The 53,899-nt window shown below is 66.9% G+C and carries 60 protein-coding genes, 1 tRNA gene, 1 pseudogene and 1 riboswitch (2 of these 63 running past the window's edge); of the genes and pseudogenes, 29 read left to right on the forward strand and 33 right to left on the reverse strand.

The features are described from left to right. Positions 1-607: the 5' portion of a 4-hydroxy-3-methylbut-2-enyl diphosphate reductase gene (gene ispH / locus ACFQPG_RS05915; protein ID WP_380810967.1), read on the reverse strand. It extends 350 nt beyond the left edge of the window; only the first 607 of its 957 coding nucleotides appear in the window; its start codon is at positions 605-607; its stop codon lies beyond the left edge, outside the window. A gap of 80 nt (positions 608-687) precedes the next feature. Between ispH and ACFQPG_RS05920 the strand changes: the two genes are divergently transcribed. After that, positions 688-1,320, forward strand: a complete 633-nt coding sequence (locus tag ACFQPG_RS05920) for a hypothetical protein (protein WP_380810969.1) — start codon at positions 688-690, stop codon at positions 1,318-1,320. Positions 1,321-1,656: 336 nt separating this feature from the next. Here the strand turns inward: ACFQPG_RS05920 and ACFQPG_RS05925 are convergent, their stop codons facing one another. Further along, positions 1,657-2,049: a hypothetical protein gene (locus ACFQPG_RS05925; RefSeq protein ID WP_380810971.1), complete on the reverse strand. Its 393-nt coding sequence runs from the start codon at positions 2,047-2,049 to the stop codon at positions 1,657-1,659. A 139-nt stretch (positions 2,050-2,188) separates the two neighbouring features. Beyond that, a riboswitch (glycine riboswitch) is annotated at positions 2,189-2,282 on the forward strand. A gap of 179 nt (positions 2,283-2,461) precedes the next feature. Between ACFQPG_RS05925 and gcvT the strand changes: the two genes are divergently transcribed. From gcvT to ACFQPG_RS05960, 7 genes are read left to right on the forward strand one after another with little or no spacing between them, the layout of a single operon-like run. Continuing rightward, entirely contained in the window at positions 2,462-3,577 is a 1,116-nt protein-coding gene (gcvT, locus tag ACFQPG_RS05930; RefSeq protein WP_380810973.1) for a glycine cleavage system aminomethyltransferase GcvT, read from the forward strand. A 3-nt stretch (positions 3,578-3,580) separates the two neighbouring features. Beyond that, positions 3,581-3,952 carry a glycine cleavage system protein GcvH gene (gene gcvH, locus ACFQPG_RS05935; RefSeq protein WP_380810975.1) on the forward strand — a complete coding sequence of 124 codons (372 nt, stop codon included), beginning with the start codon at positions 3,581-3,583 and terminating at the stop codon, positions 3,950-3,952. After that, the gene (locus tag ACFQPG_RS05940; RefSeq protein WP_380810977.1) at positions 3,934-4,698 is read left to right on the forward strand and encodes a class I SAM-dependent methyltransferase; all 765 of its coding nucleotides are present in this window, start codon (positions 3,934-3,936) and stop codon (positions 4,696-4,698) included. The genes gcvH and ACFQPG_RS05940 overlap by 19 nt, the downstream gene beginning before the upstream one ends. Next, on the forward strand, positions 4,698-6,056 hold the full coding sequence (gene gcvPA, locus ACFQPG_RS05945; RefSeq protein WP_380810979.1) for an aminomethyl-transferring glycine dehydrogenase subunit GcvPA: 1,359 nt from the start codon (positions 4,698-4,700) through the stop codon (positions 6,054-6,056). The genes ACFQPG_RS05940 and gcvPA overlap by 1 nt, the downstream gene beginning before the upstream one ends. Next, on the forward strand, positions 6,053-7,651 hold the full coding sequence (gene gcvPB, locus ACFQPG_RS05950) for an aminomethyl-transferring glycine dehydrogenase subunit GcvPB (protein WP_380810981.1): 1,599 nt from the start codon (positions 6,053-6,055) through the stop codon (positions 7,649-7,651). Before gcvPA ends, gcvPB begins: the two co-directional genes overlap by 4 nt. 1 nt (position 7,652) lies before the next feature. Continuing rightward, positions 7,653-8,117 carry an ABA4-like family protein gene (locus tag ACFQPG_RS05955; protein WP_380810983.1) on the forward strand — a complete coding sequence of 155 codons (465 nt, stop codon included), beginning with the start codon at positions 7,653-7,655 and terminating at the stop codon, positions 8,115-8,117. Further along, a complete protein-coding gene (locus tag ACFQPG_RS05960) occupies positions 8,066-8,707 on the forward strand; it encodes a DUF938 domain-containing protein (protein WP_380810985.1) in 642 nt (213 codons plus the stop codon). The genes ACFQPG_RS05955 and ACFQPG_RS05960 overlap by 52 nt, the downstream gene beginning before the upstream one ends. Here ACFQPG_RS05960 and ACFQPG_RS05965 read toward each other — a convergent pair. Continuing rightward, positions 8,694-9,305, reverse strand: coding sequence for a phosphatase PAP2 family protein (locus ACFQPG_RS05965; RefSeq protein ID WP_380810987.1), 612 nt, complete (start codon positions 9,303-9,305; stop codon positions 8,694-8,696). The genes ACFQPG_RS05960 and ACFQPG_RS05965 overlap by 14 nt on opposite strands. Before the next feature lie 44 nt (positions 9,306-9,349). Here ACFQPG_RS05965 and ACFQPG_RS05970 point away from each other — a divergent pair, with 44 nt between their 5' ends. Next, on the forward strand, positions 9,350-9,763 hold the full coding sequence (locus ACFQPG_RS05970; RefSeq protein WP_380810989.1) for a PilZ domain-containing protein: 414 nt from the start codon (positions 9,350-9,352) through the stop codon (positions 9,761-9,763). Positions 9,764-9,770: 7 nt separating this feature from the next. Here the strand turns inward: ACFQPG_RS05970 and ACFQPG_RS05975 are convergent, their stop codons facing one another. Next, positions 9,771-10,403: a PilZ domain-containing protein gene (locus tag ACFQPG_RS05975; protein ID WP_380810991.1), complete on the reverse strand. Its 633-nt coding sequence runs from the start codon at positions 10,401-10,403 to the stop codon at positions 9,771-9,773. A 173-nt stretch (positions 10,404-10,576) separates the two neighbouring features. Here ACFQPG_RS05975 and ACFQPG_RS05980 point away from each other — a divergent pair, with 173 nt between their 5' ends. Next, positions 10,577-11,545 carry a retroviral-like aspartic protease family protein gene (locus ACFQPG_RS05980; protein ID WP_380810993.1) on the forward strand — a complete coding sequence of 323 codons (969 nt, stop codon included), beginning with the start codon at positions 10,577-10,579 and terminating at the stop codon, positions 11,543-11,545. A 31-nt stretch (positions 11,546-11,576) separates the two neighbouring features. Here ACFQPG_RS05980 and ACFQPG_RS05985 read toward each other — a convergent pair. Both ACFQPG_RS05985 and folK read right to left on the reverse strand, forming a co-directional pair. Then, positions 11,577-11,652: transfer RNA gene (locus tag ACFQPG_RS05985), tRNA-Lys, on the reverse strand. A 13-nt stretch (positions 11,653-11,665) separates the two neighbouring features. Continuing rightward, positions 11,666-12,157 (reverse strand): 2-amino-4-hydroxy-6-hydroxymethyldihydropteridine diphosphokinase, encoded by a 492-nt coding sequence (folK, locus tag ACFQPG_RS05990; protein ID WP_380810995.1) that lies wholly within the window; start codon positions 12,155-12,157, stop codon positions 11,666-11,668. Between the two features lie 106 nt (positions 12,158-12,263). Between folK and ACFQPG_RS05995 the strand changes: the two genes are divergently transcribed. Next, positions 12,264-12,941, forward strand: coding sequence for a uracil-DNA glycosylase (locus ACFQPG_RS05995; RefSeq protein WP_380810997.1), 678 nt, complete (start codon positions 12,264-12,266; stop codon positions 12,939-12,941). Further along, on the forward strand, positions 12,934-13,425 hold the full coding sequence (locus tag ACFQPG_RS06000; protein WP_380810999.1) for a GNAT family N-acetyltransferase: 492 nt from the start codon (positions 12,934-12,936) through the stop codon (positions 13,423-13,425). The genes ACFQPG_RS05995 and ACFQPG_RS06000 overlap by 8 nt, the downstream gene beginning before the upstream one ends. A 13-nt stretch (positions 13,426-13,438) precedes the next feature. Here the strand turns inward: ACFQPG_RS06000 and ACFQPG_RS06005 are convergent, their stop codons facing one another. The 4 genes from ACFQPG_RS06005 to rpsD form a co-directional block, all read right to left on the reverse strand. After that, positions 13,439-15,055 carry a tetratricopeptide repeat-containing sulfotransferase family protein gene (locus ACFQPG_RS06005; RefSeq protein ID WP_380811001.1) on the reverse strand — a complete coding sequence of 539 codons (1,617 nt, stop codon included), beginning with the start codon at positions 15,053-15,055 and terminating at the stop codon, positions 13,439-13,441. After that, positions 15,052-15,903, reverse strand: coding sequence for an N-carbamoylputrescine amidase (aguB, locus tag ACFQPG_RS06010; RefSeq protein WP_380811003.1), 852 nt, complete (start codon positions 15,901-15,903; stop codon positions 15,052-15,054). The genes ACFQPG_RS06005 and aguB overlap by 4 nt, the downstream gene beginning before the upstream one ends. An 8-nt stretch (positions 15,904-15,911) precedes the next feature. Continuing rightward, positions 15,912-16,892 (reverse strand): agmatine deiminase family protein, encoded by a 981-nt coding sequence (locus ACFQPG_RS06015; protein WP_380811005.1) that lies wholly within the window; start codon positions 16,890-16,892, stop codon positions 15,912-15,914. 70 nt (positions 16,893-16,962) lie between these two features. Beyond that, a complete protein-coding gene (rpsD, locus tag ACFQPG_RS06020; RefSeq protein ID WP_380811007.1) occupies positions 16,963-17,577 on the reverse strand; it encodes a 30S ribosomal protein S4 in 615 nt (204 codons plus the stop codon). A 161-nt stretch (positions 17,578-17,738) separates the two neighbouring features. Between rpsD and ACFQPG_RS06025 the strand changes: the two genes are divergently transcribed. Continuing rightward, complete coding sequence (locus ACFQPG_RS06025) at positions 17,739-18,047, forward strand: chorismate mutase (protein WP_380811009.1); 309 nt, start codon at positions 17,739-17,741, stop codon at positions 18,045-18,047. Here ACFQPG_RS06025 and ACFQPG_RS06030 read toward each other — a convergent pair. The 7 genes from ACFQPG_RS06030 to murI all read right to left on the reverse strand — a co-directional run bounded on the left by ACFQPG_RS06030 (position 18,011) and on the right by murI (position 23,579). Next, positions 18,011-18,796: an RNA methyltransferase gene (locus tag ACFQPG_RS06030; protein ID WP_380811011.1), complete on the reverse strand. Its 786-nt coding sequence runs from the start codon at positions 18,794-18,796 to the stop codon at positions 18,011-18,013. The genes ACFQPG_RS06025 and ACFQPG_RS06030 overlap by 37 nt on opposite strands. Continuing rightward, on the reverse strand, positions 18,793-19,278 hold the full coding sequence (nrdR, locus tag ACFQPG_RS06035) for a transcriptional regulator NrdR (protein WP_380811013.1): 486 nt from the start codon (positions 19,276-19,278) through the stop codon (positions 18,793-18,795). The genes ACFQPG_RS06030 and nrdR overlap by 4 nt, the downstream gene beginning before the upstream one ends. Positions 19,279-19,280: 2 nt before the next feature. Continuing rightward, positions 19,281-20,588, reverse strand: a complete 1,308-nt coding sequence (gene glyA, locus ACFQPG_RS06040) for a serine hydroxymethyltransferase (protein ID WP_380811015.1) — start codon at positions 20,586-20,588, stop codon at positions 19,281-19,283. Next, positions 20,588-21,034, reverse strand: coding sequence for a ribose 5-phosphate isomerase B (rpiB, locus tag ACFQPG_RS06045; RefSeq protein ID WP_380811017.1), 447 nt, complete (start codon positions 21,032-21,034; stop codon positions 20,588-20,590). Before rpiB ends, glyA begins: the two co-directional genes overlap by 1 nt. Before the next feature lie 183 nt (positions 21,035-21,217). After that, on the reverse strand, positions 21,218-21,505 hold the full coding sequence (locus tag ACFQPG_RS06050) for a YdeI/OmpD-associated family protein (RefSeq protein ID WP_380811019.1): 288 nt from the start codon (positions 21,503-21,505) through the stop codon (positions 21,218-21,220). Positions 21,506-21,509: 4 nt separating this feature from the next. After that, complete coding sequence (hemA, locus tag ACFQPG_RS06055; protein WP_380811021.1) at positions 21,510-22,724, reverse strand: 5-aminolevulinate synthase; 1,215 nt, start codon at positions 22,722-22,724, stop codon at positions 21,510-21,512. A 63-nt stretch (positions 22,725-22,787) separates the two neighbouring features. Further along, positions 22,788-23,579 (reverse strand): glutamate racemase, encoded by a 792-nt coding sequence (gene murI / locus ACFQPG_RS06060; RefSeq protein ID WP_380811023.1) that lies wholly within the window; start codon positions 23,577-23,579, stop codon positions 22,788-22,790. Positions 23,580-23,717: 138 nt separating this feature from the next. Here murI and plsY point away from each other — a divergent pair, with 138 nt between their 5' ends. The 3 genes and pseudogenes from plsY to topA all read left to right on the forward strand — a co-directional run bounded on the left by plsY (position 23,718) and on the right by topA (position 27,980). Next, positions 23,718-24,314, forward strand: a complete 597-nt coding sequence (gene plsY, locus ACFQPG_RS06065) for a glycerol-3-phosphate 1-O-acyltransferase PlsY (protein ID WP_380811025.1) — start codon at positions 23,718-23,720, stop codon at positions 24,312-24,314. Further along, a pseudogene (gene dprA, locus ACFQPG_RS06070) lies at positions 24,311-25,407 on the forward strand (DNA-processing protein DprA). The gene plsY and the pseudogene dprA overlap by 4 nt, the downstream one beginning before the upstream one ends. A gap of 50 nt (positions 25,408-25,457) precedes the next feature. After that, positions 25,458-27,980, forward strand: a complete 2,523-nt coding sequence (gene topA, locus ACFQPG_RS06075) for a type I DNA topoisomerase (RefSeq protein ID WP_380811027.1) — start codon at positions 25,458-25,460, stop codon at positions 27,978-27,980. Positions 27,981-28,022: 42 nt separating this feature from the next. On the opposite strand, the gene ACFQPG_RS06080 is transcribed toward topA, so the two are convergent. The 3 genes from ACFQPG_RS06080 to ACFQPG_RS06090 are packed head-to-tail and all read right to left on the reverse strand — an operon-like array spanning position 28,023 to position 30,502. Continuing rightward, positions 28,023-28,820 (reverse strand): HesA/MoeB/ThiF family protein, encoded by a 798-nt coding sequence (locus ACFQPG_RS06080; protein ID WP_380811029.1) that lies wholly within the window; start codon positions 28,818-28,820, stop codon positions 28,023-28,025. A 9-nt stretch (positions 28,821-28,829) separates the two neighbouring features. Next, positions 28,830-29,267 carry a dUTP diphosphatase gene (gene dut / locus ACFQPG_RS06085; RefSeq protein WP_380811031.1) on the reverse strand — a complete coding sequence of 146 codons (438 nt, stop codon included), beginning with the start codon at positions 29,265-29,267 and terminating at the stop codon, positions 28,830-28,832. Next, positions 29,264-30,502 carry a bifunctional phosphopantothenoylcysteine decarboxylase/phosphopantothenate synthase gene (locus ACFQPG_RS06090; protein WP_380811033.1) on the reverse strand — a complete coding sequence of 413 codons (1,239 nt, stop codon included), beginning with the start codon at positions 30,500-30,502 and terminating at the stop codon, positions 29,264-29,266. The genes dut and ACFQPG_RS06090 overlap by 4 nt, the downstream gene beginning before the upstream one ends. A gap of 190 nt (positions 30,503-30,692) precedes the next feature. Here ACFQPG_RS06090 and yghU point away from each other — a divergent pair, with 190 nt between their 5' ends. After that, positions 30,693-31,571, forward strand: coding sequence for a glutathione-dependent disulfide-bond oxidoreductase (yghU, locus tag ACFQPG_RS06095; RefSeq protein ID WP_380811035.1), 879 nt, complete (start codon positions 30,693-30,695; stop codon positions 31,569-31,571). Positions 31,572-31,671: 100 nt separating this feature from the next. Here the strand turns inward: yghU and ACFQPG_RS06100 are convergent, their stop codons facing one another. From ACFQPG_RS06100 to ACFQPG_RS06110, 3 genes are read right to left on the reverse strand one after another with little or no spacing between them, the layout of a single operon-like run. Beyond that, positions 31,672-31,923: a hypothetical protein gene (locus tag ACFQPG_RS06100; protein ID WP_380811037.1), complete on the reverse strand. Its 252-nt coding sequence runs from the start codon at positions 31,921-31,923 to the stop codon at positions 31,672-31,674. A 45-nt stretch (positions 31,924-31,968) separates the two neighbouring features. Then, a complete protein-coding gene (ubiB, locus tag ACFQPG_RS06105) occupies positions 31,969-33,507 on the reverse strand; it encodes a 2-polyprenylphenol 6-hydroxylase (protein ID WP_380811729.1) in 1,539 nt (512 codons plus the stop codon). After that, the gene (locus ACFQPG_RS06110; RefSeq protein WP_380811039.1) at positions 33,504-34,235 is read right to left on the reverse strand and encodes a class I SAM-dependent methyltransferase; all 732 of its coding nucleotides are present in this window, start codon (positions 34,233-34,235) and stop codon (positions 33,504-33,506) included. The genes ubiB and ACFQPG_RS06110 overlap by 4 nt, the downstream gene beginning before the upstream one ends. 46 nt (positions 34,236-34,281) lie before the next feature. On the opposite strand from ACFQPG_RS06110, the gene mutM reads away from it, so the two are divergent. The 7 genes from mutM (at position 34,282) to ACFQPG_RS06145 (ending at position 40,303) form a co-directional block, all read left to right on the forward strand. Next, the gene (mutM, locus tag ACFQPG_RS06115; RefSeq protein WP_380811041.1) at positions 34,282-35,088 is read left to right on the forward strand and encodes a bifunctional DNA-formamidopyrimidine glycosylase/DNA-(apurinic or apyrimidinic site) lyase; all 807 of its coding nucleotides are present in this window, start codon (positions 34,282-34,284) and stop codon (positions 35,086-35,088) included. Positions 35,089-35,208: 120 nt separating this feature from the next. Next, positions 35,209-35,472: a 30S ribosomal protein S20 gene (gene rpsT / locus ACFQPG_RS06120; protein ID WP_380811043.1), complete on the forward strand. Its 264-nt coding sequence runs from the start codon at positions 35,209-35,211 to the stop codon at positions 35,470-35,472. A 370-nt stretch (positions 35,473-35,842) separates the two neighbouring features. Next, positions 35,843-37,243, forward strand: a complete 1,401-nt coding sequence (gene dnaA, locus ACFQPG_RS06125) for a chromosomal replication initiator protein DnaA (RefSeq protein WP_380811045.1) — start codon at positions 35,843-35,845, stop codon at positions 37,241-37,243. Positions 37,244-37,315: 72 nt separating this feature from the next. Next, entirely contained in the window at positions 37,316-37,861 is a 546-nt protein-coding gene (locus ACFQPG_RS06130) for a YdcF family protein (protein ID WP_380811047.1), read from the forward strand. Positions 37,862-38,005: 144 nt separating this feature from the next. Further along, positions 38,006-38,260, forward strand: coding sequence for a hypothetical protein (locus ACFQPG_RS06135; protein WP_380811049.1), 255 nt, complete (start codon positions 38,006-38,008; stop codon positions 38,258-38,260). 103 nt (positions 38,261-38,363) lie between these two features. Continuing rightward, a complete protein-coding gene (locus ACFQPG_RS06140; RefSeq protein WP_380811051.1) occupies positions 38,364-39,287 on the forward strand; it encodes a hypothetical protein in 924 nt (307 codons plus the stop codon). Next, positions 39,284-40,303, forward strand: coding sequence for a nucleotidyltransferase family protein (locus tag ACFQPG_RS06145; RefSeq protein ID WP_380811053.1), 1,020 nt, complete (start codon positions 39,284-39,286; stop codon positions 40,301-40,303). The genes ACFQPG_RS06140 and ACFQPG_RS06145 overlap by 4 nt, the downstream gene beginning before the upstream one ends. A 64-nt stretch (positions 40,304-40,367) precedes the next feature. On the opposite strand, the gene ACFQPG_RS06150 is transcribed toward ACFQPG_RS06145, so the two are convergent. The 4 genes from ACFQPG_RS06150 to secB all read right to left on the reverse strand — a co-directional run bounded on the left by ACFQPG_RS06150 (position 40,368) and on the right by secB (position 44,307). Next, a complete protein-coding gene (locus ACFQPG_RS06150; protein ID WP_380811055.1) occupies positions 40,368-41,105 on the reverse strand; it encodes a DUF4136 domain-containing protein in 738 nt (245 codons plus the stop codon). Between the two features lie 86 nt (positions 41,106-41,191). Then, positions 41,192-42,187, reverse strand: a complete 996-nt coding sequence (trpS, locus tag ACFQPG_RS06155; RefSeq protein ID WP_380811731.1) for a tryptophan--tRNA ligase — start codon at positions 42,185-42,187, stop codon at positions 41,192-41,194. Beyond that, a complete protein-coding gene (gene murJ, locus ACFQPG_RS06160) occupies positions 42,187-43,740 on the reverse strand; it encodes a murein biosynthesis integral membrane protein MurJ (protein WP_380811057.1) in 1,554 nt (517 codons plus the stop codon). The genes trpS and murJ overlap by 1 nt, the downstream gene beginning before the upstream one ends. A 27-nt stretch (positions 43,741-43,767) precedes the next feature. Beyond that, entirely contained in the window at positions 43,768-44,307 is a 540-nt protein-coding gene (gene secB / locus ACFQPG_RS06165; protein WP_380811059.1) for a protein-export chaperone SecB, read from the reverse strand. Between the two features lie 187 nt (positions 44,308-44,494). Here secB and ACFQPG_RS06170 point away from each other — a divergent pair, with 187 nt between their 5' ends. The 4 genes from ACFQPG_RS06170 to ACFQPG_RS06185 all read left to right on the forward strand — a co-directional run bounded on the left by ACFQPG_RS06170 (position 44,495) and on the right by ACFQPG_RS06185 (position 48,635). Continuing rightward, on the forward strand, positions 44,495-45,148 hold the full coding sequence (locus tag ACFQPG_RS06170; protein ID WP_380811061.1) for a Tim44/TimA family putative adaptor protein: 654 nt from the start codon (positions 44,495-44,497) through the stop codon (positions 45,146-45,148). After that, positions 45,145-46,344, forward strand: coding sequence for a murein transglycosylase A (locus ACFQPG_RS06175; protein ID WP_380811063.1), 1,200 nt, complete (start codon positions 45,145-45,147; stop codon positions 46,342-46,344). Before ACFQPG_RS06170 ends, ACFQPG_RS06175 begins: the two co-directional genes overlap by 4 nt. Then, positions 46,325-46,849 carry a Smr/MutS family protein gene (locus tag ACFQPG_RS06180; RefSeq protein ID WP_380811065.1) on the forward strand — a complete coding sequence of 175 codons (525 nt, stop codon included), beginning with the start codon at positions 46,325-46,327 and terminating at the stop codon, positions 46,847-46,849. The genes ACFQPG_RS06175 and ACFQPG_RS06180 overlap by 20 nt, the downstream gene beginning before the upstream one ends. 106 nt (positions 46,850-46,955) lie before the next feature. After that, on the forward strand, positions 46,956-48,635 hold the full coding sequence (locus ACFQPG_RS06185) for a putative bifunctional diguanylate cyclase/phosphodiesterase (protein ID WP_380811067.1): 1,680 nt from the start codon (positions 46,956-46,958) through the stop codon (positions 48,633-48,635). Between the two features lie 12 nt (positions 48,636-48,647). Here the strand turns inward: ACFQPG_RS06185 and dapE are convergent, their stop codons facing one another. Beyond that, positions 48,648-49,775: a succinyl-diaminopimelate desuccinylase gene (gene dapE / locus ACFQPG_RS06190; RefSeq protein ID WP_380811069.1), complete on the reverse strand. Its 1,128-nt coding sequence runs from the start codon at positions 49,773-49,775 to the stop codon at positions 48,648-48,650. A gap of 29 nt (positions 49,776-49,804) precedes the next feature. Between dapE and ACFQPG_RS06195 the strand changes: the two genes are divergently transcribed. Next, positions 49,805-50,251, forward strand: coding sequence for a cupin domain-containing protein (locus ACFQPG_RS06195; protein WP_380811071.1), 447 nt, complete (start codon positions 49,805-49,807; stop codon positions 50,249-50,251). A 3-nt stretch (positions 50,252-50,254) separates the two neighbouring features. Here the strand turns inward: ACFQPG_RS06195 and ACFQPG_RS06200 are convergent, their stop codons facing one another. From ACFQPG_RS06200 to yidD, 5 genes are all read right to left on the reverse strand, one after another. Continuing rightward, complete coding sequence (locus ACFQPG_RS06200; protein WP_380811073.1) at positions 50,255-50,614, reverse strand: hypothetical protein; 360 nt, start codon at positions 50,612-50,614, stop codon at positions 50,255-50,257. Between the two features lie 35 nt (positions 50,615-50,649). Then, on the reverse strand, positions 50,650-51,324 hold the full coding sequence (locus ACFQPG_RS06205) for a glutathione S-transferase family protein (protein ID WP_380811075.1): 675 nt from the start codon (positions 51,322-51,324) through the stop codon (positions 50,650-50,652). Positions 51,325-51,402: 78 nt separating this feature from the next. Continuing rightward, positions 51,403-52,038, reverse strand: a complete 636-nt coding sequence (gene yihA / locus ACFQPG_RS06210) for a ribosome biogenesis GTP-binding protein YihA/YsxC (RefSeq protein WP_380811077.1) — start codon at positions 52,036-52,038, stop codon at positions 51,403-51,405. A gap of 51 nt (positions 52,039-52,089) precedes the next feature. Continuing rightward, positions 52,090-53,808 carry a membrane protein insertase YidC gene (yidC, locus tag ACFQPG_RS06215; RefSeq protein ID WP_380811079.1) on the reverse strand — a complete coding sequence of 573 codons (1,719 nt, stop codon included), beginning with the start codon at positions 53,806-53,808 and terminating at the stop codon, positions 52,090-52,092. A 21-nt stretch (positions 53,809-53,829) separates the two neighbouring features. Next, positions 53,830-53,899, reverse strand: the 3' end of a protein-coding gene (yidD, locus tag ACFQPG_RS06220; RefSeq protein WP_380811081.1) for a membrane protein insertion efficiency factor YidD. Its footprint extends 143 nt past the window's final position; only the last 70 of its 213 coding nucleotides appear in the window; the start codon falls outside the window, past its right edge; it ends in the stop codon at positions 53,830-53,832.

A 53,899-nucleotide genomic window follows, 5' to 3' on the forward strand; every position in this document is an offset into this window, starting at 1 on the left:
CTTCGCTGAGCGGCGCCCGGATGGCCGGGAACCGCTGCTGGAGCGCCGCCAGCACGGCCGCCGTATCGTCCACCGACAAGGTCGTCTGCGTCAGGAAGGCAAGGTTCTCCGGGTCGTCGAGCGTCAGGTTCGCCACGTCCTCGACTGTCTCCACCAGTGTCATGCTGCCTGGGGGGACTTGGCCGAAGGTCCCGATGACTTCGGGGTGACCGGCATGACCGACGAAGACGATGTGGCGCCCCGCTTCGATCAAGCGCTGCGCCTGCCGGTGGACCTTGGAGACCAGCGGGCAGGTCGCGTCGAGATAGTCGAGCCCGCGGTCCTGCGCCTCGGCCGGGACCGACTTGGGCACGCCATGCGCCGAGAAGATCACCGGAACGCCGTCGGGGACCTGGTCCAATTCCTCCACGAACACCGCGCCCATGGAGCGCAGCCGGTCGACCACGAACTTGTTGTGAACGATTTCGTGCCGAACGTAGACGGGCGGGCCATAGCGTTCGATGGCCAGCTCGACGATCTTGATGGCACGATCGACCCCGGCGCAGAATCCGCGCGGGGCCGCGATCACGACGTGGAGGTCTGGGCGGTCGGGAAGCATGGCGTGCATGTAAGCGATCGCTTGCTACCTTGAAAGGCGCTTCCTATGGATGCGCCAACTCCTAGCGCCCAAACGAAAGCCGTTCGCCCGTGAAAGCCATCGTCGCCTCGCTCTCGCTTGCCTTGTTGCTGACCGGCTGCGCCCGCACCGGTGAACTGGTTCCGGGCGGCGTTTACGTGGAGCGCAGCGGCTGCCCGCAAGTCGCCATTCCGGCGGCAACCGGCGACGTGACCGTCTTCAATCCGGTCAACTACACCACTGCGGGTGCAATCGATGTCGTCGCGGCGATGACCAACGTGCGCGCCACCTGCACGCAGGACGCGACCTATCTTGTATCGACGGCAAGTTTCGACGTGGTCGCCAGCCGCCGGGACGCCGGGCCCGCCCGGCAGGTGGTGCTGCCCTTCTTCACCGTGGCGGTCCAGGGCGGGACCAACATCGCCGCCAAGCGCGTAGGGGCGGTGGCGCTGGACTTCCCCGCGGGAAGCATGCGGGCCCAGACCCGCGGGCAAGCAACGGTTCGGGTGGCGCGATCTGCAGTGGCGCTTCCCGAGGATGTGCGCCGGGAACTGACCCGAGAACGGAAGGCGGGCGACCCCAATGCGGCGGTGGACCCGATGTCGGATCCCAAGATCCGCGATGCAGTCGCCCGGGCGACGTTCGAGCATCTGATCGGCTTCCAGCTTTCGCCGGACCAGCTCCGCTACAACGCCACGCGTTAGAGAGGCGGCATCGAGCGCAGGGCGGTCCTGATCTGCTCCTGGCTCCACAGGCCAACGTAGCGGGGGAAATCGCGGAGCGGGCGATAGTCACGCAGATAGCGGAGCGGCCGGGGCAGCGAGAATGGCGCTCGCTCCAGGTCCAGATAGCGCCATCCGCCGAGCGGGGCATCGAGGTTGTGATGCAGGGCCCGCGCTCGATGGGTGGTCAGCAGGGCAAACGGAACCTCTGATTTGGCGTAATTGTCGAGCGCACGCCGGATATCCGCGAACGGCAGGTGGAAAAAACAATCCCGGCAATGCCAGACGTCCGCTGCGGGGAACGGGTCCTCGCAGATATCAAAATGTCGTGATGTTCAGCTGCGGATGCGTACGATGAAGGTCCGCGACGAGCGACGGCGCAATGTCGCCGCCGAGGTAGCGTCTGCCCTCTGCAGCCGGAAGGATCCAGTTGAGGTCGCCGCATGGTGCATCGAAGATCGTCTCGACGGCTAGCTCATCGAGACACTCGCGGAGTTGGGCGACGTAGTACTCGGTGCGGGCCAACTCCGACCCGGCGCCGCTGCGGCTTTCCCCCGATGGCCAGCCCTCGCCGGTGTAGATGCGGTCGAACGCGGCCTGCCGATCGCCTGTCCCAGCTGTGGCAGGGTTGCCGAAGGAGCGCGGAAAGGGGTTGATCCCGAACGGTTTGCCAAGGGCGTTGAAGGCTCGAACCGCAAGCAATGAGGGCATGGTCTATCTTCGGCAGGAGCAATCGGGACGGCGAGGGTAGAGCCGCCAGTCGGTGGTGACAATTGCCGCCGTTTGTCGTTGACTCGCTGGGACGCCGCCGCCAAGGCTCGGCGCGTTCTTCCGATGGCTCAGGCGACCGGAAGTGCGCGCGGGAGAGTGTGGCGGGCAACCGTCGCCGCCGAAGGAGCAACCGCCCCCGGAATCTCTCAGGCACCCAGGACCGCGCGGACGAGGAACAGTCTGGAAAGAGCCCGCCGAGCTTCGGCACAGGCGGGCCGCCGAAGGGGTAACCCGCCGTGGCCCGAAGGTCCGCCGGGGAAAGCTCTCAGGTCGCAAGCGACAGACGGGGGTTCGTGACATACCAGCGCCGGTCCGGCGCAGGCACGAACATGCCTTGGGAGCGCTTGCGAAGATGGCCGAAGTTCAACATTCCACAGAGACGCTGCCGCTCGACGGCTGGCACCGCGCCCAAGGCGCGCGAATGGTGCCCTTCGCCGGTTACCAGATGCCCGTTCAATATGAGGGGATCATTGCCGAGCACCTCTGGACGCGAGAGAATGCCGGCTTGTTCGACGTCAGCCACATGGGGCAGCTGACCGTCCACGGGTCCGAGGTGGACTCCGCGCTGGAAACGCTCCTGCCCGGCGATCTCAAGATCCTGAAGGACGGCCGGCTGCGCTATTCGCTGCTGCTGGATGACACTGGCGGGATCATCGATGACCTGATGGCGACGCGGCGCGGCGATCATTTCTACCTGGTGGTTAACGGCGCCACCAAGCATGGCGACATGGCAGACATGCGCGAACGCCTGCCGCGGACGGTGGTTCTCGACCATATGAAGGAGCAAGCCCTCCTTGCGCTGCAAGGGCCTCGTGCGGCCGAGGCGCTGGAGGCGCTCGCGCCGGGCGTGGGCGAACTCACCTTCATGCAGGGGGCGGCGTTCCGCATCGGCGACACACCGGCCTGGATCAGCCGCTCCGGCTATACCGGCGAAGACGGGTTCGAGATCTCGATTGCCGCGTCGGCCGCCGAGGCTGTTGCGTCGCGATTGATGGAAAGCGAGCTCGTCAAACCGATCGGGCTCGGCGCGCGCGATTCGCTGCGGCTGGAAGCGGGGCTGCCGCTCTACGGGCATGATCTCAACCGGGGAACGACCCCGGTCATGGCCGACCTGGGATTCGCCATTTCCAAGCGCCGCCGCGCCGAGGGCGGGTTCGCGGGCTACCAGCGGATCCTCGGCGAACTGGAGAACGGCCCCGTGCAGCGCCGGGTCGGCTTTATCGTCGAGGGCCGCCAGCCCGTGCGGGAAGGTGCGCGCATCCTCGACGGCGAGGGCAATGAAGTCGGACGGGTGACCAGCGGCGGCTTCTCGCCGTCCCTGCAGCGGCCGATCGGAATGGGCTATGTCGCCACGGCGCTGAGCGGGCCGGGCACTTCGCTGACCCTGGAGCAGCGCGGCAAGCTGTTTTCGGCCGAGGTCGCGCCGATGCCCTTCGTCCCCCATCACTATCACCGCAAGGGAGCTTGAATCATGAGCCTGCATTTCACCGGCGAGCATGAATGGATCCGCCTGGAAAACGGCATCGCTACCATCGGCATCTCCGAGCACGCGCAACAGGCGCTGGGCGATATCGTCTACGCCGAAGTGCCGGAAACCGGACGCGCCGTGAACAAGGGCGACGAGGCCGCTGTCGTGGAGTCGGTCAAGGCCGCGTCGGACGTTTACGCGCCGTGCGCCGGCGAGGTTGTCGAGGGCAATCCGGCGCTGGCGGAAGATCCGTCGCTGATCAACCGCGATCCCGAAGGCGAGGGCTGGTTCTTCAAGATGAAGCTGGCGGACGAGAGCGAGTTGGACGGGCTGATGGACGAAGCCGCCTATCGCGAGTGGGTGAAGACCCTCTGACCGACATTGCCGCCTCGACCAGCCAGTGGGACGCGGGCGAGTATGCCCGGGTTGGCGGGTTCGTGCCTGCGCTCGGCGCGGCAGCGCTCGATCTGCTCGATCCCCAGCCGGGGGAGCATATCCTGGACGTCGGCTGCGGCGACGGGACCCTGACCCGACAGATCGTCGAGCGCGGCGCGACCGTCGTTGGGATCGACAACAGCATTTCGATGATTGGCGCGGCGCGGGGCAAGGGTCTTGACGCCCGGCTGATGGATGCGTCTCAGCTGAAGTTCGGCGAAGCCTTTGACGCCGCCTTTTCGAATGCCACGCTTCACTGGGTGTTGGACAAGGAACGCGCCGCACGAGCCATCTGGTTCGCGCTTAAGCCGGGGGGCCGCTTCGCCGGCGAGATGGGCGGGGCGGGCAATCTGGCTCGCTTGCGCGCCGCGCTTGACCAGGAGCTAGTGGAGCGCGGCTTCGGCCCGCCGACCTATGCCGCCAACTGGTATCCGGGCGTCGAGGAGTTTGCCGCCGTTTACGAGCAGGCCGGCTTCCGCGACATCGAGGCGCAGCTTGTGGAGCGGCCAACCGAACTCGAGCACGGCGTGGCTGCCTGGGTCACCACTTTCCGCGCCGGCTGGCTCGACCGCGCCGGAGTGCCGCTGGCTGAACGCCCCGCCGTCGCCGAAGCCGTCGCCCGTCGGGTCGACTCCGCCACTGCCGATTACGTCCGCCTTCGCTTCATCATGAGAAAGCCGTCCTGATGCGTTACCTGCCCCTCTCCGATGCCGATCGGAGCGCCATGCTCCAGACCGTCGGCGCCGCTACGATCGACGACCTGTTCCGCGACGTGCCGGAAAGCGCGCGGCAGCGGGGACCAATCGGGGGCTTGCCGATGCATGCCTCCGAAATGGCGGTGGAGCGCCACCTGTCGGCTCTCGCCCGCAAGAACACGCCTGCTGGCGAAGTGCCGTTCTTCCTCGGGTGCGGGGCATACAAGCATCACATTCCGGCGAGCGTCGATCACCTGATCCAGCGCGGCGAGTTCCTGACCGCCTACACGCCCTATCAGCCGGAGATCGCGCAGGGGACGCTGCAGGTATTGTTCGAGTTCCAGACGCAGGTTGCGCGGCTGTTCGGCTGCGAGATTGCCAATGCCTCGATGTACGATGGCTCCACCGCGTGCTGGGAAGCGATCGGCATGGCGCACCGGATCAGCCGCAGGAACAAGACGATTATCTCGTCTGGCCTGCACCCGCATTACCTGTCCGTGTGCGAGACGATGGCCAAGTTTACCGGCGACGAACTGGTCACGGCCACCCCCGAGCTTGCGGCAGAGACCGATGCCGAGCGCCTGATCGGCGCGATCGACGGGCAGACCAGCGCGGTGGTGGTGCAATATCCCGACATCCTAGGACGGGTGACCGACCTGCAGCCGATCGCCGACGCGGCCCACGCCGCGGGGGCGCTGCTGATCGCCGTGGTGACCGAGCCGGTAGCGCTGGGCCTGGTCAAGGCTCCGGGCGAGATGGGCGCCGACATCGTGGTGGGCGAGGGCCAGTCGATCGGCGTTGGGCTGAACTTCGGCGGCCCGTACGTCGGCCTGTTCGCCTGCCGCGAGAAGCATGTTCGCCAGATGCCGGGGCGGATCGCCGGCGAGACGGTCGACGCGGAAGGCAAGCGCGGATTCGTCCTGACTCTGTCAACCCGCGAGCAGCACATTCGCCGCGAAAAGGCGACCAGCAACATCTGCACCAACTCCGGCCTGTGCGCGCTGGCCTTCTCGGTCCACATGACCCTGCTCGGCGAGAAAGGGCTGCGGCAGTTGGCCGAGCTCAACCACGCCCGGGCTGTTGAAGTCGCCGGGCGGATGTCCGCGATCCCCGGGGTCGAGCTGGTGAACGGAGGATTCTTCAACGAATTCACCTTGAAGCTGCCGATCGAAGCGCGGCCTGCGGTGCATGCAATGGTGGACAAGGGTGTGCTTGGCGGCGTGTCGCTGGGACGGTTGTATCCGGGCGTCGGCGCGCTTCGGAATGGATTGGTGGTGGCGGTGACCGAGACGGTGACCGATGCGGACGTGGACGCGCTCGAAGCGGCGCTGAAGGAGGTAGTGGCGTGACGGTCAACCAGAGCGGCTGGAAGCCGAGCGCTCCCATAGGCCATGCCGGCGAGACGGGCACCGTAACCGGCAATCGGGCGCTGATGCTCGAAGAGCCGCTGATCTTCGAAATTGGCGACACCGACACGACCGGCGTCGATTTCGCCGCAACGGGAACCGCTGCCGGCTCACGCCTGGGCAGCCTTCTCCGCACCTCCGAGATCGGCCTGCCGGGCCTGACGGAGCCGGAAACAGTCCGCCACTACACCCGCCTGTCGCGGCAGAATTATGCGATCGACCTTGGTCTGTTCCCACTGGGTTCGTGCACGATGAAGCACAACCCGCGCCTTAACGAGAAGATGGCGCGGTTGCCCGGCTTTGCCGACATTCACCCGCTGCAGCCCCAGGAAACGGTGCAGGGCGCGCTTGAGCTGATCAACCAGCTGGCCTTCTGGCTCATCGACCTGACCGGCATGCATGGCGTGGCGATGAGCCCCAAGGCCGGGGCGCATGGCGAGCTGTGCGGCCTGCTGTGCATCCGCGCGGCGCTCGAGGCGCGAGGAGATGCTCGGCAGGTGGTGCTGGTGCCGGAAAGTGCCCACGGCACCAACCCGGCGACTGCGGCCTTTTGCGGCTATCGGGTGGAGAACATCCCCGCCAATGCTGCGGGGCGGGTGGACCTGGAGGCGCTGAAGGCGCGGCTCGGACCGGACGTCGCCGCGGTGATGATCACCAACCCCAATACCTGCGGCCTGTTCGAACCCGACATGAAGGCGATCAGTGAGGCCGTTCATGCGGCGGGTGCCTTCGTCTACTGCGACGGAGCGAACTTCAACGCGATCGTCGGCAAGGTCCGTCCGGGCGACCTCGGCATCGACGCGATGCACATCAACCTGCACAAGACCTTCTCCACCCCGCATGGCGGCGGCGGTCCGGGCTCCGGCCCGGTGGTGCTGTCCGAAGCGCTTTCTCCGTTCGGGCCGTTGCCCTTCGCCGCAAAGATGCCGGACGGCAGCTTCAAGCTGGTCGAGGAGGAGAGCGCCGGGGAAGAGCATCCGAACGCGTTCGGACGGATGACCGCTTTCCATGGCCAGATGGGCATGTTCACCCGCGCTCTGACCTACATCCTCAGCCATGGCGCGGATGGCCTGAAGCAGGTGGCGGAGGACGCGGTGCTCAATGCCAATTACATCCTGCGCAGCCTGGAAGACGTGCTCGACGCGCCCTTCGCCCGCTCGGGGCCGTGCATGCATGAGGCGATTTTCTCGGATAAGGATTTCGCCGGCGGCCTCACCACGCTCGACTTGGCCAAGGCGCTGATCGACGAGGGCTTCCACCCGATGACGATGTACTTTCCGCTGGTGGTGCACGGCGCGATGCTGATCGAGCCGACGGAAACCGAGTCCAAGGCTGCTCTCGACCAGTTCATATCCGCGCTCCGCTCCATTGCCGAGCGGGCGCGGGCAGGGGACGAGAGCCTCAAGGCCGCGCCGGTCCACGCGCCCCGGCGCCGGCTCGACGAGACGCTGGCTGCGCGCAAGCCGGTCATCGCCTGGCGCCAGCCTGCCCCGGACGCGCCCAAGATCAGCGCCCGGAGCGAGGTCGGCGGGCAGTAGGATGAGCTGGGACAGCATCTTCGTCCTGACTAACGTCGTCGCCGTGGCCGGCTGGGCGATGCTGCTGTTTCTGCCGCGCAGGCCCGCGACCCACGCCTTCATTCTCTTCGCCTGCGTCGGCCTGCTATGCCTCGCCTATCTCATCATGTTCGGCGGCCTCGTCGGCGGCTGGCTGGACCCGGCCCGCGTTGCGGGTGCCGCGCCACCAAACCTCCTCGATTACTCGGTCGACGGCATCCGTGGCCTGTTCATGAGCGATGGCGGAGTGGTGCTCGGCTGGACCCACTACCTTGCTTTCGACCTGTTTGTTGGTCTGTGGATCGGCCGCGACGCCGACGCGAAGGGTTTCAGCCGGCTGATGCAGATGCCTTTTCTGCTCGGGACGTTCCTGGCAGGACCAATCGGGCTGCTGCTGTGGCTGTTGATGCGCGAGCGGCGGGCGCGGCGGACGGTCAGGGCGGGGTGAAGCTCCGCGCTCCGGCGGCCGCGCGCAATCGCGAGCCGATCGCCCAGGTTCTTGCCGACTGGTTGCCGCCGAGTGGGCTGGTGCTGGAGGTCGCGAGCGGGACCGGTGAGCACGCGATCGCTTTCTCGCGGGCATTTACGCAGCTGGAATGGCAGCCGAGCGACCCAGACCGGACGGCGGTTGCTTCCATCGAGGCGTGGCGCGAGTCGGAAGGCCCGTCGAACCTGCTCCCGCCCTTGGCCCTGGACGTGCGCCAGCCGAAGTGGCCGGTTGCCCAATGCGATGTCGTGCTGGCGATCAACATGGTTCACATTGCGCCCTGGAGCGCTTCGGAAGGGCTGATCGACGGGGCGGCGCGGGTGCTGGGGCGAGGTGGGTTGCTGGTCCTTTACGGGCCGTGGCTAGTCGAGGGCGAGCCGACCGCGGTCAGCAATCTGGCGTTCGACGCCGACCTCCGCCGCCGGGACCCGGCGTGGGGACTCCGGGAGGTGCGCGACTTCGCGAATCTGGCCCAAGCGCGTGGGCTCGACCTCGTCGAACAGCGCTCGATGCCGGCCAATAACCGCATGCTTTTGTTCAGGAGGCGGTGAAGCGCCGCCCGGCTTCCGCGCACAGCCATACCCAGGCCAGACCGAACAGCCAGCCGCCGAGCACGTCGGTAGGCCAATGCACCCCGAGCAAGGGACGGGTCGCGCCGATCGCCAGGCTGAGGAGGATTGCCCCCGCCGCTCCCGGCGCGCGCCATCGGGGCGGCAGGGCGAAGAGCGCGATCGCGAGGTAGGTCACCATCGCATTGCCGGCGTGGCCACTCGGGAAGCTGAGGGAGAAGGTCGTCACCGGATGCGCGTCGAACGCCGGGCGAGGCCGGGCGAAGGCGATCTTCATCCCTTCGATCAGCAGCCGTCCACCGATCACCGTGGCTGCCAGCAACATCGCGTCCGCGAACCGGCGTCGCCAGGCCGCCGCCAGACCGGCGACAAGCGCCAACGGCAGCAGGAACTGCGATCCGCCAAGGTCGGTGAACAGCACCATCAGCCTCACCGCATTTGGCTGAGCGGCTCGCCACTGGGAGAAGTGCTGAGAGATCGCGACGTCGAACGACAGGCTGGACAGCCCGAGCACGATGACAAGCAGCAGGGTGATTGTGGCGGCGACAGCGGCAGTGAAGGCGGAAATGGTTTTGGGCATGCCGCGTTAAACGAAGTTTTACTCCCTCCGTCTATTCAAACCGGATGGACGAGAGCAGCAAGGTACAGAATCGTCGTGAGCGGCGGTCGAACGTGCTGATGGCGGCGGCGCTTGAATATTCGGGCAGATCGCTGGCGGTGAAGATGCGCAACCTCAGTTCCGACGGCGCTCTGGTGGAGGGCGACAACCTGCCGATCGAGGGCGCGGAGATCGTGTTCCGGCGGCAGGAATTGGCGGTGCCCGGCCGGGTGGTATGGGTCCGCGCGGGCCGTGCGGGCCTCTCTTTTGCAGAACCCCTCACTCCCGAGGCGGTGCTGCGCCACGTCCCAACGCCCAAGCCGCGTGTCCTTCCTGAGTTTCGCCGGCCCGGATTAGGGAACCGAACCTTGTCTGCCGAAGAAAAAATGCTCGGTGAGCAGTGGATTTGCCGCGCGGGTGCCGATCGGCCGGGCGAGTGAGGCGAGCTCAGGCGGCGCGCTGGCTGCTTTGGGCCTGAAGCCAGCCGATCAGGACCGGCAGCGGCAGCAGCCGGTTGAAGGTGATTCCGGCTAAGCCACTCTCCGACCATCGGACCACTCCCGGCTGAGGCTCCAGGCCGGCAAGCGAGACCACCACATCGGTGCCCGCCTCGAGAGGTTGGTTGCACTCCACCTTGATGCCCCCCTGCGAAATGTCGCAGGCGCGCATCCTGTACGGGAATGCTCCTTCCCGCACTACAACGGTTGCGCGCGTCTCGATCCTTGGCATGCGTGGGCGCGGATCGCCTTCGCCTTGAGCGAGCAATGCCGCGACGTCGATGGGCTGATCGAACGCGAGCCCGACCTGATGGTCGCGGACCCAGGAGACTCGCCCGTCCAGCCGCTCGCCGCATTTCATCTCGACTCCGATCGGCTGATCGGGCTTCAGGGCACGGTAGACGCGAAGCTTCATCCCGCCCGAAGAGACGTTCTTGATCAGGCACAATTCGCGAAGGTCGCCGATAATCAGCGAGCCGACCCGGAACAGGGTCAGATGTCGCCCGCCCTCCCGCCGCTCCGGTGGCGCCGGCGGATCTTTGCTCAGGGAGTAAAGCGTCGCTTCGACCGGAAGTTCGTTCACCCGTTCGCTCCGTCCCACGCCACCGGACGGCGGCCACAACACGCGACCCGCAAGCTAGCCGGAGCTGTCTTACCGAATTGTTGAAGACGTATCCGAAACGGCGACCGGCTCGCTGTCGTGGCGGTTGTTGTCAGTGGGGCCAGAGCGGCGTATCTCGGACGTGGAGGTTGCCGATGCGCCGTTTTCTGCTCCTTGCCGGACCGATCGCTCTGTTGGGCGCGACGCAGCTATCGGGGCAGATGTCCCCGCAGCATCTGGAACCGGTTGCCGGCGGCGTGGATTCGACCACCCAGGCGCAGGAGATCGGCATCAAGCCGGACGAGACCGACCGCATGACGGTTCAGGTGGACGTAGCGGGCGCGGGCCCATTCAATTTCCTGGTCGATACCGGCGCCGAGCGAACCGCCATCTCCCACCAGCTTGCCCGGCACCTGAAACTGCCGTCCGGGCCAACGGCGCGTGTGCACAGCATTTCCGGCGCCAATCCAATCAGGACCGCGCGCATTCCGGGGCTGGGGCTTAGCCAGAAGCGGATCGGCAGCATCGATGCCCCCATGTTCGACGCGAGGAACCTGGGCGCTGATGGGATGCTGGGGGTCGACAGCCTGCGCTCGCAGCGCGTGCAGTTCGACTTCGGCAAGGGCACGATGACCATTGTTCCGTCCGCGCAAAAGCGCGAGCGCGACACGCCCGATACGATCGTGGTTCGGGCAAGGTTGCGCAACGGCCGTCTGGTGATGACGGAGGCAAGGGTCGAGGGCCGTCCGGCGGCCGCCGTGATCGACACGGGGTCACAGATCACGATCGGCAATCCCGCCTTGCGAGCTGCCTTGTCCAGGAGCTCGGTGACATCGATCCGCCCGGTGTTGATCGAGTCGGTCACGGGCGACACGCTGATGGCGGAATATACCATCATCAAGGAACTGAAACTCGGCGACGTCACGCTGACCGATTTGGCGGTGGCCTTCGCCGACGCGCATACCTTTCGGCAGCTGGGTTATGTCCGGCAGCCGGCCTTGCTCCTGGGAATGAACGCGATGCGCGCATTCGACCGGGTGTCGATCGATTTCGCAAGCCGCAAGCTTCGGATGCATCCCCGCAAGGATAGCGCCGTCGAGGACGTCCGCCTGGCAGCGCGATAATCGCAACTGCACTCTCGCAGGGGAACAGGAATGGTGAGCCGTGCTGGGCTCGAACCAGCGACCTACTGATTAAAAGTCAGTTGCTCTACCGACTGAGCTAACGGCCCTCACGGGAGCGCCCTACCGCCGAGAAGGACGGCGGGCAAGGCGCTGCGCGAGATGGCGGGCGGTGAGCGGTCCCGCGATCCGCCATCGCGGGGCGATCGCCAGGAGCGGCTGCAGCACGAAGGCGCGTTCCGCCGTTCGTGGATGAGGGATGGTCAGGCACCGGGACCGCACCGGCGGTCCGCTCCAGGCGACGATGTCCAGATCAAGCACCCTGGCCCCCCAGCGCCGCCCCGGCCGCCGCCCGAACCGTTGCTCGATCGCTTTCAGCCGACCCAGCATGGCTTGAGGTGCAAGGTTGCTGCTGACGAGGACCACCGCATTGGCGAACTCCCGTCCAGCGCCGCCATGCGCGGGATTGATCAGAATGGACGAAGCGTCGAACAGGTCGAACTCGGAATCGAGCGTCACGATGGCTGCAGCGATCACTTGGGGCGGCCGGCCATGGCGGCCGTGCAGACGATTGGAGCCCAAGGCGATCGCATAAAGGTTCGGGTTTTCGGTCAATGAGCGCCGCAGTCCAGAGTTTATCGAAGGACTGTCCTCCAATCCGTGGGGGTAAGAGCAAAAACTGGGCTTCGACAAGCTCGGGGCGAGGGGGCTAGGAGACGGGATGCTCTTCCCCCCAGCTGCCGCGACAACCCTCTCGCCCGTTCCGCAGGCCGAAGCACCGCGCGATTGCCCGCTGTGTCCACGACTTGCGGCTTTTCGCGCGGAATGCAGGACGGAGCATCCCGAGTGGTGGAATGCACCGGTGCCTGCATTCGGTGATCCGGATGCGTGGCTCGCGGTTGTCGGCCTTGCCCCAGGCAAGCACGGCGCGAACCGCACCGGGCGGCCGTTCACCGGCGACTATGCCGGGGAACTGCTCTATGCCACCTTGCTGAAGTTCGGCCTTGCCGAGGGCGAGTACCAAGCCGATCCGGCCGACGGGCTGCGCTTGCGCGGAGCGGTTATCCTCAACGCGGTCAAGTGCTTGCCCCCGGCCAACAAGCCCGACCCGGGCGAGATCGCGACCTGCCGGACCTACTTCGAAGCGGCGCTCGCCGATCTGCCCAAGGTGCGGGTGCTACTGGCGCTCGGACAAATCGCCCATGTCGCCGCGGTCCGCGCGCTTGGCCTGAAGCCGTCTGCTGTGAAGTTCGGCCATGGTGCCGAAGCGACGGCTCCGAACGGCCAGACTCTCCTGTCGAGCTACCATTGCTCGCGTTACAACCAGAACACCGGCCGACTGGACGCGGGCATGTTCGAGAGCGTGTTCGCGCGGGCCGTGGAGATCGGCCGTGGATGAGCTTCGCACCGAGCGGCTCCTGCTGCGCCGCGCCAGGATGGACGATGCGGCGGCCGTGCATCGCCTGATGAGCGACCGCCGGGCGATGCGCTACTGGTCCACCCCGCCGCATGGAGGCCTGGAACAGACCTTGGGTTGGCTGCGGTCGATGATCGGCGCTCCGGCAGATGAGAGCGATGACTTCCTTATCACCTTGAACGGAAAGGTGATCGGCAAGCTCGGCTGCTGGCAACTGCCAGAGGTTGGTTACTTGCTCGATCCGGAGGTGTGGGGCAGGGGCTTCGCCACTGAGGCGATGCAGGCATTCGCGGCGCGGCGCCGAGCGCTTGGCTCACCGGAGCTGACGGCGGACGTGGATCCGCGAAACATCGCCTCGCGCCAACTGCTCGAACGCTGCGGCTTTTCGGAAACGGGTTCCGCAGCCCGGACGTGGTGCGTGGGCGGGGAATGGTGCGACAGCATCTACTATCGCCTGGCGCTGTGAACCGAGGCAGCGCTCAGGCCGGGTAGCCGTAGCGTTCGATCCAGGGCTGCAGGATGGGTAGGATCGGCTCCAGCCAGCGCTCGTATCGGCGCCATTGCCGGGAGCCGTCGTATAATCCCCTGCGGACTTGCGTTACGCTGAGGGTGGAAACGTTGCGGTGGGCGGCGGTCCCGGCGAAGTCGCGCAGGGCAGGCGTCCAAGGGACCTCCAGAAAGGCGCACAGCGCCTTGGTCGCCGAGTCGAAATCCTCGACGAGCTCTTCGTAGCGGACCTCCAAGGTGTTGAGCGGAAGAAGCTGCAGAAAGCGGTCCTGCGCAGCCATTACTGCAGCATAGTGGTGAGCCGCCCGTTCTAGGTCGGTGAACTCGAGTGCTGCGGGGGATGGCGCGAAGTTTGCCCGGAAGCAGCTCCAGACCACATCGCGGGGATCGCGGCGCATGACGATGATCCGCGCTGCTGGGAACACCCTGCCGATCAACGGCAGCTTGAGCCCCTTGAGCGGGTCCATGTCCACAAGGAGCTCCGCATCCGACCTTGAGCCGGCAGCCGCGACCGCGCGCCAATAGCCGTCGCGAATAGCTGCGACGCCTGCCCTGTCGAGCGCCGCGAGTTCGGCAATGCCGCCGGGCTTTTTCAGATAGCTGTCGCCAGCGGCAAGGGTCGGCCGCTCCTCCAGGGCATCCACTCCGGTGTTCGAAGCGAGGATGTTCTCGACCAACGTCGTTCCGGATCGCGGATAGCCGATCAGGAAGGTGGGGGAGCGGTGGCCCGGCTCCCCTTCGCTGCCGCCGGCCCAGACGGTCGGGTTCACGTCGTCAAATTCCCGCAACAGCCGCTCGGCCAACGCGCGGTGATCGGGGCGTTCCTCAGTCGCGGCCAGCAACCGGTCGAAGCGATGCTCGGCCTCGGCATTTGCCCGCACGTAGGCGCTGAACGCCTCTTCGATCCGGTTCAGCCGTTCGAATGCATCGCCTGCAAGGCTCCAGATCGTGGACTGGTTGTCCGTTCCAGTCGTTGTCGAGGATAGGAGCGGTTTGAGCCGGCGGAGGGCGGCGGCGGGATCTTGCTGCTCAAGTGCGATGCGGGCCAGCGCGGCTGAGGCCATCGGTTGCAGCGGATCGATCGCCAGCGCCTTCTCACCCAGGTCGACTGCCACCTCAGCCTTGCCGAGCCGGGCCGCAATCGAGGCGCCGCCGCCGAACGCCGAAGCCGATCGAGGATCGAGCCGCGCCGCTCGCTGGTAGCTGTCGAGCGCCGGGCTCAGCGACCCGCCCGCGTCCAGCGCCATCGCCTTTTCCAGCCAAAAAGACGCGTTTTGCGGGGCGACCGCGATAGCCTGGTCCAGCGTCCGCAGCGCTTCGCTGAGCAGCCCTTGCTTGCGCAGGACCGCACCGATCGCGCCGAGGATCAGCGGGTCGCCCGGGGAGAGGCCAAGCGCCTCAAGCAGCAGCGCATGGGCCCCGGCCAAGTCACCATGCTCCTCCCGCCGCCAAGCGGCCAGATTCAGCACCAGCGGATCGCGGGCTCCGTCCGTCAGCGCTTGTTCGGCAAGCTCCGCTGCGGCGGCAATGTCGCGGCGGTTGAGCGCGGCCTCGATCAGTCGGCGGCGAGCGGGGTCGAGGCCGCTCAAATGTCCGCCACCAACCGTCCGTAAAGATCGGGACGACGATCCCGGAAGAAGCCGAATGCTGCGCGGTGGCGACGCGCCTGGGCGAGGTCGAGCTCAGCCACCAGCACTCCAGTCTCGGTAGCGCCGAACTCGGCGAGCATGTCGCCGCGTTCGTTGCAAATGAAGCTGTGGCCATAAAAGCGCTGCCCGCACTCGGTGCCGATGCGGTTGGCGGCGACAACCGGGACGACGTTGCTGACCGCATGGCCGATCATCGCCCGGCGCCACAGACGAGACGTGTCAAGGTCGGGGTCGTGCGGCTCGGTGCCGATCGCGGTCGGGTAGAACAGGATTTCGGCGCCCATCAGCATCATCGCGCGGGCGGTCTCCGGATACCACTGGTCCCAGCAGACGCCGACGCCCAGCGTGCTCGCGTCTGGACCCTTCCAGACCTTGAAACCGGTGTTGCCGGGGCGGAAGTAGAACTTCTCTTCGTAGCCGGGCCCGTCCGGAATGTGGCTCTTGCGGTAGACACCCGCGACCTTTCCCTCCGGGTCGATCATTGCCAACGAGTTGTAATGGTGAGGTCCGTCCAGCTCGAAAAAGCTGGTCGGGATCCAGATCTTCAGCTCGTGGGCGAGCGCCTGCATCGCCAGCACGGACGGATGCTCGGCAGTCGGCTTGGCCGTTGCGAACAGCTCCTCATCTTCGACCCGGCAGAAATAGGGACCTTCGAACAGCTCGGGCGGAAGGACCACTTGTGCGCCCTTGCCGGCCGCTTCGCGGACGAGCTCGGCGACGTTGCGGATGTTCTCCGCTGTGTCTTCGCCGAAAGCGAGCTGGAGTGCGGCAACGGTCAGCTTGGTCATGAGCGATCCTAGAGCGGGACTTGCTGGCTGATGCAATGGAAGCTGCCGCCACCGGTGAGGACATGGTCGGCCCGCAATCCGACTGCCCGCCTGTCCGGGAACAGCGCCTGAACGGCATTGACCGCGGCCCCGTCATTCTCGGCGCCGTAGAGCGGCACGACGACGGCTGCATTGCCGATGAGGAAGTTCATGTAACTGGCAGGGACGGTCTCGCCCTCCCGTTCTACCCGGCCCGGGGACGGAAGGGGGACGATATCGAGGTTGGCAGCCCGAATGCGGCGGTCAGCTTCGGCATAAACCGCGACGTTGGGGTCGTCGGATGTTGGCGTGGGAAGGGCGACGCGGCCGGGCGCTACGAACCGCGCCAGATTGTCGACATGGCCATCGGTGTGATCGTTGAGCAGCCCTTCACCGAGCCATACCACATTGTCGAGGCCGAGGTCGCGCTCAAGGAGCGCCTCGATTCCGTCACGGGACAGGCCCGGATTGCGGTTTGGGTTGAGCAGGCATTGCTCGGTGGTCAGGACACAGCCGGAGCCATCGCCATCAATCGCACCGCCTTCCAGAATCCAGTCAGCCTTGGCGAAGGGCAGGTCGGCTGAGGCAGCGAGCCGCTCGCCGATGCTGTCGTCACCGGGCAGGTCATACTTGCCGCCCCAGCCGTTGAAGCCGAAGCCTTGCGCGCGACGCGACGGACCAGTGCCGGTGATGATCGGCCCGGTGTCGCGCAGCCAGATGTCGCCGAAGGGTTCCATCAGGACGGTCGCGAAAGGCGCTAGCCGTCGCGCGGCCCGCGCGGCAGTTTCGGTGGCGGCGACCAGGATGATCCGCTCGCCGAGCCCGCCAGCATGAAGCGCAGCCGCGAGCGCCGCGACCTCGGCCTGCGCGGGCTTCAGGTCGTCCAGCCACAGCTCCGGATCGCTCGGAAAACCGAGCCACATCGCGGCATGCGGAGCCCATTCTGGGAGCGGCGGGCGAAGCTGGGACACAAAGCACTCCAAAGAAAAAGGGCGGCCTCTCGCGAAGCCGCCCCGTTCGATCCGTTCGTCAGACGAGCGCTTAGCGGCTGTAGAACTCGACCACGAGGTTCGGCTCCATGCGCACCGGGTAGGGCACTTCGTCGAGCTTCGGCACGCGGGTGAAGGTCACCTTGGCGGTGCCGTCGGGAACGACATAGTCGGGCACGTCACGCTCGGCGAGGCTCTGCGCCTCCATCACCAGCGCCATTTCCTGCGCCTTGGGGCCAAGCTCGATTACGTCGTTGAGGTCGACGCGGCGCGACGCGATGTTGCACTTGGTGCCGTTGACGCGGATGTGGCCGTGGCTGACCAACTGGCGCGCGGCCCAGATCGTCGGCGCGAACTTGGCGCGGTAGACGATCATGTCGAGGCGGCGCTCGAGCAGGCCGATCAGGTTCTGCGACGCGTCGCCCTTCATCCGGCTGGCTTCGAAGAAGGTCCGCTTGAACTGCTTCTCGGTGACGTCGCCGTAATAGCCCTTCAGCTTCTGCTTGGCGCGCAGCTGGATGCCGAAGTCCGACATCTTGCTCTTGCGGCGCTGGCCGTGCTGGCCGGGACCATATTCGCGGCGGTTGACCGGGCTCTTCGGGCGACCGAAGACGTTTTCGCCCATGCGGCGGTCAAGCTTGTACTTGGCGCTCGTGCGCTTCGACATGTGTAATGCTCCAATTCGCGTTTCTAATGGCCTGGAACCGCACCGCCGGACCAATCGTCCGGCGCGACCGCCGCTTCACCAGGCATGCAGGGTCAATTGCGAAGGCGCGCACCTAGCTTTCGCACTTGCGAAGGTCAAGGTCCGCCGGGCAAGGGAGCGCCATGAGCGACGTGACCGACCCCGAACAGTGCAGCACCATGGCCGAGGTGCGCGCCGGCGTGGACGATGTCGACCGGCGCATAGTCGCCCTGATCGCGCGTCGCTTCGGCTATATGAATGCTGCGGCACGGATCAAACTGGATCGTGACGCCGTCCGCGACGAGTGGCGCAAGGCCGATGTCAAGGCAAAGGTGGACGCGGCGGCTGCGGCAGCCGGCATAGATCGCGCGCTGATGAGCCGGCTTTACGAGGATCTGATAGAGACTTCGATCGCTCACGAACTGGGCGTGTTCGACCGCACCCGGGGCTGAACCAGGGCCCGCAGCATACCCCGCACCGCCTTCACTTCGCGGCTGGACCAGCCGGTCTTGGTGAAGATGGTACGGATGGTGTTCCTGGTCGCCTGCTTGCGTTCGGGCGGGTTGAAGTAGCCGGCCTCGTCGAGCCAGCCTTCCAGCTGGACGATCATTCCGTCCAGTTCCCCATGCGGGGCCTGAGGCTCCATGTCCCGGAACGTCGGCTGGGCGAGCGTTTGTTGCCGCGACCACTCGTAGGCGAGCAGGATCACCGCCTGGGCCAGGTTGAGGCTGCCGAATTGCGGGTTGATCGGCACCGTAACAATGGCGTGGGCAAGCGCCACATCCTCCGTCTCCAGGCCGGAGCGTTCCGGGCCGAAGAGGATCGCCGAGCGGCCGGGTGAGGTCGTGATCGCCTTGGCCATCTCTTCCGGGCCGACCACCGGAGTGACGAGTTCCCGGCGCCGGACCGTGGATGCGAAAACGGTGGAGCAGTCGGCGACGGCCTCGGCGACTGTGTCGAACACCGCCGCTTTCTCCAGCACGATATCTGCGCCGCTCGCAGCGGGGCCCGAGTCCGGGTTGGGCCACCCGTCCCGCGGGGCGACCAGGCGCAGCTCGGTCAGGCCAAAGTTGAGCATGGCGCGAGCGGCCTTGCCGATGTTCTGGCCAAGCTGCGGGCGGACGAGGACGATGATGGGTCCTCGCACGCTTCGAGACGGCGCTTCGGCTTCGCTCAGCGCCGCCTCAGGTGAGGGTGTCACAGCAACTTGTCCTGAGACGTCGTTACCGCCCCAGGCTCCTCCACGACTTGCTCGGCAATCTCGGCAAAGTCGCTGGCTTCGTTGAAGTCCTTGTAGATGCTCGCGAAGCGGATGTAGGCCACGTGATCGAGCGTCTTGAGGCCAGTCATGACGGCTTCGCCGATGGCGGCCGTGTGGACCTCGTCGCCGCGGGTTTCGAGCTGGCGCTGGATGCCGCTGACGAGCCGTTCGATCCGGTCGGGCGCGATGTCGCGCTTGCGGCAGGCGAGCGAGACGGCGCGTTCCAGCTTGCGGCGGTCGAACGTCTCGCGCTTGCCGTCTTTCTTGACGACCGTGAGGTCGCGGAGCTGGACCCGCTCGAAGGTGGTGAAACGGGCGCCGCAGCCTTCGCACTGCCGCCGCCGCCGGATCGCCGCCCCGTCCTCCGACGAGCGGCTGTCCTTTACCTGGCTGTCTTCATGGGCGCAGAAGGGGCAGCGCATCCTCAGCCCTGGTAAATGGGAAAGCGATGGCAGAGCGTGCGGACGCGGGCGTTGACCTGCCGCTCCACGTCGCCATTGCCCTCGAGTCCGTTCGCCTTCAGCCCGTCGAGCACGTCGGCGACCATGTCGGCGATATCGCGGAACTCCGCTTCGCCAAAGCCGCGAGTGGTTCCGGCGGGGGAGCCGACGCGGATGCCGCTGGTCTGCATCGGCGGAAGGGGGTCGAAGGGAACGCCATTCTTGTTGCAGGTGATGCCGGCTCGCTCAAGGCTTTCGTCGGCATCCTTGCCGGTAATTCCGAGCGGGCGCAGGTCCACCAGCGCCAGGTGCGTGTCGGTGCCGCCGGCAACCAGGTCGGCCCCGCGTTCCTTCAGGCGGTTTGCGAGGGTTTGCGCATTGCGGACGACGGCCTTGGCATAGGTCTTGAAGCCCGGCTCCAGCGCCTCCCCAAACGCTACCGCCTTGGCGGCGATGACGTGCATCAGCGGCCCGCCCTGAAGGCCGGGAAAGACGGCTGAGTTGATCTTCTTGGCGATGGCTTCGTCGTCGGTCAGCACCATGCCGCCGCGCGGGCCGCGAAGGGTCTTGTGGGTGGTGGTGGTCACGACATGGGCGTGGCCGAAGGGGGAGGGGTGCTCGCCCGCCGCGACCAGTCCGGCGAAGTGCGCCATATCGACCATCAGGATGGCGCCGACGCTGTCCGCAATGGCGCGGAACCTGGCGAAGTCGAGGATGCGCGGATAGGCCGAGCCGCCGGCGATGATCATCCGCGGCTTGTGCTCGGCGGCCAGGCGCTCGACTTCGTCGAAGTCGACGAGGTGATTGTCCTGGCGGACGCCATATTGGACCGCATTGAACCACTTGCCCGACTGCGCGGGCGGGGCGCCGTGGGTGAGGTGACCGCCGGCGGCCAGGCTCATCCCCATGATGGTGTCGCCCGGCTTGGCCAGCGCCAGCATCACCGCGCCGTTGGCCTGGGCCCCGGAGTGCGGCTGGACATTGACAAAGCCGCAGCCGAACAGCTTTTTGGCCCGGTCGATGGCAAGCTGCTCGACCGCATCGGACGGAGCGCAGCCCTGGTAGTAGCGGCGGCCCGGGTAGCCCTCGGCATATTTGTTGGTGAGGACGCTGCCCTGTGCCTCCAGCACTGCGCGGCTAACGATGTTCTCCGAGGCGATGAGTTCGATCTGAGTCTGCTCACGGGTCAGTTCGGAGCGGATGGCCTCCTCGACGGCGGCATCGGCCTCGGCAAGGCCGCGGGTGAAGAAGCCCTGCGGCTGGACGTCGTCGAGGTTCGCGGCGGTGGCCATCAGTCTGAATCCTGGAGTTGTGAGGAAAGCATGTCGACACGGCGCTGGTGGCGCCCGCCGGCAAAACCGGCGTCGAGGAAGGCGGCCACGATCGCCCGCGCCATGTCGGGGCCGATGAGCCGCGCGCCAAGGGCGATGACGTTGGCGTCGTTGTGCTCGCGGGCGAGGCGGGCCGAGAGGGGGTCGTCGACTCGGGCGCAACGGCAGGCCGGGTTGCGGTTCACGGCAATGGAAATGCCGATGCCGGACCCGCAAACTGCAATGCCGCGCTCGGCCATGCCGGAGGCGACAGCGGCTGCCAGCTTGTTCCCGAAGGCAGGGTAATCGACGCTCTCGTTGCCGTTCGTGCCGAGGTCCGTCACCTCATGCCCGGCTTCGCTCAGCCATGTGGCGAGCGCATCCTTCAGGGCAAACCCAGCATGGTCCGCGGCGAGGGCGATGCGCACCGCTTAACCTCCCGTCCCGAGCCGCCAATGTTCACAATGTTCACGCTGACGAAGGCCGATTCCCGCGCTCGTTGCAGGCTTGTAACGATCGGGCGTGAAGGGGTCGGAGGGGGCCATGGCTGCCCAGTAGCCAAAACCCGCGCGGTAGGACAGTGCTTCTGCGCGCCGCCGTCCGCATTCGCCTCAGGGCGCGATCCATTTCCGGGCGGACTCGCGCCGGTGCGGGCAGCCCGGCCAACAGCAGGGACGCCGCTTGCCGCCTAGGACCTCCTCCTGAAGTCGGGTCAGCCGCTTGGCGCGAGTCTCGGCGGTCTTGGGCGACGTCATCCAGCAGATCCATTCGTTGCGCGCGAGGGGCGTCAGGGCGTCCCAAGTGCTGGTCAACGCCGGATCGGCGTGGAGGGCAGCGAGCAGATCGGCGGGTATGGAATGGCGGAAATCGGGCGAGGCAGGCTCCGGCATCCACGTCATCCGGCTAGGCGGCCGCCTTCATCTCCAGCCGGTCCCAGATCTCGACCAGGGCGCCGGTAAGCTCGTCCTGCATCGCCTCGCCGTGTGCCGGGCCGGGCGTGAAGCGCAGTCGCTCGGTGCCGCGGGGGACGGTGGGGAAGTTGATCGGCTGGACGTACAGGCCATACTCGGCGAGGAGGATGTCGCTGATCCGCTTGGCCTTGACAGGGCAGCCGACCAGCAGCGGCACGATGTGGGTGACGCTGTCCATCACCGGCAGGCCGGCGTCGGCGAACTTGGTCTTGAGCATCGCGGCGGACGCCTGCTGCGCTTCGCGCTCGTCGGTTGAGGCCTTGAGGTGGCGGACGGAGGCGAGCGCTCCGGCGACCAGCACCGGCGACAGGCTGGTGGTGAAGATAAAGCCGGGAGCGTAGCTGCGGATGCAGTCGACGATGTTGCGGTCCGCCGCGATGTAGCCGCCCATCACACCGAACGCCTTGCCCAGAGTGCCTTCGATGATCGTGACCCGGTCGGCGAGGCCATCGCGTTCCGAAATGCCGCCCCCCCGGGCGCCATACATGCCGACCGCATGGACCTCATCGAGATAGGTCAGCGCGCCGTAGCGGTCGGCGAGGTCGCATATGGCTGCGATCGGAGCGACGTCGCCGTCCATCGAATAGACGCTTTCGAACGCGATCAGCTTGGGCGTCTCTGGATCTTCATCACGGAGAAGCTGCTCGAGATGGTCGAGGTCGTTGTGGCGGAAGACGCGCTTTTCGCAGCCCGAATTCTTGATGCCTGCAATCATCGAGGCGTGGTTGAGTTCGTCCGAGAAGATCACGCAGCCGGGCAGCAGCTTGCCGAGCGTGGACAGCGCTGCCTCGTTGGAAACGTACCCGGACGTGAACAGCAAAGCCGCTTCCTTGCCGTGCAGGTCGGCGAGCTCGGCCTCCAGGTCCACGTGGTAATGGGTGTTGCCGCCGATGTTGCGGGTACCGCCGGAGCCGGCCCCGACGTCGTGCAGCGCTTCTTCCATCGCCGCGACCACGGCGGGGTGCTGGCCCATTCCGAGATAATCATTGGAGCACCAGACGGTGATCGGCTTGGGGCCGTTGTGGCCGGCAAAGCAGCGCGCATTGGGATAGTTGCCCTTGTTGCGCAGGATGTCGATGAAGACGCGATAACGGCCTTCGTCGTGCAGCCGGTCGATCGCGGCCTGAAAGATGCGTTGGTAGTCCAAGGTGCCCGATGATCCCGTCGGTTTGTCGCCCAATACCGGCAAGCCGCGGCTTTTGCCAGACCGTCAGAGTTGTTCGATACGGGAAAGCCCATAGCCGGCCAGGGCGCGCGTCAGGTCGGGAGCGGGCGGAGGCCCGGTGAACACGGCGGTGCCCTCGCGCGGTTCGGCCGGCCACTCCTGCCCGCGGGTGAGATAGGCGATGCGGCGGGCAATGCCGGAGCCTCCGTCGACCTGGCGAACGTTCGGCAAGGCGTCGGCAAGCTCCCGCGCCAGCAAAGGAAAATGGGTGCAGGCGAGGACGACCACGTCCATCCGCTCGCCGACGGGCTGATCAAGAAGCGGGCGGACGGCTGCCGTGACGGCCGCCTGCGAGACAGGCTCGCCGGCCAGCCGCGCCTCCGCCAGCGCCACAAGATCGGCCGAGCCATGGCGCAGGACCGTGCAGTCGGCCGCGAACCGGGCGGCGAGGTCGTCAACATAGGGCTGGCGGACCGTTGCTTCGGTGCCGAGCACGCCGACCACGCGGCTCCGGGACATCTCGGCGGCGGGCTTGATCGCCGGGACGGTGCCGACCACCGGGATCTCGAGTGCGGCGCGGACATGATCGAGGGCGATGGTCGACGCAGTGTTGCAGGCGATCACTGCCAGCCGCGGGTGGAAACGCTCGACCAGTCGGCCGAGAAGGGCGGGCACGCGGGCCGCAATCTCTGCCTCGCTGCGGGTGCCGTAGGGGAAGGCGGCGCTGTCGGCGGCGTAGACGATCGGCGCGTTGGCAAGCAGCGCGCGGGTCGGCTGCAGCACGGACAGGCCGCCGACGCCGGAATCGAAGAAGAGGATGGGGGAGGTCGGGGTCATTCGTCAGCCTCGTCATTGCGAGGAGCAGACCGACGAAGCAATCCAGTTTCTTGTGGCCGCGGAGAACTGGATCGCGTCGCCGCGCTCGCGGTGACGGGTGTGTTGCGCCCCTTTCCTCTTCTGCTACCAACCTCGGTCATGAATTCCGCTCTCCAGCCGGCGCTGCTGGCGCTGGCGCTTGGCTATCTGCTTGGCTCCATTCCGTTCGGACTGATCCTCACCCGCCTCGCCGGCAAGGGCGACCTGCGTTCGGTCGGCTCTGGCAACATCGGTGCGACCAACGTGCTTCGGACCGGCAGCAAGGGACTGGCCGCGGCGACCCTGCTGCTGGACGCGGCCAAGGGCGCCGTGGCGGTGTGGCTGGCGATGCGGTTCTTCCCCGGCACCGAGAGATTCGCGGCTACCGGGGCGCTGGTCGGGCATCTCTATCCGGTGTGGCTGAAGTTCCGCGGGGGCAAGGGCGTTGCAACCTTGCTTGGCGTCCTGGTGCCGCTGCTGCCCCTGGCGGCGCTGGTCTATGCGGTCGTCTGGATCGGGCTGCTGCTGCTCGCCCGGATCAGTTCGGTCGCGGGCATGGCCGCTGCGGTCAGCGCTCCGGTCAGCGCAGCGCTGCTCGATCGCAGCGATCTCCTGCCGATGCTGATAGGCTTCGCTTTGCTGGTGATCTGGAAGCATCGGGAGAACCTGGCACGGCTCAAGGCAGGTACCGAACCGCGCGTAGGCCGAACCAAGTGAGCGCGCCGGACCTGGTATCCCGCATCCGGCTGATCCGTTCGGGTGGGATCGGGCCGGTCAGCTATCGGCAACTGCTCGCCCGCTTCGGCAGCGCGGACGCGGCGCTTGCCGCCATTCCCGAACTTGCCGCGCGGGGACGGGGCAGGGCGCCTGCCATCGCCACCGAGGAGTCCGCCCGGCGGGAGATCGAGCAGGTCGAGCGGCTGGGCGCTCGCTACCTGTTGCTTGGCCAAGGGCTGTATCCGCGGCTTCTCGCCGAGAATGATGATGCGCCGCCCGTGCTGATCGTGCGCGGCGACCTCCAGATGCTCGACCGGCCCATGGTGGCAATCGTTGGTGCCCGCAACGCATCCGCAGCCGCCTGCCGCTCGCGCGGATGCTTGCCGATGAGCTTGGCCGCGAAGGCGCGGTGGTGGTGTCCGGTCTGGCGCGCGGGATCGACACGGCGGCGCACGACGGTGCGTTCGAGACGGGTACGGTCGGCGTGATCGCAGGCGGGATCGACGTCTTCTACCCGCCGGAGAATGAGGCTCGCCAGCAGGCCATGGGCGAGCAGGGGCTGGTGGTGGCGGAGATGCCGCCGGGGACGGAGCCGAGGGCGCGCCACTTTCCTTATCGGAACCGCATCATCGCCGGACTGAGCCTCGGCACGGTCGTGGTAGAGGCGGCGCCGCGTTCCGGGTCGCTGATTACCGCCCGGCTTGCGGCCGAGATGGGACGCGAGGTGATGGCGGTGCCTGGCTCGCCACTCGATCCGCGCGCCCAGGGCTGCAACGGCCTGATCCGCGATGGCGCGACCCTGGTGCAGAATGCCGCCGAGGTGATGAAAGCGATCCGGCCTAGCCGCAGTGGGGTCGCAGCCCCCCGGCTTTCGTTCGAGGGTGCGCCGCCAGCGGAGCCAAGGCTGGACGCCGGCGAGGACGAGCGGCAGACGGTGCAATCTCTGCTAGGCGCCGCGCCGGTGCCGGTGGACGAGTTGGTTCGCCAGTCTGGCCTGCCGAGCGGTGCGGTCCAGCTGGTGCTGCTGGAGCTCGACCTTGCCGGGCGGGTCGATCGCCATGCCGGTGGCAAGGTCAGCCTCCGCGCCGCTTGACGGGCGCAAGTCCGACCCATCACCCTCGTACGCATGCGTGAGGAAATTTCGTGAAGCTTGTTGTCGTTGAATCGCCGGCCAAGGCGAAGACCATCGAGAAATATCTCGGACCCGGGCACCGAGTGCTGGCGAGCTACGGCCATGTGCGCGACCTGCCGCCCAAGGACGGATCGGTGAACCCGGACGAAGGCTTCGCCATGGATTGGGAGACCTATCCCGACAAGGCGCGGCAGCTAAAGGCGATCACCGACGAGGCGAAGAAGGCGGATTCGCTGATCCTCGCGACGGACCCTGATCGCGAAGGCGAGGCGATCAGCTGGCACGTCCAGGAGGTCTTGCGGAAGAAGAAGGCGCTTCCCGCGAATGTCGAGCGCGTGACCTTCAACGCGATCACCAAGTCGGCGGTGACCGAGGCGATGGGCAAGCCGCGGCAGCTCGACGAGGATCTGATCGACGCTTACCGGGCGCGCCGCGCGCTCGATTATCTGGTCGGCTTCACCCTGTCGCCGATCCTGTGGCGCAAGCTGCCGGGAGCCAAGTCGGCCGGGCGGGTTCAGTCGGTCGCGCTGCGGCTGATCGTCGACCGCGAGCGCGAGATCGAGGTCTTCAAGGCGCAGGAATATTGGACGATCAGCGCTGCCTTCGAAAAGGACGGCCAAAGCTTCACGGCCCGATTGGTCGGGCTCGACGGCAAGAAGATCGACCGGCTGACGATCGGCGACAAGGGCGCTGCCGATGCCGCCAAGGCGGTGGTCGAGGCCGGTCGCTTCACCGTTGCGTCGGTCGAGACCAAGCCGCTCAGCCGCAACCCGCCGCCGCCGTTCACCACCTCCACCCTGCAACAGGAAGCCGCGCGCAAGCTCGGATACTCGGCCAGCCACACGATGCGGTTGGCGCAGTCGCTCTATGAGGACGGAGCGATCACCTACATGCGGACGGACGGCGTGCAAATGGCCGGCGAGGCGATCTCGGCGGCGCGCAAGGCCGTCGCCGACCGCTATGACGCCGGCTACCTGCCCGACAAGCCGCGGCACTATTCGACCAAGGCGAAGAATGCACAGGAGGCCCACGAGGCGATCCGCCCGACCGATTTCCGCAAGGACAAGGCCGGCAGTGGCGATCATGCGCGGCTGTATTCGCTGATCTACAATCGTGCGCTGGCGAGCCAGATGGCGTCGGCGCGGCTGGAGCGGACGACGGCGGAGCTGGCCGACGGGGCTGGCCGGGCTACGTTGCGGGCAACGGGGCAAGTGGTGCTCTTTCCCGGCTTCATGGCGCTGTACGAAGAGGGGCGCGACGAGAAGGCGGAAGACGAGGAGGGCGCGCGCATGCCGCACCTCACGGCCGGCGACGCGCCGCACAAGAAGAGCGTCGACGCGGTGCAGAGCTTCACCCAGCCGCCGCCGCGCTATTCGGAGGCGAGCCTGGTCAAGCGGCTGGAGGAGCTGGGGATCGGCCGTCCCTCGACCTATGCGGCGACGCTGCAGACGCTCAAGGACCGCGAGTACGTCCGGCTGGAGAAGAACCGCTTCATCCCCGAAGAGAGCGGCCGGCTGGTGATCGCCTTCCTGGAGCGCTTTTTCGAGCGCTATGTCTCGTACGATTACACGGCCGAGCTGGAGGAGGAGCTGGACGACGTGTCCGGCGGACGGCTCGACTGGCAGAAGCTGCTCGAGGCTTTCTGGCGCGACTTCAAGCCCAAGGCCGGCGAGGTGATGGAGCAGAAGCCGTCCGAAGTGACGGCGGCGCTCGACGAGTTCCTCGCGCCCTGGCTGTTCCCCGACAAGGACGACGGGTCGGACCCGCGGGTGTGTCCGCTGTGCGGCAACGGCAAGCTCGGTTTGCGCGGGGGCAAGTATGGCGCGTTCGTTGCTTGCTCCAACTATCCCGAGTGCAAGTTCACCCGCAAGTTTGGCCAGGGCGGCGACGATGCCTCGGCCAGCGAGGGCCCGCAGGAATTGGGCAACGGCATCCTGCTGAAGAGCGGGCGGTTCGGGCCCTATGTGGAGCAGGGCGAGAAGCGCGTCTCGGTCCCCAAGGACGTGCCGCTGGGCGACCTCGACCTCCCCTGGGCGGAGAAGCTGCTCTCCTTGCCCCGGACGATCGGTAATCACCCGGAGACCGGCGAGCCGATCACCGCTTCGATCGGCCGATATGGCCCCTATCTCCAGCACCAGGGCAAATATGCGCGGTTGAGCAGCACAGCCGAGGTGTTCGAGACCGGGATGAATGCGGCCGTGGCTAAGCTGGCTGACGCGGCGAACGGCGCGGGCAAGGGCCGTGGAGCGGCGCGGGAGCCGCTGGCGGTGCTGGGCGCGCATCCGGAAACCGCCAAGGAACTCAAGGTCATGGAGGGGCGGTTCGGACCCTATGTCACCGACGGGACGACCCATGCGACCTTGCCCAAGATTGCCGATCCCAAGGCGGTAACGCTGGACGAGGCGGTGGCGCTGATCGACGCCAAGTCGGCCAAGGCGCCGATTAAGGGCAAGGGGAAGCGCAAGGCTCCAGCCAAGAAGGCAGCGGCAAAAAAGGCTCCTGCCAAGAAGGTTGCGGCGGAGAAGAAGGCGTAGCAGCTCCCCCAGGGGGGAGCAGTCGCCGCAGGCGACGTGGGTTCACGACCCCTCCGCCCCGCTTCGCGGAGCTTCTCCCCCAAGTGGGAGTGGCTGGGTTCCACAGGCCTTGCATCCCGGGTCTGCCGGCAGGCGCATGGAGCGCCACTCGCCGGTGAGCCCGTCGAGAAAGTAGACCCTGCCCGTCGTCTCCTCGCCGGCTCCGGCGATGACCCGGATCGCCATCAGCGCGGCGAAGCTGCCTACGGTGGCGGTGAGTGCACCGAGCACGCCCAGTTCCGCGCAATTGTCGCAGTCGTCCGAATCGAACGCGTCGCCGACGAAACAGCGATAGCAGGGCTGGCCGCGGAACAGGCCGACCTGGCCCTGGAACTGGGCGGCGGCGGCGCTGAGCAGGGGGACGCCGAGGCGGACTGCGGCGTCGCTGACCTGGAGGCGGGTCGCGAAATTGTCCGTACCGTCGATGATGAGATCGTGTCCGGTGAGCAGCGCGGGCGCATTGCCGGCGTCGATCCGCCGCTCGATCGGGTCGACCTCGACGAACGGGTTGAGCCGCCGAACAAATTGGGCGGCAAGCGCAGCTTTTGGCTCCCCGACTTCGCGGGAGCGATAGAGCGGCTGCCGGTGGAGGTTCGACAGGTCGACGCAATCGCCGTCGATCATCGTGAGCCGACCGATCCCCGCACCGGCGAGCGCGGGGATCACGGCGCAGCCGATCCCGCCCGCCCCAATTACGCAGACATTGGCTGCTTTCAGCCGCTGCTGACCGACGCCGCCGAACTGCGGCAGGACGATCTGGCGGGAGTAGCGGGTGAGTTCTTCGTCGCTGAGGTCAGCCATTCTGGTTCGTCATTGGCCAGTCGAGCCGAACCCGCCGACACCGCGATGAGTGTCCTCCAATGCATCGACCTCGTCGAAGGCAGCCGGAGTGACCGCAGCGGGAACCAGCTGCGCGATACGCTCGCCGCGTCGGACGGGAAACGGCTGGTCCCCATGGTTGATCAGCAGGACCTTGAGCTCCCCGCGGTAATCGCTGTCGATCGTGCCGGGAGTGTTGGGCACACTGATGCCATGCTTGAAGGCGAGCCCGGAGCGCGGGCGGACCTGGATCTCGTAGCCTTCGGGGATGGCGACCTTGAAGCCGGTGGCGACGGCGTGGCGCTGGCCAGGGGCGAGGTCGAGGTCCTCGGCCGCGACGACATCGAGACCGGCGGCGCCGTGGGTCGCGTAGGCGGGCAGGGGCAAGCCCTCGCCGTGGGGCAGGCGGGTGATCTGGATGCGGATCATTCGGGTGCGAGTTCCTGTGCAATTCGGGCGACGAGGCGTCGGGCCACTTCGTCCTTGGGGGCATGCTGCCAGTCCTCGGCACCGAACGCGGTGACAAGGTGGACGTGATTGTGGCTGCTTCCCATGACGTCGCCCAAAACGTCGTTGGCGACGATCCAGTCGGCCTCCTTGGCTTCACGCTTGGCCGCGGCGTTGGCGAGGAGGTTCTCGGTCTCGGCGGCGAAGCCGACCAGGAGGCGCGGGCGAAGCGGATGTTGCGCGAGAGTGGCGAGGATGTCGGGGTTGGCAGCGAAGGCGAGTTGAGGCGGGCCGGCGCTCTTCTTGAGCTTGGTCGGCGAGGGCGCGACCTTCCAGTCGGCGACGGCGGCGACAAGGATGGCTGCGTCGCAGGGGAGCGCGCCCTCAACGGCGGCGAGCATCTGGTCGGCGGTCTCGACGTCGATCCGCGCGACGCCTGCAGGGGTTGGGAGGGCGACCGGTCCCGCGATCAGGGTGACCCGCGCACCGGCCCGGGCGGCTGCGGCGGCGATGGCGAAGCCCTGCTTGCCCGACGAGCGGTTGGCGATGACCCGCACAGGGTCGATCGGTTCGTGCGTCGGGCCGGCGGTGACGAGGATGTGGCGGCCGCTCAAGTCCCAGTTCGTGTCGAGCGAAGTCGAGACACGTTCAGAGCGTCCCCCGACTTCGCTCGGGACGAACGGAGAACGGGGCGCGAGTGTGAGATGCTGCAGAATTTCAGCAGGCTCGGGCAGCCTTCCTGGCCCATATTCCCCGCAGGCCATCTCGCCGTCGACCGGCTCGATCACCCGCACGCCCCGCGCCTTGAGGGTGGCGACGTTGGCCTGCGTCGCCTGGTGCAGCCACATGCGCACGTTCATTGCCGGGGCGACGACCACCGGCTTGTCGGTTGCGAGCAGCAGGGTGGTGGCGAGGTCGTCGGCGATGCCGGCGGCCATCCTGGCGAGGAGGTCGGCGGTGGCTGGGCAGACGAGGACCAGGTCGGCAGCCCGGGAGAGCTGGATGTGGCCCATCTCCGTTTCGTCCTTGAGGTCCCACAAGGACGTATAGACAGGGCTCTCGGCCAGCGCCGCCAGGGTCATGGGAGTGACGAAATGGGCGCCGCCGGCGGTGAGGACGGGGGTGACACTGTGTCCACCCTTGCGGAGCAGGCGAATGAGTTCGCTCGCCTTGAAGGCTGCGATTCCACCGCCGACGATGAGGAGAATGCGGGCCATCAGCCCGGCTCTCCAGCTCGCGAATGTTCACAATGTTCACGGTGACACGCGCGGTTTTCCGCCGGTTTCGTGTGGTCGGAGCGATATTGGTCGGGGCAGGCGAACCGCATCGGCTCCCAGTGACACGCAATATCCTACTTTGAAAGCGTGGAGGCGGTTCCTACCTGCCAGAGCCCGACAGGAGATGCGCATGGCCGACGCCGACTATACACCACCCGCAGTGTGGACCTGGGACAGCGAGAGCGGCGGCCGCTTCGCCAGCATCAACCGTCCGATCGCGGGTGCAACACACGACAAGGAACTGCCGGTCGGCAGGCATCCGCTGCAGCTGTATTCGCTCGGCACTCCCAACGGGCAGAAGGTGACGATCCTGCTGGAGGAGCTGCTGGAGGCGGGGCATGCGCAAGCAGAGTATGACGCCTGGCTGATCGACATCATGGAAGGCGATCAGTTCGGTAGCGGCTTCGTCGAGGTCAATCCGAACAGCAAGATTCCCGCGCTTGTGGACCGCTCGGGCGCCGAGCCGGTGCGGGTGTTCGAAAGCGGCGCGATCCTGATCTACCTCGCAGAGAAGTTTGGGGCCTTTCTGCCGGAGGGAGGTGCGGAGCGGGCTGCGGTGCTGTCCTGGCTGATGTGGCAGATGGGATCGGCGTCGTTTCTGGGCGGCGGGTTCGGCCACTTCTACGCCTACGCGCCGGTGAAGATCGAATATGCGATCAACCGCTACGCGATGGAGGCCAAGCGACAGCTGGACGTGCTGAACCGCCGGCTGGCTGAGAGCGAGTTTATCGCGGGCGAATATAGCATCGCCGACATGGCGATCTGGCCCTGGTACGGCGGGCTGGCGCTTGGGCGCGTCTATGGCGATGCCGACGTCTTTCTGGCGGCTCAAGAGTATGAGCATGTCCAGCGCTGGGCGAAGCAACTGGCCGAGCGTCCGGGCGTGAAGCGTGGGCGAATGGTCAATAACCGCACCGGCGAGCCGCACGAGCAATTGCCGGAGCGGCATGATGCGAGCGACTTCGAGCTGCGGACGCAGGACAAGCTGGAGTTGGTCGCGGCGAAGTGATCGCAGCGCTGGCGGAACCGATCATTCGGCCAAGTAAAAAGGGGGCGGCCGTTTCCAGCCGTCCCCTTTCTTGGCATTCTGCCGAGCTTTTCTGCCGCGCTTAGTTGGTCTTTGAGCTTTTCTGCTTCAGCGCCTGACGGACGACCGCTTGGCCGAGGGTCCTGTTGCTGGATGTAGCGGTACATGCGCCACCCGATCCGGCTGCCGAAAGCACCGCGACAGTGGTGCCGCACACGTTGGCGGCCAGCGCGACCGGAACCTGAACGACGATCGGCACCGCGACGTTGTTGAGCGCGGCAATCTGGTTCTTGTTGAGGCTGTCGTTGAGGATCGACACATCCGTGATGGTCACGTTGATCAACGTAATTAGAGCCGATTTCCCGGCTGGAGCGGGATTTCAGGCCAAGAACAGCACGGCCCCAACTCCCGCGGCGGCGGCGGCGATCGCCGTCAGCAGGTGACCCCATGGCACTGATGGGCGCTGAATGACTGCGACTTCCGCCACCGGCGGCGAGGGCGGGGCGGCTCCGCGGGGTGGGTAATATTGGTCGAGGCGGTCGATCAGGTCCGGGATCTTCTTGAGCGCTCGCACCGTGTCGATGAGCCGATCGGCGTAATAGGCTTCGGGGCCGAGCTCGCCGCGGATCCATTCCTTGAGGAAGGGCTCGGCCGTTTCCCACATGTTGATGTCGGGATCGAGCGCGGTGGCGACCCCTTCCTCCATCACCATTGTCTTCTGCAGCAGCAGCAGGTGCGGCTGGGTCGGCATGTCGAAGTCGCGGGTGATGGAGAACAGGCCTTCGAGCATGCGGCCGACGCTGATCTCCTTGACCGGAAGCCCGCGGATCGGCTCCCCGACCGCGCGCAGGGCGGTGGTGAACTCGTCGACGTTGTGGTGCGGCGGGACATATTGCGCTTCGAAATGGATTTCGGCCACGCGGCGGTAGTTGCCGGTTATCAGGCCGTAGAGGATCTCCGCCAGCCACAGCCGGGCGCGGCGATCGATCCGGCCCATGATACCGAAGTCGATCGCCCCGATCCGCCCGTCGGAAAGGGCGAACAGATTGCCCTGGTGGAGGTCGGCGTGGAAGAAGCCGTCGACCACCGCCTGGCGCAGAAAGGCACGGACGAGCGTGGCGGCGAGCTGCGGAAGGTCGTGGCCCGCGGCGATCAGCTCGTCGCGGTTGGAAAGCTTGATGCCGTCCATCCATTCGAGGGTGAGGACGCGGCGCGCGGTGCGGCGCCAGTCGATCTCCGGAATGTGGAAACCGGGCTCAGCCACCATGTTCTGCTTGAGCTCGGACGCTGAGGCCGCTTCGCGCTGAAGGTCGAGTTCGCGGTTGGTCCATTGGCGAAAGTAGGCGATGACCTGCTTGGGACGAAGGCGCTCGGCCTCGTTGCCGCCGTAGATCTCGACATGGGCGGCGGCCCACTCGTAGGTTTCGAGCGCCTTGGCGAATTCTTCCTCGATGCCGGGACGTAGGACCTTCACGGCGACATGGCGACCGTCAGTGGTGACGGCGCGATGGACCTGGGCGATGGAGGCGGCGCCGACCGGAACGGGGTCGAATTCAGAATATAGGCTGTCGAGTGGCGCTTCGAGGGCCTGCTCGATGGCTGCCTTGATCAGCGGGAACGGCGCGGGCGGGAGCGAATCCTGCAGGCGCAGGAGGTTGTGCGCGGCGGCTTCCCCGACGAGGTCGGGACGGGTGGCAAGCGCCTGGCCGAGCTTGATCGCGGCGGGGCCGATCGCCTGCAGCGCATTGGCGTAATCGGGCACTTCCGGCTGGCGCGTGCCGAAGCGGGCAACGCGGACAAGGCGGCGGACGTTGGGCGGGGTGAGCGGATCGCGCTCGATCCCGCGCAGGGCGCCATGACGTGCAAGCACGCGGCCCCACTTCAGCAGGCGCCAGAGGTGAGTTGCGGCGGTGGTCAAATCCGCCACCCGCTCCAGATGCAGACCAGGCCGCCGAGCAGGGTCTCGACCTTGGTGCGGACAAAGCCGGCGTTCGCGATCATCGCGCGGAACTGGTCGGGTCGGGGGAAGCGGCGAATGCTTTCGACGAGGTAGCGGTAGCTTTCCTCATCGTCGGCGACGAGCTTGCCGACGCGCGGGATGACCCGGTCGGCGTACCGCTCATAGGCTTCGCCGAAGCCGGGCCATTCGCTGGTCGAGAATTCCAGCACGAAGAAGCGGCCGCCGCGGCGGAGGACCCGGTGGGCCTCCTTGAGGGCGGCCGGGATGTCGGTGACGTTCCGGATGCCAAAGGCGATGGTGTAAGCGTCGAAGCTCTGGTCGGCGAAGGTCAGCGTCTCGGCATTCTCCACCTGCCAGACGAGGCCGTCAATGCCGCGGGCGCTGGCGCGCTCCATGCCGACGGACAGCATGTCGGGGTTGATGTCGGACACGGTCACCTGCGCGCCGCGCCGCGCCATGCGGAAGGCGACGTCGCCGGTGCCGCCCGCCATGTCGAGGATATGCTCGCCGGGCCGGGGCTTCACCCGGCTGACGAAGCGGTCCTTCCACAGCCGGTGCATGCCGCCGCTCATGAGGTCGTTCATCAGGTCGTAGCGGCGGGCGACCGAGCTGAACACGCCGCCGACCAGCGCGGTCTTCTCCTCGGGGGTGACGAGCTTTTCGCCGAAATTGACGTGAGTGGGCATGGGGGGCGCTCTAGCGAGGAAGCGGGGAGGGCGCCATACGGCTGCAATGCCCGAGCTTCCCGAAGTCGAGACCACCGTCCGAGGGCTTGCCGCGGTTCTGCAGGACCGCCAGCTGACCCGCGTCGAAACTCGGCGCGAGGACCTGAGGCGAGCGTTTCCGGTCGACTTGCGCCAGCGGCTGACCGGGGCGCGGGTGAGCGGGTTGGGCCGGCGGGCGAAATACGGGCTGATCCATACCGACCGCGGCGACACGATGGTGTTCCACCTGGGCATGAGCGGGCGCTGGCGGATCGATCCGCGCCAGGCCGAGGCGCACGATCATCTGGTGCTCGAAACGGACGATGGCCGGACCCTGGCGCTCAATGACCCGCGCCGATTCGGGTCCGTGGACCTCGTGCCGACGGCGGAGATGGAGGCCTGGCCCGCGTTCGCGGCTCTTGGGCCGGAGCCGTTCGACCTGACCGCTGGCAACCTCGCCGAACAGCTGAAGGGGCGAAGCGCGGCGATCAAGCTGCTGCTGCTCGACCAGAGGATCGTCGCCGGACTTGGCAATATCTATGTCTGCGAGGCGCTGTTCCGAGCCGGGATCAGTCCGCTCCGGGCCGGTGGGCGGGTATCAAAGACGCGGCTGGAACGGCTGGTGCCCGCCATTTGCGCGGTGCTGGACGAGGCGATCGCCGCAGGCGGGTCGAGCCTGCGCGACTACGCGCGGCCGGACGGGGAACTCGGCTACTTCTCCAAGGCGTTCGCGGTGTACGACCGGGCCGGTGCAGCCTGCGCGTGCGGCGGGACGGTGAAGCGGATCGTCCAGGGCGGCCGGTCGACCTGGTATTGTCCCAAGTGCCAGCGCTAGGCGCGGGGACAAGCTGTTGACCCGAATCTTCCGCTCGGGTAGGGGAGCGCCACGCCGGTGCGGGCCTACGTGCTTCGCGCCGCTTTTTCATTAGACCTGAGATATTTCGAGGACTCATCGATGGCGAACACGCCGCAAGCCAAGAAGCGCATCCGCCGCAACGCCAAGCGCGCCGAGATCAACGGTGCCCGCGTCGGCCGTATCCGGACCTTCATCAAGGCCGTGGAAAGCGCGCTGGCGGTTGGCGACAAGACGGTAGCCGCCGAAGCGCTGAAGAACGCCCAGCCGGAGCTGGCCCGCGGAGTCGCGCGCGGTGTGATCCACAAGAATACGGCATCGCGGAAGTTCTCCCGCCTGACCAAGCGGGTCAGTGCGCTGGGCTAGACCTGGCGGCTCCTGTGCCGTTACGAGACGAAGCCGCCGGGTCGCTCCGGCGGCTTTTTTCGTGCCCTTGCGGAAAGCGCTGATTTCCCGCGATTCGCAGCCAACGCCGAGTTAACAGAGCCCAGGGAACGGCGGTTTTGCGAGGGTAACGGCGGCCCCTAAGGGGAATGGCCTGTCAAGCGTGAATATTTCAATCCGATGAAAAATCGGCTCTTGCCGAGCCGCGTCGAACCTCGCAAAAACCCCCTCCGGCAGTGATTCCACTGGGGGGATGCACGCAGGACAAGGGATGGGGGCGCCGCGACTCGGGTCGGGCGCAAACCCTTCCGTGTGCCCCTGCGGGGCTTGTTGCGAAGGAGGGCTCGAGGGCGTGAATCAAGGGCTGGAAATCGCATCGGGAATCGACACCAAGACCATCGCCAGCCCCCTTTGTGCTGCCTGGGAGACGATCCGCGCCGGCCTTCGCCGTGATTGCGGAGTGCGGACCTTCGACGGCTGGCTGAAGCCGGCCGAGCTTGGCGCCTTTGACCCCGAGTCCGGCGCACTCGACATCGTCATGCCGAGCCAGTTCATGGCCGACTGGGTGCGGTCCCATTTCGCCGAGCGCCTGGCGCTGGCATGGAAGACGACCTTGCCAGTGGTTCGCGAAGTGCGGATCGTTGCCGGCGACGGCGCGCCGCGTCCGACCGGCCTGCTGATCCTGGAAGAAATCCCGGCTGCGCCCGAGCCGAGCGGGGTTGTCCACCCGCGCCCGAACTTCGATCCGCGTTACACCTTCGACAGCTTCGTGGTCGGCAAGGCGAATGAAGTGGCGGCAACCGCCGCGCGCACCCTGGCCCAGGCGGACAGCGTGACCTTCAACCCCTTGTTCCTCCACGGTGGAACGGGACGCGGCAAGACCCACCTGCTGCACGCGATCGGGCACACCTTTCTCGACCGCAACCCGCATGCCCAGGTCGTCTCGATGTCGGCCGAGAAGTTCATGGTCGAGTTCGTCCGCGCGATCCGCGAGAACGACACGATCGGCTTCAAGCAGCGGCTGCGGTCCGCGGATCTGCTGCTGATCGACGATGTGCAGTTCATCGCCGGCAAGGAATCGACCCAGGAAGAATTCTTCCACACCATGAACGAGATCATCTCCGCCGGCCGGCGGCTGGTGATCACGTCGGACCGGGCGCCGCAGGATCTCGACGGAATCGCGCCACGTATCCTGTCGCGGCTGAGCTGGGGGTTGGTCGCCGACATCAACCAGGCCGACCTGGAGCTGCGCTACAACATCATCCTCAGCAAGCTCGCGCTGCTGCCGACGATCGTCATGCCGGGCAACGTGGTGGAATTCCTCGCAAAGCGGCTGACCGCCTCGATCCGCGAGCTCGAAGGGGCGCTCAACCGGATTGCAGCTTACGCGATGATGACCGGACGGGCGATCGATATCGCGTTCGTGGAGGAAGTGCTGGCGAACGTGCTTCGCGCGAACCAGCGGCGGATTTCAGTCGACGAAATCCAGACCCAGGTCGCCGAGCATTACCGCATCCGTAAGGCGGAGATGACCAGCGCCCGCCGGGCCCGTGAGGTGGCGCGTCCCCGCCAGGTCGCGATGTACCTGTCCAAGCAACTGACGCCCAAGTCGCTGCCAGACATTGGCCGCCGCTTTGGGGGTCGCGACCACACCACGGTGATCCATGCGGTCCGCCAGATCGAGAAACTGCGCGCCAGCGATCCCGAGATCGATGCGGCAATCCGGCTGCTCACCCGCCAGCTCGAAGGCTAAGCCGTCATTCACCCGTCAATGCGTCGGCCGCCATTGCGGAGGCTGGCGCGGCGTGCTTGCCTCGCGGCTATCGTGGGCTTCGCAGTCTGGCTGCTGGTGCTTGCCAAGCAGATCCAGGCCGCCGGGGAGATCCGCCCGTCAGGCAAGGCCGACGCCGCGATCGTCCTTGGCGCAGCGGTGTATGGCCGGGAACCGTCCCCGGTGTTCGCCGAGCGCATTCGGCACGGCATCCGGCTTTATCGCGGCGGCACGGTGCGCACGCTGATCTTCACTGGAGGCGATGGCGGCGGCGGGCATGCCGAGTCCCTGGTGGCGAAGCGCATCGCCATCTCCAGCGGCGTCCCAGGCAAGCATGTTCTCACCGAGGCCGTGTCGCGGACCACGCGCACGAACCTGCTGCATGCACACAGGCTGATGCGCGAGCACGGGCTGCGCAGCGCATTGGTGGTCAGCGATCCGCTGCATATCAAACGGGCGTTGCGGATGAGCAAGGATCTGGGAATTGCCGCGGAGGGCGCTCCAACCCCGACCAGCCGCTATCGCTCGTGGCGCGGTCGAATGGGGTTCCTGCTTCGCGAGCTCTACTTCTATCACCATTACCTGCTCACAGGCTCGTGAAGCCAGCCTGACGCCTGCGTGCAACGTGCGGCTGTTTCGCCCGAGGCGCCGTTACGGCCGAACAACGGCCTAGACCCCTTTGGCCGTGCCCCTTGGCCCCAGATGTCCTGTAGGCTGGCGACGTCCTGATGAGGGAGAGTCGCAATGCAGCCGGAACAGGAACCCAGGCCCGCCGACGATCGGCGTGACTTCCTGAAGAAGTGTGGCCAATTCGCGGTGCTGACGCCGCCGGCCGTGACCTTCCTCCTGTCCACGACCATGAGTTCCAAGGCCATCGCCAAGTCCGGTGGCGGATCGAAGCCGGGCAATGGCTTCGGCGACAAGAACCACATGCATTCGGGTCCGCCAGGGCAGGTCGGCAGTACGGCCACCGCTGGCAAGCCGCGTGGTCCGAAGTAAGCGGTAGCCGGCGATCGGCCCGACATGTTCCTCGGTGCGTGAAGACTCCCCTGCGGCGAGGGATGGGCTCGTTCGCGACCTGAATGGGCGCAGGCTGCTTTTCGTGGAGCCGGACCAGGCGATCTACGAAGTGGAATCCGGGTCGTCGCCCGACTGGCGCGACCCGGAACCAAGCCGGACGGTGCGCCTCCGCGCCCGACATGAGCCAAGGCTGGACGGGATGACCCTGGCCGTGGCCGGGGTTGCTGCGCAGCTGTGGGTTCCCGAAGTGCTGCTGCCCGACGCCGAAGCGGTCTTCGGACACCTGCGCGCCGAGCCGGGGCCGACCGAAGTGCGAATCCTTGCCCGCTATGCCGACAATTGTGCCACCCTCGAAGTTCCCGGGCAGGCTGACCTCCTCTGCCCGCCCGAAGAACTGCTCACGGTCGTCAAGGCGACCTTGATCGAGGAAATCCTGCGCTGCGGGCCGTACGAGGTCGCGTTTCATGCCGCGGCGCTGCAGGGGAGGCGGGGCATGGTGCTGCTCGTGGGAAGCCCTGGTGCGGGCAAGAGTACGCTGGGGATTGCGCTTGCCAGGGGAGGTCTCGCGATTGCGGCGGACGACGTGGTGCTGCTGCATGCGGACGGCTTCGCGTCGGGCCTGCCGTTTCCCTTCGCGGCCAAGGAGAGCAGTTGGCGGCTGCTGCAAGGGCTTTGGCCCGACCTGCACTGGAGCCCGGAACATCTGCGACCCGACGGTCGGCGTGCCCGCCATGTCTCGACCGGCGAAGCGTTCGTCAGCGGGCCGCAACCGGTTGCGGGCATCATCCTGCTCGACCGGCGGGAGGTCGGGGATCCCGACCTTCAGGTCATCGACCCTGTGGAGGCGCTTGCAGCGCTGATCGCGGAAGGCGCATCTCACGACGAGCGCCTCTCGGAAGCGGGCTTCGCGGCGCTGATCGGCATGCTGTCCCAGGCGCATTGCGCGCGCCTGACCTATTCGGGGTTGATCGCGGCGGCCGATCTGCTGGTCGCCAAATTTGCATGAGCAAGCGCGACGATCCCCTGCGCCTGCTCGCCCAGGCTCTGCGCGGTGGCCTTCCGGCGCCCGGCGAGTGGCAATCCGTCGTGGAGCTGGCCAGCCGCGGATGGCTGGTCCCGGCACTTCATCTGGCGATGGAGCGGTCGGGTCACCTGGCCGCCGTTCCGCGGGAAGTGCGGGATTACCTGGAGCTGCTCCACGATCGCAATCGCCAACGCAACGCAAGGCTTCGCGCTCAACTGACCGAGGCGGTCGCTGCCTTCAACGACGCGGGTATCCGCCCGGTCCTGATGAAGGGAGCGATCCATCTGTTCACCGGCCCCGAGCAAGCGCTCGGTGCCAGGATCTCGAGTGATCTGGATTTGGCCATCGCTCCCGACGAGTTCGATCACGCCGTCCTGGCGCTGCAGGGGCTCGGCTACCGGCAAAACGGCGAGAGGGAGTTCGGCCGGGAGCAGGACGCCGGAGAGATCGAGCTCCACATGGGACCGTCCGACCGATCGGCGAAGTATCTGAAAGGGGACCTGCGGCACTATTCGAAGGCGGCTGAGCGCTCGGGCGCAACGGCGTTGATCCCGTCGGCGACCGCGCAGGCGCTCCACCTGATCGTTCACGACATGATCAAGGAGGGCGACTACTGGCGGCTTCGACTGGACCTTCGGCACCTGCACGATCTGGCGGAACTCGCGTCCCGGCCTGATGGGGTGGATTGGCTTCGGCTGACGGACATGATGCCGGACAAGGTCGGGCGCAGAGCCGTGGCCATGCAGGCCGCTGCCTTGCGCGATCTCTACGCGATCGAGATTCCGGCGGACCTGGGGCTCGCCAACGGCGCGTTGGTCAGACACCGCTTCCGGAAAATGGCGACGACCCTTGGGACCGGCGGTGCGATGGCGAGACTCGCGGGCAATCTATCGTGGGGAACGCGGCGCATGCTGCGGGGCATGATCACCATCGACATGAGCCTGATCGGGCGCGGAGCACGCTATTTCACCACGCCTGCCAAAGGCTCGAGGGTTTAGACGCCGAACGAACAGGCCCGCCCGGATCTCTCCGGGCGGGCCCGTTTTGACATGAGCCTGCGATCTAGCGCGAGGTGCTGGTCGGCACGGTGATCTTGACCGTTTCGCCCGAGCGGCCGGGGAAGCCGGTGAACATCGCCTCAATCAGGTTCGGGACCAGGACACCGAGGTTTTCAGTGCGGGAGCGCGCGCGGGCGGTGCCCTCGAACAGGGACCGGTTGTCCGCACGGCTGCGGATGTCGAGGTCAAGCTCGCTGCGATATTCGGTGTACTGGCGAAGGCCGCGATCGCCGTACCAGAAGGGATCGTCCCAGCCGTAGTAGAAGGCCGAGCGCGGACCGTAATAGCCCCAGCGGGAGTAGTAGGGCCGTCCGCGATAAATTCCCCAATAGGGATCATAGGCGCCGAACCGGCCGCCGTAATAACTGCGGTAGAACGGGTCGTAGTAGCGGCTGCCGTAGAGAGAGTTGCCGCCGAAGGAATTGTCGACCACCACCACCTCGCGGCCTTCGTCCACGTCATAGCCAAGCTGGACGATCATGGTCGCGGCTTGCGGGCTTGCCGCCGGCTGATAGCCACGGGCGACCAAGGCGTTGGTGACCATGTTGGCGTAGCGCTGGAACTCCAGCCCGCCGCGCTGCGCCTCGCCCTGACCAGGAACGACGTAGAAGGTCTGGCCCTGCGGCGCGGGCATGGCCTGGAAGCGGGTGACTTTGGCGGGGAGGCCGGTGGCGCAGCCCGACAGGCCAAGCAGCGCAGCGCCGGCCAAGACGGCCGCGGCGGCTTTCCTGAGCATGTTCATCGTGGGACCCTCGTGAACTCGAAAGACGATCGTTGTGCCGCCGAGGTATAGCGCCCGCAGTGCTGAACGGTCGATGAAGTGAGGCGCTAGGCCGACAGGCCGAGGGCGCGTTGGGCTTCCGCAAGGGTGGGGGCGCCGAGCTGGCGGGCCTTGGCAGCGCCGGCGGCCAGGTGTTGGTCGGTCGTGTCAGGATCGGCGCGAAGCTGGTCTAGGCGGCCGCGAATGGGGGAGAGAAGGGCCACCAACGCGTCGGCGAGCGCCGGCTTGAACGCTCCGAAGCCCTGGCCAGCGAAGCGGGCGAGCACCTGTTCCTCGCTTTCGCCGCTGACCGCGGCCATGATCCCGACGAGGTTGCGGGCTTCGGCGCGGCCGGCGAGTTCGGCCGGGTCCTCCGGCAGCGGCTCGGGATCGGTCTTCGCCTTGCGGACCTTCTGCGCAATCGCATCGTCGCTGTCGGTCAGGTTGATGCGGCTCATGTCCGAGGGGTCGGACTTGCTCATCTTGGACGAGCCGTCACGAAGCGACATGACCCGCGCCGCGGTGCCGCCGCCGATGAACGGATCCGGCGGAACGAACAGTTCGGTGTCGTAATCGGTGTTGAACTTGATCGCGATGTCGCGGGCGAGCTCGATATGCTGCTTCTGGTCCTCGCCGACAGGGACGTGCGTGGCGCGGTAGAGCAGAATGTCGGCCGCCTGAAGCACCGGATAAGTGTACAGGCCGACGCTGGCGCCTTCGCGATTCTTGCCGCTCTTGTCCTTGAACTGGGTCATCCGGTTGAGCCAGCCGACGCGGGCGGTGCACTGCAGGATCCAGGCGAGTTCCGAATGTTCGGGCACCGCGCTCTGTGGGAACAGGGTGGAGCGGGCTGGGTCGATGCCGCTGGCGATCAGGGCCGCGGCCATTTCGCGGACGTTGGAGCGGAGCTGGGCGGGATCGACGTCGACCGTGATCGCGTGGAGGTCGGCGAGGAAGAACAGGCATTCCGCCTCCTCCTGCATCCGCACCCAGCGCAGAATCGCGCCGAGCAGGTTACCGAGATGAAGGCCGCCGGTCGGCTGGATGCCGGAGACGACGCGCATCATGCGGGCGCCTTCTTGCGGCGAAGGGTGGCAAGGGCCTCACGGTCGACACCGCCGATCAGGAAGGCAACCCCGAAGTAGACCGCCGCGCCGAGGCCGACGAGCAGCCCCAGGCCAATGGCGCGTTCCAGCACGTTGCCGAAGAACCAATCGGCCAGCGCCAGCCGGATTCCCCACAAGGCCGCAGCCATGGCGAGGGCGGCCACGATCTGGCGCGCGACCCGGCTGACCAGCCAGGTTGGCATGCGGAAATGGCCGCGGGCGTAGAGGATGCCGAACAGCAGGAGGAAGTTGATCCAGGCGCCGGTCGAAGTGACAGTGGCGAGGCTGTAGATGCCGATCCGCGGGATCAGCAGGAAGTTGGCCGGAATGCTGAGCGCGAGGATGCTCATCGCGATGTAGACCGGGGTCTTGACGTCCTTGCGGGCGTAGAAGGCGGGGGTCAGGACCTTGACCAGCACATAGGCCGGAAGCCCGGTGACCAGGATGGCGAGGATGTTGGCGGTGGTCGCGGCATCCTCACGGGAGTATTCGCCCCCCTGGTAGAGCGCGCCGATGATTGGCCCGGCAGCGACGACCAGCGCCAAGGTGGCAGGCAGGGTCAGCAGCATCGACAGGTCGAAGGCGCGGGCCTGAACGTCGGCGGCGGCAGCCTCGTCGTTGCGGGCGATGGCCTGGCTGATCGAGGGCAGGATGGCGACGCCCAGAGCGGTGCCGATGATCGACAGTGGCAGCTGGTTGAGGCGGTCGGCGTAGCTCAACATCGTCAGCGCGCCTTCGCCAAGGCCGGACGAGAAGTAAGCGTAGAACAGCTGGCTGATCTGGTAGGCGCCCGCGGCGACGGTCGCCGGAAGGATCAGGATCACCAGCTCGCGCACCGCCGGCGTCATTCGCGGACGGCCAAAGCGGAGATGCACACCGGCGCGGCGGACCGCGGCCCAGCACAGGGCGAACTGCGCGAGCCCGCCGAGCAGCACCGCATAGGCCATGAAGCGCACAGTCTCGACATCATCGGGCGGCGCGAGCAGCAGCCCGATGATCAGCGCGACGTTCAGCAAGGCCGGCGCGAACGCGGCGACGGCGAAGCGGGTCAGGGAATTGAGCACGCCCGACAGCAGCGCGACCAGGCTGATGAACAGCAGGTACGGGAACGTCCAGCGGGTCAGCTCTACCGCCAGCGGCAGCTTGCCCGGCACCTCCGCATAGTCCGGAACGATCAGCAGCAGCAGCGCCGGCATGAAAATTTCGAACAGCACGGTGACCGCCAGCAGCGCCGGCATGAACACCGCCAGGATTTCGTTGGAGAACTTCACCGCATCGTCATGTCCCCCGGCCGCGAGGCGGCGGCTGAACAGCGGCACGAAGCCGGACGAAAAAGCGCCTTCCGCGAACAGCCGCCGGAAGATGTTGGGGAGCAGGAAGGCGAGGTTGAAGGCATCGTTGGCGTGGCTCGCGCCCAGGATCCGCGCCGCGATCATGTCGCGGGCGAAGCCGAGCACCCGGCTGACCATGGTCAGACCGCCGATCGTGCCGGTTGCCTTGAGTAGGTTCATGCCTTGCCCCCGCCCCGGAGCCGCTGCTTACTGAAGGGAAGGACCCTCGCCGGCGCCAGGGATGGAACCCCCGTTCTCGCCGCCGTCTTCGCCGCCCTGAGCGGCCTGAGCTTGCGACATGTAGACCGCACCAAAATCGATCGGGTCGAGCATCAGCGGTGGGAAGCCGGCGTCCTGCACCGCCGAGGCGATCACCTGGCGCGCGAAGGGGAACAGCAGGCGCGGCGCTTCGACCAGCAAGAACGGCCCGAGCGCCTCTTCCGGCAGGTTGCGAAGTGCAAACAGGCCGCCGTAGCTGAGGTCGATCACGAAGTGGACGCCGCTTTGCGACCGCGCCGTGGCGTCGATCTTCAGCACCACCTCGTGCACGTCGTCCGCGACGCGGTTGACGTTGATGTTGAACTGCACGTCCAGCTGCGGGGGTTCCTGCCACTGGAACACCTGCGGGCTGCTGGGGTTCTCGACGGATAGGTCCTTGATATACTGCGCCAGCGCAGCGACCTCGGGCTGGTTGCCGCCATTGCCTTCGCCGCCCGGGAGGGGAGTGGTGGGATCCTGATCCGCCATGACTTGAGAAACCTTCGCGATCGTTTGATGGGGCACGATCGACACGTGCCGAACAAGGCGGCGCGAGTAGCAGGGCGGTTCAAGCGGTGCAATGCGCAAGCCGACTCGAACGGGAAGGTCGATATCGGGCTTTGAACAAACGGGCACCTGTCACTATGTTATGCGTTGAACCGAACGGAAAGCACTCTTGACCGCAATTGTCATCCTTGCCCTCGTAGCTTTGTTCATCGGCCTGCGCCTGTACAGCGTGCTGGGCGAGCGGACCGGTCATGAGCAGCAGCCGATCCTGAAGCCTGCCGATACCGACGCCCGGGTCGAGCCGCGTGCACCGGCCTCGCCGCTGGCTCCGGCCAACGCCCTCGATCCGCAGGACACCGCTTACCTGCCGACTGCCGGGCCGGGAGTGCGGGCGCTGCTCGCCGCCGACTCGGGCTTCGATGTCGCCCGTTTCCTGGAGGGTGCGCAGGCAGCCTACCGGATGATCCTGGAAGCGTTCTGGGCCGGACGGCTCGACGAGGTGCGGACGCACCTGGACGATCATGTCTACCAGACGTTTGCGCAGGCGGTCGAAGATCGGGAAGCGGCGGGGCACCGGCTCGACAATCGCCTGATCGCGATCGAACAGGCGCTGATCACCGAGGCCGCGCTCGACCGGACGGTGGCGACCCTGTCGGTGCGGTTCGAAGCGGATGTGGCGGCTGTGACCCGCAATGCGGAGGGCGAAGTGATCGCCGGCTCGCTCAGCGATGCGGTCCAGACCCGCGACCGCTGGACCTTCCGCCGCGACATCGCCTCGCGCGATCCCAACTGGCTGCTAATCGAAACCGACGAGGAAGAGTGAGGCTCCGCTCCAGTTTCGTCGCGCTCGCGGGAGCAGCGCTGCTCGCTGCGTGCGCCTCGCGTCCGGTCACTCCGCCGGCGACTCCATTGCCGCCGACCGCGCCCGTGACCCCGGCCCCGCAGCTGCCGCCACAGCCACCCAAGCCGCGCACCGCACTGGAAGCGGGCGTCAGCTTGGCCGCGCCCCGGACGTTCACGGCCGAGCAGGCGGCGCGCGCCCTGCCGGCCTTCCGGCTGAGTTGCCCGGCCCTCACCCGGCGGGCCGACGGCTCCGGCCTGACCAGTCCGGCGGCCTGGCAACCGGTCTGCGCCGAAGCCGCGCTCGTACAGCCGGGGGGAGAAGCCGCTTTCTTCCGGGACCGTTTCGAGTGGGTGCGAGTCGGAGCCGAGCCGGCCTTTGCCACCGGTTATTATGAACCGGAGATCGCCGGATCCCGCGTTCCGCTGCCCGGCTATATGCCGATCTACCGCACGCCCACGGACCTTATCCGCTGCACCCGCGCCGACGGCCAGACCGGGCGCGGACGGATCGATGAGGCGGGGCAGTGCGTGCTTTACTACACGCGCGCCGAGATCGAGGATGGGATCATTGGCGGGCGCAGCCTGGAACTCGCCTGGGCGGCCGATCCGGTCGATCTCTTCTTCCTCGAAATCCAGGGCTCGGGCCGGGTGCGGATGCCCGACGGCTCGGTAATGCGGATCGGCTACGACAATCAGAATGGCCGGGAGTATGTCGCCATTGGCCGGCTGCTTCGCGACCGCAACATCCTTCCTCCCGGCGGTGCCAACATGGGGGCGATCAGGGCGTGGATGCGCAGCCAGCCGGACGGCGGCAAATCGCTGATGCGCGAGAACCTGTCGTACATCTTCTTCCGGGAGCTGACCGGACCGGGGCCGCTGGGCGCGCTCAACGTTCCGGTGACGCCGCGCGGAACGGTGGCCGCGGACCCGCTGTTCGTGCCGCTCGGCGCGCCGATCTGGCTCGATGTGGACCGCTCCGAGGCCGATGGCTTGTGGGTTGCGCAGGACACCGGCGGTGCAATCAAGGGCGCCAATCGCTTCGATACCTTCTGGGGAGCTGGGCCGGAGGCGACCACGATCGCCGGCGGAATGGCCGCCAAGGGCGAGGCGCTGATCCTGCTGCCGCGCGGTGCCGTCGCCATGGCGCAGGCGGCCCGTGCGCAAGTTATCCGCTGACGAGCAGGAGTTGTGGTCGCGGGTGACCGCGACGATCCGGCCCTTGTCGCGCGAGCCCGTTGCCGCCGAAGACGCCCCGACCGGACCGCCGCCGCCGCCGATTGCGCGCAAGCCCAAGGGCCCGCCACCACGCCCCGCCGCGCCTGCCAGCGTTCGGCCAGCTCCGCGGCCGGGCACCACGCTCGACGGAGGGTGGGACCGCAGGCTCCGGACCGGAGCGGTCGAACCCGATCGCACCCTCGACCTTCATGGTCACAATCTGGACAGCGCCTGGACCGCGATCGACCGGGCGCTGGAGCAGGCGATTGATGCGGGCGATCGGATGCTGCTGCTGATCACCGGCCACGCCCGCGTTGGGGAACCGCCGGTCGAGCGGGGACGGATCCGAGCCGCCGTCCATGACTGGCTCGCCGTGTCCCGCCACGCCTCGCGGATCGCTGCCGTCCGCAACGCGCATCGGCGGCACGGCGGCGGAGGCAGCCTTTACCTCATTCTTCGCCGGTAAAGCGGGAAAATCGCCGGTCTGCCTGCACGTTTCCTTAACCCTCGTTGCTTAATGGCCGTGGGGTGCGGAGCCCTTCCGCGCACTGGGGGATTCACAAGCTTCGACCATGAAGGCCGGCACTGCCACCAAGATCAGCAACATGCTGTTGTCCGGCGCCGCCGGGGTGGCGTCGTTCGTCTTCTCGCTGGCTGCATTCCTGACGATCACCAGCTGGAACGAGCAGGTCATCGCCAGCCTAGTCGCGGGCGCGTTCTGCCTCCTGATCAGCTACATCGCCTCCGAACGTCCCAACAGCGACTCCTCGCGCGCCATGGCGGCGCTGCGCGAGCGGCTGCTGGCGGTCGAGGACGGCGACCTTCTCTCGCCCGCCCCGGCAAGCCTGCGCCAGGTCATGCCCAAGCTCGCGTCGGCGGTGGACAGCCTGTTCGCAGAAGTGCGCTCGTCAATCGACAATGCGCAGGCCTTGGGGATGTTCGATCCGGTCACCAGCCTGCCCAACCGGCTGAACTTTCGCGCGGAGGCCGAGCGCATGCTGGCCAGCGCGTCGGACGGGCAACTGCTGGCGATGATGTTCATCGACCTCGACCGCTTCAAGGCCGTCAACGACAGCCTTGGGCATGCCCGTGGGGATCAATTGCTGGTGATGGTCGCCAATCGCCTGCGGGTCGTCGTCAACGGCGAGGCGGCGCAGGGCGACAAGCGTCCGCTGCTGGCTCGCCTGGCGGGCGACGAGTTCACCATGTTCTTTCCGGCGCTGGACTGTCCCGAAGATGCCGAGCGGATCGCGCGGCGGGTTGTCCTGGCGATCGGCGAGCCGCTGGAGCTCCACGGCCACAGCATCGATATCGGCGCTTCCATCGGCGTGGCGCTGTCCCCGCGGCATGGCAGCACCGTGGAATCGCTGATGCGCGCTTCGGACGTTGCCATGTACCAAGCCAAGTCGCGCGGCGGCGGGCAGCATTGCCTGTTCAGTGACGAATTGGCGGCGGAGCATCTGAGCAAGGTCGAGACCGAGCGCTCGTTGACCGAGGCGGTCCAGCGCGGCGAATTCCTGCTGGCGCTGCAGCCGCAGCTCAGCCTAGTGACCGGCGAGATCACGGGGGCTGAGGCGCTGCTGCGTTGGAACCATCCGCACCAAGGCATGCGCATGCCCGCGACCTTCATTCCCGTCGCCGAGCAGACCGGGATCATCGGCGAGATCGGCGACTGGGTGATGGCCGAGGTGGCCTCCCTGCTCGCGTCATGGGACGGCGCCAGCAGCGGTCAGCGCCTTGCGTTCAACGTCAGCCCCCGCCAGCTCGACCGGCCCGACTTCATCCCGCGCTTGCGTGAGGTCTTTGCCGAAGCCGGAGTCCCTCTCCACCGGATTGAGCTGGAATTCACCGAGACGGCGGCAATGGAATGTTCGGCGGGCGTGCTCGAGGAAATTGCCGCTCTGCGGGCGGACGGCGCGACCATTGCGATCGACGATTTCGGCACGGGCTATTCCAACCTTGCACGATTGCGGGCGATGCCGCTCGACCGGGTCAAGCTCGATCCCTCGTTGATCGCCGACATCGAGCATGACGAAAAGGCCCGCGTGGTCGTGCAGGCGGTAATCCAGCTGATCCGCGGCGTCGGCTGCGAGATCGTCGCGGAAGCGGTCGAGACGGTCGCGCAGGCGGACATCCTGCGGGCGATGGGCTGCCACACGGTCCAGGGCTTCGTCTTTGCCCATCCGATGTTCGAGACGGAATTCGTGGCCTGGACCAGCAATGCGTCGCGGGTGGCCCAGAACGTGGCCTAGAGCCAAGCAGGGCTAGCGCAGCACCTTGGCGAGCACCCGGCCGTAGATCCGCGTTAGGGTCCGGATGTCCTCCACTGCAGCGCTCTCGTCGAGCTTGTGCATGGTCGCGTTGGGCAGCCCGAAGTCGACCACCGGGCACAGCTTGATCAGGAACCGGCCGTCCGAGGTCCCGCCGCTGGTCGACAGGGTCGGGGTGATTCCCGTCTCTTCCTCGATCGCACCCACGACCGCGTCGTAGAGTTCACCGGGGGGCGTGAGGAAGGCTTCCCCGGAGATGCGCGCGGTGACCAGCGCGTGCGGGTCCTCAGCCTTGGCGATCTCCTCCACCCGGTGGACCAAATGGCGCCCGTTCTGCAGGTTGTTGAAGCGGATGTTGAGCTGCGCCCCGGCGGAGGCGGGGATCACGTTGCTGGCGTGCGTGGGTGTGGTCAGGCCCGTGAACTCCAGGTTGGAGGGCGGAAAGGCGTCGGTGCCTTCATCGAGGTCCATCGCTTCGAGCGTAGCGACGATGCGGGCGAGTCGGCCCACCGGATTGTCCGCCTTGTGCGGGTAGGCGACGTGGCCTTGGGTGCCGGGCACTTCGATCCACATGTTGACCGAGCCGCGGCGGCCGATCTTGACCGTGTCGCCGAGGCGCTGCTCGCTGGTCGGCTCGCCGATCAGGATCATGTCGGGGCGGATGCCGCGTTCGCCCAGCCAGTCGATGATGCGCAGCGTGCCGTAGGTTGCATAGCCTTCCTCGTCGCCGGTGATGAGAAAGGAGAGGGTGCCGCGTTGCTGGTCGAAACCGGCTGCTGCGGCAGCGAAGGCGGCGATCGCGCTCTTCATGTCGTTGGCGCCGCGACCGATCAGCAGGCCCTCCTCGATCCGCCCCTCGAACGGATCCCGGCTCCAGCCTTCGCCGGGCGGCACCACGTCGAGATGGCCGGCAAAGCCGAAGTGCGGACCGCCCTCACCCCGGATCGCGACCATGTTCTCGGTCGGTCCATCGGGAGCCTCGCCCATGATCCAGCGATGCACGGTGAACCCTGCGGTTGTCAGAACCTCGTCGAGCACGTCGAACACGGGCCCGCTGGCGGGCGTGACGGAGGGGACGGAAATCAGCTTGGCGGCAAGTTCCACCGGGTCGATAAGGGACATGGAGGCGCGACTAGCACAGGGGATGGGCAATGCCGAAGCTTGACCTTCAGTCGATCGAACAGGTCAACCGCACCGGCTATCCGTCGCCATTCGATCGGGAAGTGCAGGGCCGCTGGTACCGGCGATTGGCCCCCGCCGGCGGGCTGACGGAGTTCGGGGTAAGCCATGTGGTGCTGAAGCCCGGCGCCTGGTCGTCGCAGCGGCACTGGCATGATGGCGAGGATGAGTTCCTGGTCGTGCTGGAAGGCGAAGCGCTGCTGATCGAGGATGGGGGAACGACCGTCCTGCGCGCTGGCGATTGCGCCGCTTTCCCGAAGGGAACGGGCGATGGCCACCATCTGCGCAATGAAAGTGGGGCCGATTGCGTGTTCGTGGTGGTCGGGGCGGGGCCGAACACCGGAGGTGGCTACAGCGACATCGACCTGCTGTTCACGCCCGAGGGGCGCTACATCCGCAAGGACGGGACCCCATACTAAGGGTCACCCGCCCAGAAATGCTCCCAGGGGACCAAGGTTCGCCGGGGTGACCAACCCGCAGCCGGTCGCGGCGCGGGCGACCTCGACCGGCACGCGCGGGTCCTGCACCTGCGCGGCGACGCGGAGCAGGTCGCTGGGCGTCAGGCGCGACGGGTCGGGATCGCTTTCCCGATAGGAGCGGGCGAGACGCGCGAGCTCCTGCAGCTGGCCGATGCTGAGGTTCCGCTCCAGCCGGCCGCCGACGCAGGCCGCGCCGGCACGATCAATGCCATAGGCGACCAGCGCATCGGCGATCCGCTCGGATGGCGAGGCGCAGGCGGATAGGGCCGCGGCGGCAAGGCAGGGAAGGGCGAGAAAGCGCATGAGGGATCAAGTCCCGCGAGGCTGCAGGAGTTCCCTCAGGCGGCCGAAGCCGTGTCCGTTTCGTACTGGTCGATCACCCACGGTTCGTCCTGCGCCTTGTCGATCCACTCGGACACCGCCGGATGGCTGAGCACCGCTTCCATGTAGGAGGCGGCGAAGGGGGGCACGGGAACCGCGTAAGTGACGAATCGGGTCACCACCGGCGCAAACATGATGTCGGCCGCGCACCAATCTCCGAATAGATAGTCGCCAGTTCCGCCGAAGCGGGCACGGGCCTGCGCCCACAGGGTCAGGATGCGGTTGATCTCCGCCTTTACCTCGTCGCTGAGCGGGCGCGGGCCGGCCAGCTTGCGGACGTTCATCGGCAGGTCGCGGCGCAGGTTGGAGAAGCTGGAGTGCATCTCGGCCGCCATCGACCGCGCCATGCCGCGAGCAGGTCCTTCGGCTGGCCAGAACAGGTCGCGCGAAGTGAGGTCGGCGCAATATTCGATGATCGCGAGACTATCCCAGACCACGCAATCGTCATGCCACAGGACCGGGACCTTGCCGCTTGACGGAGCGAACTCGCCGCCCTCGCGCTGGCTGTCCCAATGGGCGTCGAACAGCGGCACGACCAGCTCCTCGAACTCCAGCCCGGTGTGCTTGACCGCAAGCCACCCGCGCATCGACCAGCTGGAATAGGCGCGGTTGCCGATAATGAGCTTGAGCATGAGGTCTCCCGTGGCCCCGGACTTGATCCAGGGTCTGCCTTGTTCATTCATCCGCCTGAAGAAAAGGCGGCACGACGACTAGACTGCCGCCGCTTCGACGATCGCCGTTCTCAACTCGGGGATGCCGCGGCCGGTTTCGCTCGAGGTCGCGAACAGCTGCGGATGGGCGGCGGGGCGCTTCATTGTTTCCTCGAGCGTCACGGCAAGGGTCGCGTCAAGCTCGGTCGGCTTCACCTTGTCGGCCTTGGTCAGCACGACGTGGTAACTGACCGCGGCCTCATCAAGCATGTCCATCACCTCGCGGTCGACCGGCTTCAGGCCGTGCCGCGAGTCGATCAGCACCAGCGCGCGCTTCAGCACCTGCCGGCCGCGCAGATAGTCGTTCACCAGGAAACGCCAGCGCTTGACCATGTCCTTGGGTGCTTCGGCGAACCCATAGCCCGGCATGTCGACCAGGCGCATCGTCAGCGGCTGGCCAACGTCGAAGAAATTGAGCTCCTGCGTCCGCCCCGGCGTGTTGGAGGTGCGGGCAAGCGTCTTGCGATTGGTCAAGGCGTTGAGGAGCGAGCTCTTGCCGACGTTGGAGCGGCCGGCGAACGCCACCTCGGGTGCCTCGGCGTCGGGCAGGAACTCGAGCCCCGGGGCCGACTTGAGGAAGTCGATCGGCCCGGCGAAAAGCTTCCGTGCGCGTTCACTGAGGTCCAGATCGTCCATGGCCGCTCCTGTACCCCGGCAAGGGCCGGGGTCCAGTGTTTTCCGCCGCGCCTAGCGCGCCGCCGCAGGCTTGGCAGCCTGCCGCTCCGTATCATATTTCCAGTAGAGATACTTCTGCTGGGCGATGCCGAGAATGTTGCTGACCACCCAGTAGAGCTGGAGGCCCGCCGCGAACGGCGCCATGATGAACATCATGACCCAGGGCATGATCCCGAAGATCTGCTTCTGCACCGGATCGGGCGGAGTCGGGTTCAGCTTGAATTGCAGCCACATGGTGATGCCCAGCAGGATCGGCAGCACGCCGATGGCGAGGAAGCCGGGGGGAGTGAACGGCAGCAGGCCGAACAAGTTGACCGGGGTCATCGGGTCGGGGGCGGAGAGGTCCTTGATCCACAGGTAGAAAGGCTGGTGGCGCATTTCCACCGACACGGTCAGCACCTTGTAGAGCGCGTAGAAGACCGGAATCTGGAGCAGGATCGGAAGGCAGCCCGCCGCCGGATTGACCTTCTCCCGCTTGTAGAGGTCGAGCATCTCCTGCTGCAGCCGGACCTTGTCGTCCTTGTGACGCTCCTGGATGTCCTTCATCTTGGGCTGAAGCACCCGCATCGCCGCCATCGAGCGGAACTGCTTGTCGAAGATCGGGTACATCAGCGCGCGGACGATCACGACCAGCCCGATGATCGCCAGGCCGAAGTTGCCGAGCGTGTGGAACAGCCACAGCAGCAAAGCGAAGATCGGTCGCATGAACCATTCAAACCAGCCCCAATCGATCGACTTGGACAGCTTGGTGATCCCTTGAGTCTCGTAGCGGTCGAGCCACTCCTTTTCCTTGGCGCCGGCAAAGAAGCGGCTCTCGCTCGTGACCGCTTGACCCGGCGCGATGATGACCGGCTCGCGCGCATAGTCGGCCTGGTAGCCACCCGTCGGTGAGCGGCGGAAACTGGCGTTGAGGCTGGCTTGGGTCGCGGGGGCGAGCGCGGTCAGCCAATATTTGTCGGTGAAGCCGAGCCAGCCGCCGTTGCTGCTGAAGCTGCGCCCGGCGGCCCCGGCCTCGTCCAGGTCTTCCCAGTCGAGGTCGTAATTGGCCGCGCCATTGAGGAACGCCATCGGGCCAACGTGGTGGGTCCAGCTGCTGACGTCGGCGGACTTGGACGATCGGCCGACGAGACCATAAGGGCGAAGGGCAACGGGCCCGGCGCCTGCATTGCCGGCGCTCTGGCGGACGGTGAACAGATAGCCGTCGTCGACCGAGATCACCTGCTGGAAGCGCTGGCCGGTCGGATTGGTCCACGCCAGGGTCACCGGCTTGCCCGGGGTGAGCCGGTCGGAGCTGGCCTGCCAGACGCTGTTGGCGTCAGGTGCCGCGACGCCCTGGCCGAGCCAGCCGAAGCTGGCGAAAAAGGCGCCGGGAGCGCCGGCGGGGGACAGCAGCCGAATGGGGGGCGAGTTCGCGCCCACTCCCTGCGTGTGGCGGACGAGGCTGAGGTCGTCGATCCGCGCGCCCTGGAGGTTGATCGAGCCGCGTAGCGACGGGGTTTCGATCCGGACGCGCGGGGTGGACGTGAGGACCGCGGCGCGGCTGCGAAGCGCCCGCGGCGCATCGGCGGCGGGATCCGCCTGCGGCTGCGGGAGGGGCTTGACCTTGCCGTTTTCGACGCGCTGGGTCTGCGGGCCGGCGGTGGGCATGAAGCGGTCGCTGAGCGCGCTCCAGCCGAGGAGCACGAGCGCGGACAGGACTACCGCGAGGATCATGTTGCGAGTGTCGTTCAACTTGTCGTGATCCTCTAGAAACTACGGAACCGGGTCATGGCCCTGACCGCCCCACGGGTGGCACCGGAAGATGCGCTTCAACGCCAGCCCG

It is taken from the genome of Sphingomonas sp. GCM10030256 (assembly GCF_042666415.1).
Classification (GTDB): domain Bacteria; phylum Pseudomonadota; class Alphaproteobacteria; order Sphingomonadales; family Sphingomonadaceae; genus Sphingomicrobium.

Excerpts from the sequence above, each read along its gene's own strand:
- ACFQPG_RS05925 (WP_380810971.1), bottom strand. The coding sequence starts at position 2,049 with ATGCCCTCATTGCTTGCGGTTCGAGCCTTCAACGCCCTTGGCAAACCG.
- gcvT (WP_380810973.1), top strand. The coding sequence starts at position 2,462 with ATGGCCGAAGTTCAACATTCCACAGAGACGCTGCCGCTCGACGGCTGG.
- gcvH (WP_380810975.1), top strand. The coding sequence starts at position 3,581 with ATGAGCCTGCATTTCACCGGCGAGCATGAATGGATCCGCCTGGAAAAC.
- gcvPA (WP_380810979.1), top strand. The coding sequence starts at position 4,698 with ATGCGTTACCTGCCCCTCTCCGATGCCGATCGGAGCGCCATGCTCCAG.
- ACFQPG_RS05955 (WP_380810983.1), top strand. The coding sequence starts at position 7,653 with ATGAGCTGGGACAGCATCTTCGTCCTGACTAACGTCGTCGCCGTGGCC.
- ACFQPG_RS05965 (WP_380810987.1), bottom strand. The coding sequence starts at position 9,305 with ATGCCCAAAACCATTTCCGCCTTCACTGCCGCTGTCGCCGCCACAATC.
- ACFQPG_RS05970 (WP_380810989.1), top strand. The coding sequence starts at position 9,350 with ATGGACGAGAGCAGCAAGGTACAGAATCGTCGTGAGCGGCGGTCGAAC.
- ACFQPG_RS05980 (WP_380810993.1), top strand. The coding sequence starts at position 10,577 with ATGCGCCGTTTTCTGCTCCTTGCCGGACCGATCGCTCTGTTGGGCGCG.
- ACFQPG_RS05995 (WP_380810997.1), top strand. The coding sequence starts at position 12,264 with ATGCTCTTCCCCCCAGCTGCCGCGACAACCCTCTCGCCCGTTCCGCAG.
- aguB (WP_380811003.1), bottom strand. The coding sequence starts at position 15,903 with ATGACCAAGCTGACCGTTGCCGCACTCCAGCTCGCTTTCGGCGAAGAC.
- rpsD (WP_380811007.1), bottom strand. The coding sequence starts at position 17,577 with ATGTCGAAGCGCACGAGCGCCAAGTACAAGCTTGACCGCCGCATGGGC.
- ACFQPG_RS06025 (WP_380811009.1), top strand. The coding sequence starts at position 17,739 with ATGAGCGACGTGACCGACCCCGAACAGTGCAGCACCATGGCCGAGGTG.
- nrdR (WP_380811013.1), bottom strand. The coding sequence starts at position 19,278 with ATGCGCTGCCCCTTCTGCGCCCATGAAGACAGCCAGGTAAAGGACAGC.
- glyA (WP_380811015.1), bottom strand. The coding sequence starts at position 20,588 with ATGGCCACCGCCGCGAACCTCGACGACGTCCAGCCGCAGGGCTTCTTC.
- ACFQPG_RS06050 (WP_380811019.1), bottom strand. The coding sequence starts at position 21,505 with ATGACGTGGATGCCGGAGCCTGCCTCGCCCGATTTCCGCCATTCCATA.
- murI (WP_380811023.1), bottom strand. The coding sequence starts at position 23,579 with ATGACCCCGACCTCCCCCATCCTCTTCTTCGATTCCGGCGTCGGCGGC.
- plsY (WP_380811025.1), top strand. The coding sequence starts at position 23,718 with ATGAATTCCGCTCTCCAGCCGGCGCTGCTGGCGCTGGCGCTTGGCTAT.
- ACFQPG_RS06080 (WP_380811029.1), bottom strand. The coding sequence starts at position 28,820 with ATGGCTGACCTCAGCGACGAAGAACTCACCCGCTACTCCCGCCAGATC.
- dut (WP_380811031.1), bottom strand. The coding sequence starts at position 29,267 with ATGATCCGCATCCAGATCACCCGCCTGCCCCACGGCGAGGGCTTGCCC.
- ACFQPG_RS06090 (WP_380811033.1), bottom strand. The coding sequence starts at position 30,502 with ATGGCCCGCATTCTCCTCATCGTCGGCGGTGGAATCGCAGCCTTCAAG.
- yghU (WP_380811035.1), top strand. The coding sequence starts at position 30,693 with ATGGCCGACGCCGACTATACACCACCCGCAGTGTGGACCTGGGACAGC.
- ACFQPG_RS06110 (WP_380811039.1), bottom strand. The coding sequence starts at position 34,235 with ATGCCCACTCACGTCAATTTCGGCGAAAAGCTCGTCACCCCCGAGGAG.
- mutM (WP_380811041.1), top strand. The coding sequence starts at position 34,282 with ATGCCCGAGCTTCCCGAAGTCGAGACCACCGTCCGAGGGCTTGCCGCG.
- rpsT (WP_380811043.1), top strand. The coding sequence starts at position 35,209 with ATGGCGAACACGCCGCAAGCCAAGAAGCGCATCCGCCGCAACGCCAAG.
- ACFQPG_RS06135 (WP_380811049.1), top strand. The coding sequence starts at position 38,006 with ATGCAGCCGGAACAGGAACCCAGGCCCGCCGACGATCGGCGTGACTTC.
- ACFQPG_RS06145 (WP_380811053.1), top strand. The coding sequence starts at position 39,284 with ATGAGCAAGCGCGACGATCCCCTGCGCCTGCTCGCCCAGGCTCTGCGC.
- ACFQPG_RS06150 (WP_380811055.1), bottom strand. The coding sequence starts at position 41,105 with ATGAACATGCTCAGGAAAGCCGCCGCGGCCGTCTTGGCCGGCGCTGCG.
- trpS (WP_380811731.1), bottom strand. The coding sequence starts at position 42,187 with ATGCGCGTCGTCTCCGGCATCCAGCCGACCGGCGGCCTTCATCTCGGT.
- murJ (WP_380811057.1), bottom strand. The coding sequence starts at position 43,740 with ATGAACCTACTCAAGGCAACCGGCACGATCGGCGGTCTGACCATGGTC.
- secB (WP_380811059.1), bottom strand. The coding sequence starts at position 44,307 with ATGGCGGATCAGGATCCCACCACTCCCCTCCCGGGCGGCGAAGGCAAT.
- ACFQPG_RS06185 (WP_380811067.1), top strand. The coding sequence starts at position 46,956 with ATGAAGGCCGGCACTGCCACCAAGATCAGCAACATGCTGTTGTCCGGC.
- dapE (WP_380811069.1), bottom strand. The coding sequence starts at position 49,775 with ATGTCCCTTATCGACCCGGTGGAACTTGCCGCCAAGCTGATTTCCGTC.
- ACFQPG_RS06195 (WP_380811071.1), top strand. The coding sequence starts at position 49,805 with ATGCCGAAGCTTGACCTTCAGTCGATCGAACAGGTCAACCGCACCGGC.
- ACFQPG_RS06200 (WP_380811073.1), bottom strand. The coding sequence starts at position 50,614 with ATGCGCTTTCTCGCCCTTCCCTGCCTTGCCGCCGCGGCCCTATCCGCC.
- ACFQPG_RS06205 (WP_380811075.1), bottom strand. The coding sequence starts at position 51,324 with ATGCTCAAGCTCATTATCGGCAACCGCGCCTATTCCAGCTGGTCGATG.
- yihA (WP_380811077.1), bottom strand. The coding sequence starts at position 52,038 with ATGGACGATCTGGACCTCAGTGAACGCGCACGGAAGCTTTTCGCCGGG.